The sequence below is a fragment of the Olleya namhaensis genome, from assembly GCF_900114005.1.
Taxonomy (GTDB): domain Bacteria; phylum Bacteroidota; class Bacteroidia; order Flavobacteriales; family Flavobacteriaceae; genus Olleya; species Olleya namhaensis.
In genome coordinates, this window is sequence record NZ_FORM01000004.1 from 1 (window position 1) to 57,671 (window position 57,671).

At 33.0% G+C, this 57,671-nt stretch carries 50 protein-coding genes and 1 tRNA gene (1 of these 51 running past the window's edge); 26 read left to right on the forward strand and 25 right to left on the reverse strand.

All coding sequences use genetic code 11. The features are described 5' to 3' along the window. The 7 genes from BMZ09_RS07205 to BMZ09_RS07235 all read left to right on the forward strand — a co-directional run. A partial coding sequence (locus tag BMZ09_RS07205) for a T9SS type B sorting domain-containing protein (RefSeq protein WP_143067792.1) occupies positions 1–1,821 on the forward strand: 1,821 nt, incomplete at its 5' end. Between the two features lie 72 nt (positions 1,822–1,893). Then, positions 1,894–2,829 carry a PorP/SprF family type IX secretion system membrane protein gene (locus BMZ09_RS07210; RefSeq protein WP_090838972.1) on the forward strand — a complete coding sequence of 312 codons (936 nt, stop codon included), beginning with the start codon at positions 1,894–1,896 and terminating at the stop codon, positions 2,827–2,829. Positions 2,830–2,852: 23 nt separating this feature from the next. Beyond that, positions 2,853–4,766 carry an OmpA family protein gene (locus tag BMZ09_RS07215; RefSeq protein WP_090838974.1) on the forward strand — a complete coding sequence of 638 codons (1,914 nt, stop codon included), beginning with the start codon at positions 2,853–2,855 and terminating at the stop codon, positions 4,764–4,766. A gap of 123 nt (positions 4,767–4,889) precedes the next feature. Continuing rightward, positions 4,890–5,429 (forward strand): isopentenyl-diphosphate Delta-isomerase, encoded by a 540-nt coding sequence (idi, locus tag BMZ09_RS07220; RefSeq protein WP_090838976.1) that lies wholly within the window; start codon positions 4,890–4,892, stop codon positions 5,427–5,429. Then, positions 5,410–5,820, forward strand: a complete 411-nt coding sequence (locus BMZ09_RS07225) for a 6-pyruvoyl trahydropterin synthase family protein (protein WP_090838978.1) — start codon at positions 5,410–5,412, stop codon at positions 5,818–5,820. Before idi ends, BMZ09_RS07225 begins: the two co-directional genes overlap by 20 nt. Before the next feature lie 94 nt (positions 5,821–5,914). Continuing rightward, positions 5,915–6,184 (forward strand): hypothetical protein, encoded by a 270-nt coding sequence (locus BMZ09_RS07230; RefSeq protein WP_090838980.1) that lies wholly within the window; start codon positions 5,915–5,917, stop codon positions 6,182–6,184. Positions 6,185–6,242: 58 nt separating this feature from the next. Next, positions 6,243–6,316 (forward strand) — tRNA-Thr (locus tag BMZ09_RS07235). Between the two features lie 119 nt (positions 6,317–6,435). Here the strand turns inward: BMZ09_RS07235 and BMZ09_RS07240 are convergent. The 5 genes from BMZ09_RS07240 to BMZ09_RS07260 all read right to left on the reverse strand — a co-directional run bounded on the left by BMZ09_RS07240 (position 6,436) and on the right by BMZ09_RS07260 (position 11,384). Next, entirely contained in the window at positions 6,436–7,134 is a 699-nt protein-coding gene (locus tag BMZ09_RS07240) for a DUF4369 domain-containing protein (RefSeq protein WP_090838982.1), read from the reverse strand. 51 nt (positions 7,135–7,185) lie between these two features. Beyond that, positions 7,186–8,493, reverse strand: coding sequence for a DUF819 family protein (locus tag BMZ09_RS07245; protein ID WP_090838984.1), 1,308 nt, complete (start codon positions 8,491–8,493; stop codon positions 7,186–7,188). A gap of 610 nt (positions 8,494–9,103) precedes the next feature. Continuing rightward, positions 9,104–10,027 (reverse strand): alpha/beta hydrolase, encoded by a 924-nt coding sequence (locus tag BMZ09_RS07250; protein ID WP_090838987.1) that lies wholly within the window; start codon positions 10,025–10,027, stop codon positions 9,104–9,106. 400 nt (positions 10,028–10,427) lie between these two features. Beyond that, positions 10,428–11,021, reverse strand: a complete 594-nt coding sequence (locus BMZ09_RS07255; RefSeq protein WP_090838989.1) for an alpha-ketoglutarate-dependent dioxygenase AlkB family protein — start codon at positions 11,019–11,021, stop codon at positions 10,428–10,430. A 3-nt stretch (positions 11,022–11,024) separates the two neighbouring features. After that, positions 11,025–11,384: a DoxX family protein gene (locus tag BMZ09_RS07260; RefSeq protein WP_090838991.1), complete on the reverse strand. Its 360-nt coding sequence runs from the start codon at positions 11,382–11,384 to the stop codon at positions 11,025–11,027. Positions 11,385–11,428: 44 nt separating this feature from the next. Between BMZ09_RS07260 and BMZ09_RS07265 the strand changes: the two genes are divergently transcribed. Then, entirely contained in the window at positions 11,429–12,094 is a 666-nt protein-coding gene (locus tag BMZ09_RS07265; RefSeq protein WP_090838993.1) for a M15 family metallopeptidase, read from the forward strand. Between the two features lie 22 nt (positions 12,095–12,116). On the opposite strand, the gene BMZ09_RS07270 is transcribed toward BMZ09_RS07265, so the two are convergent. Both BMZ09_RS07270 and BMZ09_RS07275 read right to left on the reverse strand, forming a co-directional pair. Continuing rightward, positions 12,117–12,713 (reverse strand): RluA family pseudouridine synthase, encoded by a 597-nt coding sequence (locus BMZ09_RS07270; protein ID WP_317042606.1) that lies wholly within the window; start codon positions 12,711–12,713, stop codon positions 12,117–12,119. 404 nt (positions 12,714–13,117) lie between these two features. After that, positions 13,118–13,765: a YceI family protein gene (locus BMZ09_RS07275; protein ID WP_090838996.1), complete on the reverse strand. Its 648-nt coding sequence runs from the start codon at positions 13,763–13,765 to the stop codon at positions 13,118–13,120. Between the two features lie 166 nt (positions 13,766–13,931). On the opposite strand from BMZ09_RS07275, the gene BMZ09_RS07280 reads away from it, so the two are divergent. From BMZ09_RS07280 to BMZ09_RS07345, 14 genes are all read left to right on the forward strand, one after another. Then, positions 13,932–14,495, forward strand: coding sequence for a nucleotide exchange factor GrpE (locus BMZ09_RS07280; protein ID WP_090838998.1), 564 nt, complete (start codon positions 13,932–13,934; stop codon positions 14,493–14,495). Positions 14,496–14,502: 7 nt separating this feature from the next. After that, the gene (gene dnaJ / locus BMZ09_RS07285) at positions 14,503–15,627 is read left to right on the forward strand and encodes a molecular chaperone DnaJ (RefSeq protein WP_090839000.1); all 1,125 of its coding nucleotides are present in this window, start codon (positions 14,503–14,505) and stop codon (positions 15,625–15,627) included. Between the two features lie 199 nt (positions 15,628–15,826). Then, positions 15,827–16,045, forward strand: coding sequence for a hypothetical protein (locus BMZ09_RS07290; RefSeq protein WP_090839002.1), 219 nt, complete (start codon positions 15,827–15,829; stop codon positions 16,043–16,045). Between the two features lie 197 nt (positions 16,046–16,242). Further along, positions 16,243–17,166, forward strand: a complete 924-nt coding sequence (locus tag BMZ09_RS07295) for an ABC transporter ATP-binding protein (protein ID WP_090839005.1) — start codon at positions 16,243–16,245, stop codon at positions 17,164–17,166. Positions 17,167–17,168: 2 nt separating this feature from the next. Beyond that, positions 17,169–18,482, forward strand: a complete 1,314-nt coding sequence (locus BMZ09_RS07300; protein WP_090839007.1) for an ABC transporter permease — start codon at positions 17,169–17,171, stop codon at positions 18,480–18,482. Positions 18,483–18,493: 11 nt separating this feature from the next. After that, positions 18,494–19,444, forward strand: coding sequence for a mechanosensitive ion channel family protein (locus BMZ09_RS07305; RefSeq protein ID WP_090839009.1), 951 nt, complete (start codon positions 18,494–18,496; stop codon positions 19,442–19,444). 11 nt (positions 19,445–19,455) lie between these two features. Next, positions 19,456–20,340, forward strand: a complete 885-nt coding sequence (locus BMZ09_RS07310; protein ID WP_090839011.1) for a DUF6268 family outer membrane beta-barrel protein — start codon at positions 19,456–19,458, stop codon at positions 20,338–20,340. Then, a complete protein-coding gene (locus tag BMZ09_RS07315; RefSeq protein WP_090839013.1) occupies positions 20,340–21,503 on the forward strand; it encodes a sigma-54-dependent transcriptional regulator in 1,164 nt (387 codons plus the stop codon). Before BMZ09_RS07310 ends, BMZ09_RS07315 begins: the two co-directional genes overlap by 1 nt. Positions 21,504–21,509: 6 nt before the next feature. Further along, the gene (locus BMZ09_RS07320; protein ID WP_090839015.1) at positions 21,510–22,388 is read left to right on the forward strand and encodes a PPK2 family polyphosphate kinase; all 879 of its coding nucleotides are present in this window, start codon (positions 21,510–21,512) and stop codon (positions 22,386–22,388) included. 222 nt (positions 22,389–22,610) lie between these two features. Further along, a complete protein-coding gene (locus tag BMZ09_RS07325) occupies positions 22,611–24,008 on the forward strand; it encodes a M20/M25/M40 family metallo-hydrolase (protein ID WP_090839018.1) in 1,398 nt (465 codons plus the stop codon). Positions 24,009–24,011: 3 nt separating this feature from the next. Further along, on the forward strand, positions 24,012–24,479 hold the full coding sequence (locus tag BMZ09_RS07330) for a hypothetical protein (RefSeq protein ID WP_090839020.1): 468 nt from the start codon (positions 24,012–24,014) through the stop codon (positions 24,477–24,479). A gap of 61 nt (positions 24,480–24,540) precedes the next feature. Then, positions 24,541–25,077, forward strand: coding sequence for a M23 family metallopeptidase (locus BMZ09_RS07335; protein ID WP_245741107.1), 537 nt, complete (start codon positions 24,541–24,543; stop codon positions 25,075–25,077). Between the two features lie 2 nt (positions 25,078–25,079). Next, positions 25,080–25,646 (forward strand): hypothetical protein, encoded by a 567-nt coding sequence (locus BMZ09_RS07340; RefSeq protein WP_090839024.1) that lies wholly within the window; start codon positions 25,080–25,082, stop codon positions 25,644–25,646. A gap of 2 nt (positions 25,647–25,648) precedes the next feature. Further along, on the forward strand, positions 25,649–26,026 hold the full coding sequence (locus BMZ09_RS07345; protein ID WP_090839026.1) for a VOC family protein: 378 nt from the start codon (positions 25,649–25,651) through the stop codon (positions 26,024–26,026). Here BMZ09_RS07345 and BMZ09_RS07350 read toward each other — a convergent pair. The 3 genes from BMZ09_RS07350 to lysA form a co-directional block, all read right to left on the reverse strand. Beyond that, on the reverse strand, positions 26,023–26,421 hold the full coding sequence (locus BMZ09_RS07350; protein WP_090839028.1) for a response regulator: 399 nt from the start codon (positions 26,419–26,421) through the stop codon (positions 26,023–26,025). The genes BMZ09_RS07345 and BMZ09_RS07350 overlap by 4 nt on opposite strands. Beyond that, positions 26,414–27,913 (reverse strand): sensor histidine kinase, encoded by a 1,500-nt coding sequence (locus BMZ09_RS07355; protein ID WP_090839031.1) that lies wholly within the window; start codon positions 27,911–27,913, stop codon positions 26,414–26,416. Before BMZ09_RS07355 ends, BMZ09_RS07350 begins: the two co-directional genes overlap by 8 nt. A 276-nt stretch (positions 27,914–28,189) precedes the next feature. Continuing rightward, on the reverse strand, positions 28,190–29,398 hold the full coding sequence (lysA, locus tag BMZ09_RS07360) for a diaminopimelate decarboxylase (protein ID WP_090839501.1): 1,209 nt from the start codon (positions 29,396–29,398) through the stop codon (positions 28,190–28,192). Positions 29,399–29,597: 199 nt separating this feature from the next. Between lysA and sucC the strand changes: the two genes are divergently transcribed. After that, a complete protein-coding gene (sucC, locus tag BMZ09_RS07365; RefSeq protein ID WP_090839032.1) occupies positions 29,598–30,788 on the forward strand; it encodes an ADP-forming succinate--CoA ligase subunit beta in 1,191 nt (396 codons plus the stop codon). A gap of 36 nt (positions 30,789–30,824) precedes the next feature. On the opposite strand, the gene BMZ09_RS07370 is transcribed toward sucC, so the two are convergent. Next, entirely contained in the window at positions 30,825–31,145 is a 321-nt protein-coding gene (locus BMZ09_RS07370) for a DUF1456 family protein (RefSeq protein ID WP_090839034.1), read from the reverse strand. A 475-nt stretch (positions 31,146–31,620) separates the two neighbouring features. On the opposite strand from BMZ09_RS07370, the gene BMZ09_RS07375 reads away from it, so the two are divergent. Beyond that, entirely contained in the window at positions 31,621–32,022 is a 402-nt protein-coding gene (locus BMZ09_RS07375; protein WP_090839036.1) for a hypothetical protein, read from the forward strand. On the opposite strand, the gene uvrB is transcribed toward BMZ09_RS07375, so the two are convergent. The 8 genes from uvrB to BMZ09_RS07415 form a co-directional block, all read right to left on the reverse strand. After that, positions 32,019–34,022, reverse strand: coding sequence for an excinuclease ABC subunit UvrB (uvrB, locus tag BMZ09_RS07380; RefSeq protein ID WP_090839038.1), 2,004 nt, complete (start codon positions 34,020–34,022; stop codon positions 32,019–32,021). The genes BMZ09_RS07375 and uvrB overlap by 4 nt on opposite strands. Positions 34,023–34,077: 55 nt before the next feature. Continuing rightward, a complete protein-coding gene (locus BMZ09_RS07385; RefSeq protein WP_090839040.1) occupies positions 34,078–36,408 on the reverse strand; it encodes a T9SS type B sorting domain-containing protein in 2,331 nt (776 codons plus the stop codon). A gap of 61 nt (positions 36,409–36,469) precedes the next feature. Further along, a complete protein-coding gene (locus BMZ09_RS07390) occupies positions 36,470–41,287 on the reverse strand; it encodes a T9SS type B sorting domain-containing protein (protein ID WP_090839042.1) in 4,818 nt (1,605 codons plus the stop codon). Positions 41,288–41,410: 123 nt separating this feature from the next. Further along, positions 41,411–43,249 (reverse strand): T9SS type B sorting domain-containing protein, encoded by a 1,839-nt coding sequence (locus BMZ09_RS07395; protein WP_090839044.1) that lies wholly within the window; start codon positions 43,247–43,249, stop codon positions 41,411–41,413. Positions 43,250–43,281: 32 nt separating this feature from the next. Beyond that, the gene (locus tag BMZ09_RS07400) at positions 43,282–45,735 is read right to left on the reverse strand and encodes a T9SS type B sorting domain-containing protein (protein WP_090839046.1); all 2,454 of its coding nucleotides are present in this window, start codon (positions 45,733–45,735) and stop codon (positions 43,282–43,284) included. A gap of 1 nt (position 45,736) precedes the next feature. Further along, positions 45,737–49,078, reverse strand: a complete 3,342-nt coding sequence (locus BMZ09_RS07405; RefSeq protein WP_090839048.1) for a T9SS type B sorting domain-containing protein — start codon at positions 49,076–49,078, stop codon at positions 45,737–45,739. A 76-nt stretch (positions 49,079–49,154) separates the two neighbouring features. Further along, positions 49,155–49,979: an ABC transporter permease gene (locus tag BMZ09_RS07410; RefSeq protein ID WP_090839050.1), complete on the reverse strand. Its 825-nt coding sequence runs from the start codon at positions 49,977–49,979 to the stop codon at positions 49,155–49,157. 24 nt (positions 49,980–50,003) lie between these two features. Further along, a complete protein-coding gene (locus BMZ09_RS07415; protein ID WP_090839052.1) occupies positions 50,004–50,912 on the reverse strand; it encodes an ABC transporter ATP-binding protein in 909 nt (302 codons plus the stop codon). Positions 50,913–51,010: 98 nt separating this feature from the next. Between BMZ09_RS07415 and BMZ09_RS07420 the strand changes: the two genes are divergently transcribed. Then, positions 51,011–52,069 carry a hypothetical protein gene (locus BMZ09_RS07420; RefSeq protein ID WP_090839054.1) on the forward strand — a complete coding sequence of 353 codons (1,059 nt, stop codon included), beginning with the start codon at positions 51,011–51,013 and terminating at the stop codon, positions 52,067–52,069. Here the strand turns inward: BMZ09_RS07420 and BMZ09_RS07425 are convergent. From BMZ09_RS07425 to BMZ09_RS07450, 6 genes are read right to left on the reverse strand one after another with little or no spacing between them, the layout of a single operon-like run. Continuing rightward, the gene (locus BMZ09_RS07425; RefSeq protein ID WP_090839056.1) at positions 52,066–52,584 is read right to left on the reverse strand and encodes an IS1096 element passenger TnpR family protein; all 519 of its coding nucleotides are present in this window, start codon (positions 52,582–52,584) and stop codon (positions 52,066–52,068) included. The genes BMZ09_RS07420 and BMZ09_RS07425 overlap by 4 nt on opposite strands. A 39-nt stretch (positions 52,585–52,623) precedes the next feature. Further along, a complete protein-coding gene (locus BMZ09_RS07430; protein WP_090839058.1) occupies positions 52,624–53,640 on the reverse strand; it encodes a COX15/CtaA family protein in 1,017 nt (338 codons plus the stop codon). A gap of 17 nt (positions 53,641–53,657) precedes the next feature. Continuing rightward, entirely contained in the window at positions 53,658–54,107 is a 450-nt protein-coding gene (locus BMZ09_RS07435; RefSeq protein WP_090839061.1) for a GNAT family N-acetyltransferase, read from the reverse strand. A 5-nt stretch (positions 54,108–54,112) separates the two neighbouring features. Next, positions 54,113–55,528: a CCA tRNA nucleotidyltransferase gene (locus BMZ09_RS07440; protein ID WP_090839064.1), complete on the reverse strand. Its 1,416-nt coding sequence runs from the start codon at positions 55,526–55,528 to the stop codon at positions 54,113–54,115. An 8-nt stretch (positions 55,529–55,536) separates the two neighbouring features. Beyond that, on the reverse strand, positions 55,537–56,097 hold the full coding sequence (locus BMZ09_RS07445) for an L-threonylcarbamoyladenylate synthase (protein WP_090839067.1): 561 nt from the start codon (positions 56,095–56,097) through the stop codon (positions 55,537–55,539). 44 nt (positions 56,098–56,141) lie between these two features. Beyond that, entirely contained in the window at positions 56,142–57,014 is an 873-nt protein-coding gene (locus tag BMZ09_RS07450; protein ID WP_090839069.1) for a hypothetical protein, read from the reverse strand. A 119-nt stretch (positions 57,015–57,133) separates the two neighbouring features. Between BMZ09_RS07450 and BMZ09_RS07455 the strand changes: the two genes are divergently transcribed. Then, positions 57,134–57,671, forward strand: the 5' end (the start) of a protein-coding gene (locus tag BMZ09_RS07455) for a glycosyltransferase family 2 protein (RefSeq protein WP_143067793.1). Its footprint extends 659 nt past the window's final position; the window shows 538 of its 1,197 coding nt (coding positions 1–538); its start codon is at positions 57,134–57,136; the stop codon falls past the right edge of the window.

The following is a 57,671-nucleotide window of genomic DNA, read 5'->3' on the forward strand; positions in this document are numbered from 1 at the left end:
GAAGTAATCACAGCAACAACAGATTGTGATATGGATGGATTAACTGATGCAGAAGAGATCAACGGACCAGATGGAGATCCAACAACAGATGACGGAACAGACCCAACAGATCCTGATACAGATGGAGATGGTGTGTTAGACGGAACAGAAGTTACAAACGGAACAAATCCAAATGATGCTTGTGAGTATAACGTAGCAGATATTACAGAAGTAATCACAGCAGCAATAGATTGTGATATGGATGGTTTATTAGATGTTGAAGAAGTTACAGGAGTAGATGATCCATCTACACCAGCTGATCCAGCAGGAAACACAACTGATCCTTCAGATCCTGATACAGATGGAGATGGAGTAACAGATGGACAAGAAGCTTTAGATGGAACAAATCCTAATGATGCATGTGACTATGTAGTAGCAAGTATTACATTGACTATTGATTCAGGAGCAGATTGTGATATGGACGGATTAACAGATGCGGAAGAGCTTACAGGAGTAGATGATCCATCTACACCGGCTGATCCAGCAGGAAACACAACTGACCCTATAGATCCAGATACAGACGGAGACGGAGTAACAGATGGACAAGAAGCTTTAGATGGAACAGATCCTAATGATGCATGTGACTATTTAGTAGCAAGTGTTACATTGACTATTGATTCTGGAGCAGATTGTGATATGGATGGTTTATTAGATGTTGAAGAAGTTACAGGAGTAGATGATCCATCTACACCAGCTGATCCAGCAGGAAACACGACTGATCCTACAGATCCTGATACAGATGGAGATGGAGTAATTGACGGACAAGAAGCTTTAGACTTAACAGATCCTAATGATCCTTGTAATTATTTATTAGGAAGTATTACTTTAGCTCAAGATTCAGTATTCCTTGATGCGGATTGTGATGGTGATGGAGTAAGTAATGGTCAAGAAGAAATAGACGGAACAGATGCATTAGATCCTTGTGATTACTTAGCAACAAGTCAAGATATTTCAATAGTATCTGCAGCTTGGGAAGCAATTGATTGTGATGGAGATGGTGTAGTTAACGGAACAGAATTAGAAGATAGTACTGATCCTCAAAACCCATGTGACTTTATTACATCAAGTACTACAGTTCCTCAATCTATGGAATGGTTAGCTGGAGATTGTGATATGGATAACGTGTCTAACGGAGAAGAATTTCCTTTAGGAGATACAGACGGAGATGGTATACCTAACTGGATGGATACTGATGATGATAATGATGGTGTAGATACTATTAACGAAGATTATGCTGATACTGATGATTCTGATGGTGATATAGATCCTACGGGAGATGATGATCCAACTAACGATGATACAGACGGAGATGGTATTCCAGATTACTTAGATACGGATGATGATAATGATGGAATTTTAACTCCAGATGAGTATCCAGACCCTAATGAAGATGGTATCGGATTCGGTGATGATGCAGTAGATAGTGATGGTGATGGTTTACCAGATTACTTAGATGTAAACAACGCAGCGCCTTCTGAAGATGATCTTGAAATATTTAATGCGGTTACGCCTAACGGAGATGGTGAAAACGATGTGTTTATTATTAGAAACATTGAGCTTTACCCTGAAAATACTGTTAAGATTTATAACAGATGGGGAGTTATTGTATATGAAACGTCAGGATACGCTCAAAACGGAAACTTCTTTAAAGGAGAGTCTAATGGTAGAGTAAATGTTCAAGTTGATGAGCAATTACCAGTAGGAACTTACTTCTATACTATTGAGTATAATAAGTCAGGTGAAACTAAATCAAGAGCTGGATACTTATATATCCAACGATAATAATTAATAAAAAAAAGAGATAGCCTTTCAAATGGCTATCTCTAATTAAAGAATAATTATACCCTATTTATAATGAAAAATAAAATTTTAATTTTAGTAACTCTTATAAGTGCTTTTAGCTTTATAGATGTTTCTGCCCAGCAAGATGCTCAGTTTACTCAGTATATGTATAACACTATGAGTGTAAACCCGGCTTACGCAGGGTCTAGAGATGGTTTAAGTGCGTTATTGTTATACCGTACGCAATGGGTTGGATTAGACGGAGCGCCAGATACTGGTACTTTCAATATCCATTCACCTATTGGAGGAGAAGATGGTAAAGTAGGTTTAGGTTTATCTGTTGTAAATGACAGAATAGGTCCAACACAGGAAACTTATGTTGATGTTGACTTTTCATATACTATTAATACATCGGATAAAGGAAGATTATCTTTAGGTTTAAAAGCCGGTGGTCACTTGTTAGATGTTAAGTATTCTGAATTAAATCAATATAATGCTGGGGATCCATTATTACAAACGGATATCGAAAATAAATTTTCGCCAAATGTTGGTGCTGGTATATATTACCGTAGTGCAGATAAGTGGTACTTAGGTTTATCTGTTCCTAATTTATTAGAAACAAAGCATTTTGATGAAGCGTCTTTATCTCAAGCGACAGAAAGAATGAATGCTTATTTAATTGGAGGTTATGTATTTGATATTAATACAGATTTAAAATTAAAGCCAGCATTTTTAATGAAAGCTGTTACAGGAGCACCATTACAAGCAGATTTAACTGTAAACGCATTATATAAAGAAAAATTTACTGTTGGTTTAGCATACCGTTGGTCTGCTGCATTAAGTGGACTTTTAGGATACCAAGTTTCGGATAGTTTAATGCTAGGGTTTGGATATGATAGAGAGGTTACAGATTTAGGGCAAACACAATTTAATTCAGGTTCTTTTGAAGTGTTTTTAAGATTTGAACCAAGAGATCTTACTAAGATTTTATCACCAAGATTCTTTTAATATATATATAGACAATATAGATTATGAAAAATAAATATATACTTTCTACTTTAATCATTCTACTAACATTTACCTTTTCATTTGCACAAGATGATGGTATCTCTTCTAGTACAGATAAAAAGTACGATAAGCTTTCTTACATAGAAACAACTAAGGAATTGTTGAAACTAGTAGAGAAAGGAAATAAAACACCAGAAGTTTACAAAAAGTTAGCTAACTCTTATTATTTCAATACTCAGATGGAGGATGCCTCTAAATGGTACGGAGAGTTATTTAAATTAGATGCAGTTGTAGAATATGAGTATTACTACAGATATGCAATGAGTTTAAAAGCAATTGGAGACTACGAGAATGCTAACGTTAACATGAGAAAGTTTGCTACGTATAAGCCAGAAGATTCTAGAGCAATATTATTTTCTAAATCACCTAATTATTTAGAAGCTATTGAAGCGCTTTCAGGAGATTTCGAATTAGAAAATTTAGATATAAACTCTCGTTTTTCTGATTTTGGTACTTCTTTTTATAAAGATGGAATTGTTTTCGCTTCATCAAGAGGAGAAGGTAAATTATACAAATGGAATGAACAACCATTTTTAGATTTGTATTATTCAGTTAACGAAACTGATGATGTAAAGGTTTTTTCTCCTAAGTTAAATACAAAGTTTCATGAGTCTTCTACGTCATTCACTCAAGATGGAAATACAATTTACTTTACAAGAAATAATTACTTTAAGGGTAAAGTTAAAAAGAGTGATGAAAAAGTTAATGGTTTAAAAATATTTAAAGCTGAATTTATTAATGGTGCATGGACTAATTTAGTTAGTATGCCTTTTAATAACAATCAATATAACGTTGCTCACCCAGCACTAAGTTTAGATGAGACTAAATTATATTTTGCTAGTGATATGCCTGGTACTCACGGTAAGTCTGATATCTATTATGTTGATATTTTAGAAGATGGTACTTATGGAGAGCCTGTTAATTTAGGTGGGGATATTAATACAGAGGGTAGAGAAAATTTTCCGTACATAAGTAATAATGGAACACTTTACTTTTCTTCTGATGGACACCAAGGTTTAGGAGGTTTAGATATTTTTATGACTAAGCTTGATGATGTTAATCATGAAGTAGTAAACTTAGGGAAGCCATTAAATAGTTCTAGAGATGATTTTGAGTTTATTATTGACGAGTTTTCTAACACAGGATACTTAACATCTAATAGATATAACGGAAAAGGTGATGATGATATTTACAAGTTTACTAGAACATTCTGTACGCAATTAATATCTGGTACGACAGTAAACAAATTGACTAACGTTATTATACCTTACGCAAGTGTTGTAGTTATAAACGAAAAAGGAGTTGAAGTACAAAACTTAACTTCTGATCAAAATGGAGCATTTAGTTATGAAGGACCGTGTAACAAACAAAAGTATAATATCATAGCATCTAAAGATGGTTATATTCAAGCGGATCAAACATTCTTAGTTAATCCTAAGAAGAAAGAGGATGTGGTTTTAAAACTAAACTTAACACCTGAAACTACAAAACCTGCAGAAGTTGGTATGGACTTAGTAGAAGTGTTAGATTTAAATCCAATATACTTTGATTTTGACAAGTCTAACATTAGACCAGATGCTGAAGTTGAATTATGGAAAGTAATTAATTACATGAGAAAATATCCTTCAGTAAGAATCGATGTTCAGTCTCATACAGATTCAAGAGCAACAGATGATTACAACTGGGCATTATCTAACAGAAGAAACGTTTCAACTAAACAATACATAATCCAGGAAGGTGGTATTGCTGCTGATAGATTAGAAGGTAGAGGTTATGGAGAAACAATGTTAGTAAACAGATGTAGTAACGGTGTAAAATGTACCGAAGACGAACATGATTGGAATAGAAGAAGTAACTTTATTATTATCAACAGATAGTATTTAAGTTTATTTATCATAGTAAAAAAAGCACCTCTTTTAGAGGTGCTTTTTTTATTAAATTCTACTTAAAATAAATTTTTCAATTATCTAAGTATTAACTTTGTGTATTAATTATAATTAATGAAAGAAGAAAACGTAATTTTAGTAAATGAGTTTGATGAGCAAATAGGATTGATGCCTAAAATGGAAGCACATGAAAAAGCGCTGCTTCATAGAGCATTTTCAGTATTTGTATTTAATGATCAAAACGAATTAATGTTACAACAAAGAGCATTAAGTAAATACCACTCTCCAGGATTATGGACTAATACATGTTGCAGTCATCAAAGAGAAGGAGAAAGTAATATACAAGCTGGTACTAGACGCTTAATGGAAGAAATGGGGTTTGCAACCACTCTAGAAGAGAAAACATCTTTTATATACAAAGCACCCTTTGATAACGGTTTAACAGAGCACGAATTAGACCATATCATGGTTGGGTATTATCAAGAAGACCCAAACATTAATAAAGAAGAAGTAGAGGCTTGGAAATGGATGCCATTAGAAGACGTTAAGTCAGATATTATTAATCAACCAGAATTATATACGGCTTGGTTTAAAATAATATTTGATAAGTTTTATGAATTTATAAATATCAATCATGAGAGTAACAGTAAGTAGAAAAGCACATTTTAATTCAGCGCATAGATTGTATCGTAAAGATTGGTCGTTTGAAAAAAATAACGAGATCTTCGGGAAATGTAATAACCCAAACTATCATGGTCATAATTACGAATTGATAGCTAGTGTTACTGGTGCAATAGATCAAGAAACAGGGTTTGTTATAGATGTCAAGATTTTAAAGGATATTATTAAGGCTGAAGTCGAAGATGCTTTTGATCATAAAAATTTAAATCTAGATGTACCGGAGTTTAAAGATTTAAACCCAACAGCAGAAAATATAGCTGTGGTTATCTATAATAAAATAAAGGCAAAACTTAAATCTAACTTAGAGCTAGAGGTTACGTTGTACGAAACACCAAGAAACTTTGTTAGTTATTCTGGCAAATAATCTATCTAATATAAATAAAGGCTTTAAAATGCATATAAATAGTTTTAATTTCGAACTTTATATGTAGCTTTGCAGCTAATTAAATTAAAAAGTTATGGCAAATAAAAGAGACCTAAAAAAAGACATTAATTACGTTTTAGGAGATATTATTGAAGCAGTATACGTTTGGGAATATTCAAACACTGATAAGGACAATTCTAAAAGTGAAGCAATTATAGATGACGCTATTGAGACATTTGACGATCTTATTTCTAAATTAAACACAAAAGTTGAAGAAAATAAGAAGGCTCATTTTAACGCTATTAAGTCTGACCTTGAGGTTAAAGGACGTGCGTTGATTGAAAGAATAAATAAATTAGGATAATTTATTTGAAAAAAAGTTTGCCAATGTAATAGTTAGTATTATATTTGCCAACTCTTTTGCCGATGTAGCTCAGCTGGCTAGAGCAGCTGATTTGTAATCAGCAGGTCGTGGGTTCGAGTCCCTCCATCGGCTCTAAAAAGCTTCTCAATTTGAGAAGCTTTTTTTTTGCCTATAATTGAAGCTTTAAGTCAAGGCATAAAAAAAACCATTTAATTTATTAAATGGTTTTTTTATAAGTGTAAATTGGTAATCTATTGTTCTGATTTTTTAATATCTAGGATGTATTGATTTAATTCTTTACCATACTTTGATGCTTTTACTTTAGGAGACAATACACTATTGATTGTATCTAAGTATTTGACATTAGCATCATATATTTCTGAAAGCGCTAAATAAGGTGCTACTTCACTATCACTATGCGACACAGCAAAATTGGCAGTATATAAATATTTTCTTTTTGTAAAGGTTTTTAAAGCAGTTTCTGTCTTTTTAAGTGTAATAGTGTCATTATCCTTTGCAGCTTCAAACAACGCTTTAGTAAGGTCTAAATTTTTATCGTTAAACTTACTGATCATAGATAAGTATTCCTCTAAAGTTTCGTGTTGCTTTGAGCCTTTGATTTTAGCATCATAAGCAAAGTTGTCTAATGATGTTTGTATTGTAGTCAACCCTTTGTCTCCAAAAAACGAGATACGATCATCTTCTTTTGTGTTTTTATTTAGGTATAAGTAAAACATTTCTGGCTCTGTAATGTCTGAAACTAGCTTAAAGTCTGAGGTACCATTTATTATTATGGAATCCATAGTAACTAAAACGGTATCTTGAACCTTCTTTAAATAGATTGTACCTTTTTTTAATCCTTTGACAGTTCCAGTTACGGTTAATTTGTCAGTGTCATTCCCACAAGAAAATATAGAAACTAATAGTAATAATGCAATAATTTTTTTCATCTAAAATTTGTTTTTAACGTTGGCAAATATCAATTAAAAAATACAATAATACTAACCGCCCGAGGCTAATTGCATTAAAATTGTACAACCAATTGCGGCTAAAGTACCAACAGCGTATCCAAATACAGCTAACAATACGCCAACAGTGGCTAGTGATGGATGGAAGGCGGAAGCAACAATAGGAGCAGAGGCTGCACCACCAACATTAGCTTGACTACCTACTGCTAAAAAGAAATAAGGCGCTTTTATAAGTTTAGCAATACCTATCAATAGTAAGGCATGGATAGTCATCCATACAAACCCAATAGCTATTAAGCCTACATTGTCAAATATAGAGCTGATGTCAATTTTCATTCCAATAGTAGCAACTAGTATGTAAATAAATACGCTTCCAAATTTACTTGCGCCTGCACCTTCGTAATTTTTAGCTTTTGTAAACGATAGTAAAATAGCAACAATTGTTGCTATACTTATCATCCAGAAAAACGTACTATCTAAAAATGTAAATGTGTTTTTTATTGTTGTAGACTCGATCTCGGATATTATTCTTCCAAAAAAAGGAGCTATGTTATCAGCACTAAAATGAGCAAAACTTACTGTTCCAAAAGCAATTGCGGCTAGTAACATAAGGTCGGTAACTGTTGGGTTGCGTTTTACACTTTCCGTAAACTTGGACATTTTTTCTTTTAAAGCTTCAATAGACGATGTGTCAGCTTTTAACCATTTGTTTATTTTAGCGCGTTTTCCTATTCCTATTAATAGTATGGCCATCCAAACATTAGCCACAACTATATCAACAAAAACCATTTTACCATACTCTGCTTGATTATAACCGTAAATTTCTAGCATTGCAGTTTGGTTAGCGCCACCACCAATCCAACTTCCGGCTAAAGTTGATAATCCTCTCCATACAGCATCAGGTCCTACGCCTCCAACAGTCTCTGGCGAAATGGCAGATATTAGCAATATTGCTATTGGACCTCCTATAATAATACCTACAGTTCCTGTAAAAAACATAATCAGGGCTTTCCAACCTAAATTAAATACTGCTTTTAGATCAATACTTAGTGTCATAAGTACTAAAGCAGCAGGTAATAGGTAACGACTGGCAACAAAATATAAGTTTGTTTTATGCGCTACAACAGTACCGGTATTTGTAGTAGTTTCCCATTCTGGAGCTATTAAACCAATGGTAGTTAGTATGGCGGGTAGCATATAGGCCATAAATAGCCCTGGTACAATTTTATAAAATTTTTCCCAGAAGCCTCCTTTTAAAGATTCTGTGTAAAAAATCAAACCTAATGCTAGCATTAACACCCCGAAAACAACGGTGTCGTTTGTAAATAATGGTTCACTCATAGTGTTGGTATATTATTAACGCAAAATAATCAAATAAAATGGTTATTTAAAGCTCATAAAATAAAGTTTGGCACAGCATTTGTATTATAGAAGTTGTAATCAAATATGATGACTTTCTTACACTAGGTGTGGTTACCTAAACAGAAACGAGTAATGATTACATTGGTTGGTTAGTATGAAAAAGCACTCTTTTTAGAGTGCTTTTTCTATTTAATCATTTTAGTAAATCTTTAACAATCCTAAATGTTAGTTAGTTGTTATTGGCACGACTGTTGTATTATTAGAGTTGTAATTATATATGTTGACTTTCATTAGGTGTGGTTACCTAGACAGAAACGAGTAATAATTACATTGGTTGGTTAGTATGAAAAAGCATCCTTTTTAGGATGCTTTTTCTATATAATACATTTAATAAAGCTTTAACAATACGTTGTTTGTTGTAACTAGAAATGGCATGACAATTGCATTACTGTAATAGTAATTATATATGTAGACTTTCACTTAGGTGTGGTTACCTAAACGAAACGAGTTGTAATTATCATATTTTTGGTTGGTTAGTATGAAAAAGCATCCTTTTAAGGATGCTTTTTCTATTAGTACTAATTGTAAATTAATGATTTATAAACGTAGTAATACAGTTTAGTAACTCTGGAGATAGAGCTCTTTGTGACTCGTTGTAAGATTTTGAATTTTCTAGATCACCACCAGATATAGTAACTAAAACGTGATTCATGTTTGGTATAATCTTCAATTCTGATGTAGGTGCAGCATCATGTAATAGTTTAGCTTCGGCTTCACTTACTTGTAAATCTTTTGTGCCATTTGTAATCAAAATAGGAATCTCCAAAGTACTTAAAATCTCTGTTGGATTGTATTGCATCCAATTCATAATAAAACGTTGCGTTTCGATATTAAAAATAGAAGATAGGGCAACAGGATAATCCGTTGTTGTTTTTCCTGCTTTTAAAAGTTTGAAAATTCTTTTGGTATCCGCCGTAAATTGCGGTGCTGTTTTTTCTACTTGTTCTGTAATAAGTTGATCAATACTTAAAGCTGTTCCTGCTATGGATATAAAACCATCGGCAGCATCTTTAGCGGCTAACATCCCAATTAAACTACCTTGGTCATGACCAATAATATAGATATGCTTATAATTATTTTTAGTCTTAAAGTAGGTCATTACGGCTGATGCATCTGCCACAAAGTCATCAAACATAATATTATTAGCTACGGTCTTATTGCGTATTTGTTTAACAATCCTTTTGTCATATCTAAAGGTTGCAATATTTTGGTTTGCTAAATGTGTAGCAAGTTTTTTTATATTATTTGTTTTCTGAAAATTTTGATTACCATCTTTATCCGTTGGTCCTGATCCACCAATAATTATAGCCAGTGTACTAGCTGGTGTATTTGGCTTTAAAAGTGTCCCGTTAATATGCTGGTTTATAGCAATATCTTGACTAATAGGCGTGGCATCTTGTGCGTTAGCAAAAAATGAAGTTATTGCAAGTAGTATTAAGATGTGTAATTTCATATAAAGCGTTTTGATCTACTAAGACAAATAAAATGCCATGCTCAAATTTACATCTAATTATTGGCATAAAAAACCGAATGTTATTATTCTGAAACGTGTTTTTAATCGATTAAAAACACTAGTTAATCGGTAAATGTTAAAATTTAATGCGTTTCATCGATTTATATTGTTTTTAAACGTGAAATACGTGAATAAGTTTTATGTTTGTAGTGTACTAGAAATTACATACTTTTTAGTTCAATGGATTAATTAATTATTATTTGCATTATTAAGTTTATTTTAAACTAATGTAAAATGTCAAATAGCAAAAAGCCAAGGTTGAGGGACCTTGGCTTTTTTGTTTTTAATAGTTATTTAAGCGTATTATAAAATTGAAAATTTAAATCTGTACTAAAGCAATCTATTTTATAACTCTAAAGGTTAAATTGATTCTAGGTTTTATAACTCTTTTTGTTTTGGCAATTTGATGCAGCCAATGGTGTTGTGTTTCACCTTTCATAAGTAATAAGCTACCATGCTCTAGTAATACTTTGTGTTTTAATTTAGGGTTGTCTTTATGTTTTAAATTAAAATAACGTGGTGCTCCTAAAGTTACAGAAGCTATAATCGGGTTAATCCCCAATTCTTTTTCGTTATCGGCATGCCAACCATTACTGTCTTGACCATCTCGATATAAATTTGCTAAACATGTTGTAAAAACGGTTTCAGCTTGTTGCTCTATAAGTTTTTTTATTTCGCTTAAAGCGGAAGTAAAGCCGTACGGTTGCATGGTAATATTTGAGTAACTATAGGGTTTGTTATTGCTAGCAAACAAGGCAGTAAGTCTAGGTTGTGGATGTGTTTTTCCAAAAACAGTAATATCATCTTGTTGCCAAGGAATAGTTTTTAAAAAACGATCAAAATAGTTGTCCGCATCTTGTAAATCTAAAAAACCAGGAAAGTAACTAATGTCAGCATCGGGCAAATTAAGTTTTATTTCTTCAGAAAATAACATAGACTAAAATTTTAAGTATTGAAACGCCCAATACATTAATCCAAATTGTAAAGGAATACGAAGTAATAGCGCCCATTTTGGTATTCCAGCGGAAGCCTTTTTACTAGATAACATATAAAAATGAACCATTAAAAACACTGTAAGCATAGTAATTATACCATAAATAGAAATGGTTTTTAAGCTTGGAATACAAATGGTTATGGCTAGTAACACTTCTACTATTCCACTTAAATAAACTAGTAATTTATGGTTTGGTAAGTAGCTTGGCATAATACGCATATACATTTTGGGTTTAATAAAATGCATAATTCCGGCAAGTAAATACATTACAGACATTATATAAAGATGCCAAGGATAAGTCATAGTTAGTGTTTTATTTTATAAATTTAGCCTATAATTTAGATACCATGAAGTTTACTCTAGCTCTTTTACTAACATTTTTTACAACTATTTGTGTTGCTCAACTCCGCGAAGGTTTTGTATATGCACAAAATCTTATTGATGATCTAGCGGTAGAATTAAGATACTGTAACGATGATAATTTTGTAGGACAACAAATAGATGGCTATAATAAAGAAGTTGTTATTATGACAGATTTGGCAGCTAAAGCACTGCGCAAAATTCAGGATACTCTTAAAACACAAGGATTAGGTATAAAAATTTATGATGCTTATAGACCACAACGTGCGGTAAATCATTTTGTAAGATGGGCTAAACAAATTAACGATACATTACAAAAAGAAGCGTATTACCCAAATGTTAAAAAACGAAATTTATTTAGTCAAGGTTATATTGCCTCTAAATCTAGACATAGTAGCGGGAGTACTTTAGATTTGACTATTATTAATTTAGAAACAGGGGAAGAGCTTGATATGGGTACGCCTTATGATTTTTTTGGCCCAGAATCTTGGGTTGTAAATAATAAGTTAACCAAAAAGCAACAAGATAATAGACAGTTGTTACAACATGTCATGTTGACTAACGGTTTTAGGAATTATCCAAAAGAGTGGTGGCATTTTACCTTAAGAGGAGAACCTTACCGTAACCAGTATTTTGATTTTCCTGTAGAGTAATATCTATACTGGTAATACCGCTTTATGCTGTTACAAATATCTTTTTAAAACCTTTAGGTAATTCATCCTTTATATACAGTGCTTCATTAGTAAAAGGATGTGTAAATTTTAAAGAGTAAGCATGTAAAAACATGCCTTTTCCATTTAAAATTAATGGTGCTGTTCCATAGGTTTTATCTCCCAAAATTGGATTGCCAATACTAGCTAAATGTTTTCTTAGTTGATGTCTACGTCCGGTTTGAGGGTGAAGCTTTACTAAATTTAGTGTCGTAAATCTTTTGGAAGGTACTGTGTTATAAACCTTAAAATCTGAAGCAGCATATTTACCATCTACAGTATCATTAATGTTTCCGCTTTCAGGCATAGCACCGATTGCAATTGCGTAATAGGTTTTTGTAATGGCTCTGTTTTCAAATATTTTATTTAAAGCAGTAATGCTACTACTTGTTTTTCCTATTAATAAGATACCAGTAGTAGCGTAATCTAAGCGATGGACTGGTTGCGGTATTGTGGCATCAGGTTGTGTGCTTTTTTGTAAGTTTTGTGTAAGCGCATTAGCAACAGTTTTAAAAGTGTTTCCGCTTACTAAAATCCCTGCTGGCTTGTGTACAATCGCCAAATAATCGTCTTCAAATAAAACCTTTAATTTAAAGATTAGTTTGGTTTTTGTTCCTTCGTTTTCCGAAGCAAATAATGTAATAGTTTCTCCTCCTTTTATAAAGGTTGCAGAAGTTGCTGTTATTCCATTAACAGTGATTAGCTCCTTTTTTAATGTTTTTTTTAATGCAGACTTAGAGGTAATGGTTTCAAATAGACCAACACCATAGTCTTGCAGTCTTATTGCATTAGATTGTAATGGTGCTATATGTGTTTGTATAGGTTTAATTTTAAAGTCTTTTGATAACTATTAATATGATATTTTTTTTGCAAAGTTATTAGTATTACTTGACAACGTCAAATTGACCGTATATCAAAAAAGCCACAACTTAAGTTGTGGCTTTTAATATAAATAATTAGTAAGTATTATGCTTTTTTAGCCTTAACTACTATTTTGATTTCTACATCATCTTTAATCATTTTGTCTCCCAATGCAGCAGCATCTAAAGATTTACCAGAGTTGTACATGATGTTCCATTCCGTTCTATCAATAGTAAATGTTTCACTTGAAATAGTTACATCGTCACCAGTTACAGTTACTGTTGCAGGAAATGTTACATTCTTTTTAATACCTTTCATAGTAAGGTTACCGCTTACGTTATCACCTTCTACTTTAGTAATTTCAAATGCAGCAGTAGCAAATTTTTCAACGTCAAAAAAGTCAGCACCTTTTAAATGACCAACTAATTTACCGTTAGCTTCATCATCTGCAGGTATATCTGTACATGCAATAGTATTAATGTCAAACATAAAAGTACCACCTACTAATTTGTCTCCTTCAAATTCGGCAACACCATTAGATACGTTTATTGTTCCTTCGTGTCCTCCAACAATTTTGTTTGCTTTCCAAACAATCATAGAAGTAGCAGCGTCAGCTTTAAATTTTGCAGCTTCAGTATTTTGTGCAACAGTTTGTGCTTCTCCTGTTTTTGCTTCCTTAACGTCACTTTTACATGCAACAACAGTTAATCCAACTATGGCAACAGCAAAAAGATTTAATACAATTTTTTTCATGATATAAGTTTTTAGTCTTTAGTGATTTATTATGCAAATATATAAATAATCTTCCATGGAAACTAATTAAATATTTGTTAAAATAAATAATGACATTTTGGCATTATTTATAGTAATGGCAGTACTTTTGCCATCCCAATTACAGTATTTTAAATTAAGTACAACAATGAGCAAGAAAACTAAAAGAGAAGCAGACATAGAAGAAGAAGTGAATACAACTTCTAATCAATCAGATACAACTACAACACCAGAAGAAGCGGAAGTGGTAGAGCAATTATCTGTAGAGGATCAATTAACGGTAGATTTACAACAAGAAAAAGATAAGTTTTTACGTCTTTTTGCAGAGTTTGAAAACTATAAAAAACGTACGTCTAGAGAGCGTGTGGAATTGTTTCAAACAGCAAGTAAAGATGTAATGGTGTCAATGTTGCCAATTTTGGATGATTTTGAACGTGCTTTATTACATATTGATGAAGATAAAGAAGCTGAAGAGTTACGTAAAGGTGTTTTATTAATTTATAACAAATTATTAAACGCATTACAACAAAAAGGTTTGGCTACAATTGAAGTTAGAGCAGGAGATACATTTAATGCAGATCATCATGAAGCTATAACACAGATACCTGCACCTACAGCAGATTTAAAAGGTAAGATTATAGACGTTATTGAAAAAGGATATAAACTAGGCGAGACTGTTATACGTTTTCCTAAAGTAATTATAGGACAATAATATAAGTATGGCTAAAAGAGATTTTTACGAAATATTAGGTATTAACAAATCAGCGACACAAGCTGAGATAAAAAAAGGGTACCGTAAAAAAGCAATCGAATTTCATCCAGATAAAAATCCGGATGATAAAGACGCTGAGTCTAAATTTAAAGAAGCAGCTGAAGCTTATGAAATACTAAGTGACGAGAATAAAAAGGCACGTTACGACCAATATGGACACCAAGCTTTTGAAGGAGGCGGTGGCGGTGGCTACAGCGGTGGTGGTATGAATATGGACGACATCTTTAGTCAGTTTGGAGATATCTTTGGAGGCGGAGGCTTCGGAGGAGGTGGTTTCTCTGGTTTTGGTGGCGGACAACAGCGTCGTGTTAAAGGAAGTAACTTACGTGTACGTTTAAAACTAACACTAGAAGAAATTGCTAATGGTGTTGAGAAAAAAATAAAAGTAAAACGTAAAGTTCAAGCACCAGGAACTACATATAAAACGTGTAGTACTTGTAATGGTTCTGGTCAAGTTACTAGAGTTACAAATACTATTTTAGGACGTATGCAAACGGCATCTCCTTGTACAACTTGTGGAGGAGCAGGTCAAACTATAGATAAAAAACCTAGTGAGGCAGATGCACAAGGTATGATAGCTAAAGAAGAAACTATTCCTGTAAATATTCCTGCAGGTGTAGTAGATGGTATGCAGCTTAAAGTTTCTGGTAAAGGTAACGAAGCACCAGGTAATGGCGTTTCTGGAGATTTATTAGTAGCTATAGAAGAAGAAGCGCATGAGTCTTTACAACGTGAAGGAGATAATTTACATTATGATCTTTATGTAAGCTTACCAGATGCTATTTTAGGTAACTCTAAAGAGATTGATACAGTTACTGGAAAAGTGCGTATTAAGATTGAAGCAGGTATGCAATCAGGAAAAATATTACGCTTACGCGGAAAAGGTATTCCTAGCATAAACGGTTACGGAAAAGGAGATTTATTAGTACATGTTAATGTTTGGACGCCAAAAACGTTAAACAAAAAACAAAAAGATTTCTTTGAAAGTATGCGTGAGGACGAACATTTTTCACCTAAGCCGGAACGCAGTGATAAGTCGTTTTTCGAGAAAGTAAAAGATATGTTTTCTTAATTTAAACAGTATCTTAGTTATATGATTAGTAAGAAAATCCGCTGTAAAAAGCGGATTTTTTTTGCCTTTTGTTTAACTATTTAAATCATTTAACATCTTAGTTTAATAAAAAATATTATATTTGATATATCGCTAGCCTAGCTAGTGATAATTTTTCTTTTTCATAGCAATTTTTTCCCATCCTTTATTTATTTAAAGGGTGGGTTTTGTTTTTAATAAGACTTTTACTTTTGAAGCGCATAGCGCGAACAAAAATAAACTAGTCGAATTAATCCCAACGCAGGTTGGGATCCAAGATGGTAATAGGGGGGCTTTTACTTTTGAAGCGCATAGCGCGAACAAAAGTAAATTAGTCGAATTAAACCCAACGCAGATTGCAATGCAAGATGATAGCAGATTAACCTTTAATTTCTACTAAATACTTTTTCTAATTTTTGGATGCTAGTTATAGCTAAGGTGATACCTCTGGTGTAGTTGTCTTAAAGATTAAAGTGTTTATAATAAAATTGGTTACACCTAGTTAAAAATAAGTAAATCTATTACGTTACTATTTTAACATTTTCTATATTTACAAAGCGCGCTATAAGCAGTCGTACTAATCAATTTTAAAAATCTATGAGCAACCTTTTAGAGGTGCATCAAGTATCTAAGAATTTTGGAAACTTTACTGCACTTAATAATGTGTCTATAACTGTGCCTAAAGGCAGTATTTTTGGTTTACTAGGACCGAATGGAGCAGGAAAAACAACTTTAATTAGAGTTATTAACCAAATAACAATGCCAGATTCTGGACATGTTTTGTTAGATGGAGAAGCCCTTAAAAATCATCATGTTAGAGATATTGGCTATTTACCCGAGGAGCGTGGTTTATATAAGTCTATGAAGGTTGGAGAGCAAGCGTTATACTTGGCACAACTAAAAGGAATGCAAAAGGCAGAGGCTAAAAAACGACTAAAAATGTGGTTTGAGCGTTTGGAGATTGGAGATTGGTGGAATAAAAAAATACAAGAGTTATCCAAAGGTATGGCTCAAAAAATTCAATTTGTTGTTACCGTTTTACACGAGCCTAAATTATTAATCTTTGACGAGCCTTTCTCTGGATTTGATCCAATAAACGCTAATCTAATTAAAGATGAGATTTTAAGACTACGTGATAATGGAGCAACTGTTATTTTTTCTACACACCGTATGGAGTCTGTAGAAGAGTTGTGTGATCATATAGCATTAATACATAAATCTAATAAAGTATTAGACGGTAATTTAATGGATATTAAACGTCAGTTTAAAACTAATACATTTCAAATAGGTATTAATCCTAATAATAGTGGATTAGAACAAGAGTTAGCTAGCAAGTTTAGTGTTACGCCAGCCGAATTTAAAACACTTGGTGACGATTTAAAACTTAATATTAAGTTGTCAGATAATGAATCTGCTAACGACTTATTAAGCTATTTAAATAATCAAGGACAAATTTCTCATTTCGTAGAAGTTATTCCTAGTGCTAACGATATTTTTATTCAAACTGTAAAGAATAACTAATTATGAATCATCTTCCACTTATTATACAACGCGAATACTTAACCAAGGTTAAGAACAAATCATTTTTAATAATGACTGTACTTAGTCCGTTAATTATGATTGCGTTAATTACTGTTGTGATGTATTTATCACAAATGAATAACAATAAGCAACGAACAATTTCTGTTTTAGACGATTCAGGTTTTTTAACTGAAGCGTTTATAGATACAGAAAACACAAAGTATAATGTGTTAACGGGACTTACACTTGACAATGCTAAAAAGCTAGTCGAAGAACAGGGTAATTATGGATTGTTGCACGTTAATAAGATTCAGAATTTTGACAATGTAGGCAGTGCTGTTCAGTTTTATTCTGAAGAGTCTCCATCACTTTCTGTTATTTCTTCTTTAGAAAATAAAATAGAAAAGGAGCTTACTAATCAAAATATGGCTCAAAAAGGAATTGACTTAGCAACCATAAAAGCGTCTAAAATTAGTATTGATATTGCACAAGAAAACTTTACAGGTGTAAAGTCTTCTAAGATAGATAGTGTTGTTAAACTGGCATTTGGTGGTGCAGCAGGTTATCTGTTATTCATGTTTATTATTATTTACGGTAACATGATTATGAGAAGTGTTATTGAAGAAAAAACAAGTCGAATTATAGAGGTTATAATTTCTTCAGTAAAGCCAATACAATTAATGTTAGGTAAAATTATAGGAACGTCTTTAGCCGGAATTACTCAGTTTGTAATTTGGATTATTTTAGGAGGTGTTTTACTAACGGTTGTATCGGCTATTTTCGGGATAGACTTCGCGCAAGCGCAAACACCGCAGCAAGAGTTAATGCTTCAGGCTATGGATAATCCAGGTACGGGAGAAAAAGTACAAAGTTTATTTACAGCTTTTTATAATTTACCGTTAGCCAATTTGGTTATTGCTTTTCTACTGTTTTTTATTAGTGGGTACTTGTTATATGCCTCTTTATATGCAGCAATTGGTGCAGCAGTAGATAACGAAACAGATACACAACAATTTATGTTGCCTATTTTAATGCCATTAATTTTAGCAGTTTATGTAGGTATGTTTACAGTAATTGAGGATCCACATGGTACGGTAAGTACTATATTTTCGTTTATACCGTTTACATCTCCAGTTGTAATGTTAATGAGGATACCGTTTGGAGTGCCAATTTGGCAACAAATAGTGTCGTTGTTATTACTAATAGGGACATTTATGGGAACTGTATGGTTTGCAGCAAAAATTTATAGAGTTGGTATTTTAATGTACGGAAAAAAACCAACGTATAAAGAGTTGTTAAAGTGGATTAGATATTAATAAATAATAGAATGCAAGAGAGTAAAGTCGCAGACAAAATTGAGGAAGGTGTAGAGAAGATGGGGGATGCTATTGTTGATAGTTCTGCTTGGGAAAAGCTTGTCGAATTTTTAAATATTAAGATCTATACATTTACAGATAATCAAGATCAGATCACAGGTATTTTAAAAGTAAAATATTTACTGCTTGTTATTCTTGTGTTATTGCTTACAACCTATGTCTTACGCTGGGTAAGAAAGCTAGTAACTCAAAAATTACCAATAGAAGATAAAGCAAAGTTTGTAACTGTATTTTCGTTTGCGCGTTGGATTATCTACGGTATTGTTTTTTTAGTTGTAATAGACTCTTTAGGAATAGATATAACAGCAGTTTTTGCAGCTTCAGCAGCATTATTAATTGGTGTAGGTTTGGCTTTGCAAACATTATTTCAGGATATTATTTCTGGAGTGTTTATACTTGTTGATCAATCTGTACATGTTGGTGATATTATTGAAATAGATGGTAAGGTAGGACGTGTTGAAGAGATTAAATTGCGTACCACAAGAGCTGTAACTATTGATAATAAAGTATTGGTAATACCTAATCACTTGTACTTAACTAATAGTTTGTATAACTGGACTCAAAACGGGTCGACTACTAGAGAGTCTGTAGATGTTGGTGTCGCTTATGGAAGTGATGTAAACTTGGTTAAAAAGTTGTTATTGGATGCAGCCAAGTCTAGTAAATTAGTTTTCAAGCAACCTGCACCGACAGTCTTATTTACAGATTTTGGAGATAGTGCATTAAATTTTAGAGTCGCTTTTACTATTGAGGATAGTTTTAATTCTAGAATTCCAAAAAGCGAAATCAGATTCGCAATTGACAAACTGTTTAGAGAGCATAATATTACCATACCATTTCCGCAAAGAGATGTCCATATTATTCAAGATAATAATCAAAATAACTCAATATCAATCAAATAATTAGTCTGTTTATGCAAAAGCATTTTAAATTTTTCTTGTTTGTCTTTGTCCTAATAAGTGCTGTTAATACTGCTAATGCTCAGTTAACAGATTTAGCACGTGTAGAGTATTCTTATATTCCAAAAAATAATTCTGAAGACAGTTTTGATAGGTTTAGGTTTCTATTAAATTACCCTATAAAAATGAGCGAAGATGCTTACCTTTTAATTGGTAGTGAGTATAGTAGAATTACATTAAACTTGGAAGATAGTTACCCATTTCCAACTTCTAATTTAAGACGTTTGCATGTTTTAGATTTTAATTTAGGATACACTTTTAAAATGTCTGAAAATTGGAGATTTGGCGCAAAAATAACACCAAGATTAGCTTCTACTTTACGACATAAGATCTCAGGAGACGATATTTTTTTAAACGGAGGGGTTTATGCTATTAACGATAGGACTAAAGATAAAACGGCTAGCAAACCTTATAGATTAGTTTTAGGGCTTACCTATAATACTACAACTGGTATACCATTACCACTACCTTTTGTTAGTTATTTTAGACGTGTTAACGAGAAATGGTCTTATAATTTAGGAGTGCCAAAAACTAATGTAAAATATTATATAAACGAAAATAATATTATCCAAACCTTTGTAGGGATTGATGGTTATTTTGCCAACACACAAGAGCGTTTTTCAATTGATGGTAAGGAAGCGGATAGCGTCTCATTATCATTAGTATTAGCAGGTATTGGATATGAGTATTGTTTTACGGACCATTTAGTATGGTACGCTTATACAGGTTACACATTAAGTATGAGTAATAGGTTGAGAGACGAGAACAGAGAAGATGTATTTAAGCTTGACAACGTCAATACATTTTATTTAAGAACAGGATTTAAATTTAAAATATAATGCCAAAAATTTTAGTAATAGAGGACGAAGCAGCAATTAGGAGAGTATTAGTTAAAATCCTTTCGGAGGAAAACGATACCTATCAAGTAGAAGAAGCTGAGGATGGATTAGTTGGTATCAATAAAATTAAAAAAGAAGATTACGATTTAATTCTGTGTGACATTAAAATGCCAAAAATGGATGGTGTTGAGGTGTTAGAAGCAGCAAAAAAGATTAAACCAGAAATACCAATGGTAATGATCTCTGGTCACGGAGATCTAGATACAGCTGTAAATACAATGCGTTTAGGGGCTTTTGATTATATCTCAAAGCCGCCAGATTTAAACCGTTTATTAAACACCGTACGTAACGCGCTAGACAGAAAAGAATTAGTTATAGAAAACAAAATTCTAAAAAGAAAAGTTAGCAAAAAGTATGAAATGATTGGTAATAGCGACGCTATTTCTCAAATCAAAGATATTATAGATAAAGTGGCTCCAACGGATGCAAGAGTTTTAATAACTGGACCAAACGGAACAGGTAAAGAGCTTGTAGCACACTGGTTACACGAAAAAAGTACACGTGCAAAAGCACCAATGATAGAGGTTAACTGTGCAGCAATACCGTCAGAGTTAATAGAAAGTGAGCTTTTTGGTCACGTAAAAGGGGCGTTTACAAGTGCAGCAAAAGACAGAGCTGGTAAATTTGAAGCGGCTAATGGCGGAACCATTTTTCTTGACGAAATTGGTGATATGAGCCTATCTGCTCAAGCAAAAGTATTACGTGCTTTACAAGAAAGTCGCATCCAACGTGTTGGTAGCGATAAGGATATAAAAGTAAACGTACGTGTCGTTGCAGCAACCAATAAAAATTTAAAAAAGGAAATCGCAGATGGTAATTTCCGTGAGGATTTATACCACAGATTAGCAGTAATACTAGTTAAAGTGCCGGCTTTAAACGAGAGAAGAGAGGATATCCCGTTATTAATTAATCATTTTTCCGCAAAAATTGCAGAAGAGCAAGGTACTGCACATAAATCATTTTCGGCTAAAGCCATAAAATTATTACAAGATTACGACTGGACAGGTAACATTAGAGAGTTGCGTAATGTTGTAGAAAGATTAATAATATTAGGAGCAGCAGAGGTGAGTGAGCAAGACGTAAAATTATTTGCAAGTAAATAAAACAGCATGAAAGACATCCAAATTAAAGATCATAAAATCACTTCAAAAATTAAGCTTAGTGACCTGCCAAGTAAATTGGACTTAGAAGCAGACAAGGACACTACAGAGGACGCTTTGCGCAAAGTAAGACGCCAACTAGGTAAACTGCAAGACACCATGTATGCACACGGTAAATATTCGGTTTTAGTATGCTTACAAGGTATGGACACGTCAGGAAAAGACAGTTTAATACGCGAAGTCTTTAAAGATTTTAATGCCAGAGGTGTTGAGGTAATGAGTTTTAAAGTTCCGACAGAATTAGAGCTTAAACACGACTACCTTTGGAGGCACTATATAAAGCTTCCGGCACGTGGTAAATTTGGCGTTCATAACCGTACACATTATGAAAACGTTTTAGTAACACGCGTCCATCCTGAGTATATTTTAGGAGAAAAATTACCGTTTGTAAAAAGTATTGATGATGTAAACGAGGCCTTTTGGGACAAACGTTTTGAGCAAATCAATAATTTTGAAAAACACTTGACAGACAACGGAACACTGGTTTTTAAATTCTTCATGAATCTGTCAAAAGACGAGCAACGTAACAGATTACTGCGTCGTTTAGACAAGCAAGAAAAAAATTGGAAGTTCTCAGCAGGCGATCTAAAAGAACGTAAACTTTGGGACAAATACATGGATTGTTATCAGGATGCCATTAACAGAACAAGTACAGACTATGCGCCTTGGTATAACATTCCTGCAGATGATAAACCTACAGCACGATTGGCTGTAGCGCAAATTTTATACGATACATTAAAGCAATACACAGATATAAAAGAGCCAGATTTGGACGATAAAACCAAAGCTAATTTACATTTGTACAGAGAGCAATTAAATAACGAATAGTATAATTAGGGCGTTACCACAAGGGTCGCGCTTTCCATTATATCTTTTTTTGCCATTTGTGGCAGCAAAAAAAGGATGCCATTTCAATCGCTAACGCAAACCGCATGATCTTAAAAAACAACTAAAGCGGTTAATCAAAATAAAATAGGAGGCCTGATAGGATTAAATTTCTATCAGGTCTTTTCATATATAAATACTATCTTTAAAGTAAAATTACCAACCATGAAAAAACTAGCAATTCTTTTTGCATTATTACTATCCATTACCGTCTCAGGACAATCGGATCAAGACGCATTAAAAACTATTTACAGCCAATCATTAACTAATGGTAAAGCTTACCAATGGTTAGACCATTTGTCTAATAAAATAGGAGGACGTTTGTCAGGATCTGCAAGTGCAGAAAAGGCAGTACAATACACAAAATCTGAATTGGAGAAATTAGGACTAGACAAAGTATGGTTGCAAGAAGTAATGGTTCCAAAATGGGAGCGTGGCGCAAAAGAAGTCGCGCACTTTACAACCAATAATACAACCTTAGATGTTAATATTTGTGCATTAGGAGGTTCTGTAGCAACGTCTACTTCAGGATTGGAAGCACAAGTAATAGAAGTTAAAAGCTTTGAAGAGCTAGCGGAACTTGGAGAAAAAGTAAAAGGAAAAATAGTGTTTTTTAATGGCGCTATGAATCCTGAATTAATACACACGTTTGAAGCTTACGGAGGGTGTTCTAAACAACGTTATGCAGGTGCTTATGAGGCTGGTAAACTAGGAGCAGTTGGTGTAATTGTCCGTTCGTTAAATTTACGTCAAGACGATTTGCCACATACAGGAAGCATGGGGTACATGGATTTGCCAAATGAGCAACGTGTGCCATCTGCAGCAATAAGTACAAATGATGCTAATAAATTGTCAGAAGCTTTATTAAAAGACAATAATTTAAAATTCTATTTTAAACAAAGTTGTCAAGTATTTGAAGATGTTTTATCATACAATGTTATCGGAGAAATTACGGGAAGCGAATTTCCAGATGAGTTTATGGTTGTTGGAGGACATTTAGACTCGTGGGATTTAGGAGACGGATCTCATGACGATGGTGCAGGAGTAGTACAATCTATGGATGTTATCAGGTTATTAAAAGAAAGCGGTATCAAACCAAAACGTACTATCAGAGTCGTGTTATTCATGAATGAAGAAAACGGATTACGTGGTGGAAAAAAATATGCAGAAGAAGCGAAACGTAAAAATGAAAATCATGTCTTTGCTTTAGAGAGTGATTCTGGAGGGTTTTCTCCTCGTGGGTTTAGTTTTGATTGCAGTGAAGCAGCATTAAATAAAGTGTTAGGTTGGGAGTCTTTATTCAAACCTTATTTAATTCATTATTTTGAAAAAGGGTATAGCGGAGCAGACATTGGTCCATTAAAAAATGAAACAATTGTCATGGCTGGTTTACGTCCAGATTCTCAGCGTTATTTTGATCATCATCACGCAGCAAACGATACATTTGACGCAGTAAATAAACGTGAGTTGGAGCTTGGTGCAGCAACAATGACAAGTTTAGTGTATTTGTTTGATAAATACGGGACAAGTAATATCCCTCAGGTTAAGGAATTTAAAGATTAGGAATTGGATTTTTTAACTTATTTATTAGAGAGTTTTTTAGAGATCTATCTGTTTTTTGCCGATTATAAATTTTGGAAAAAGAAAAAAGCACAACGTAAATACGAAAAGGAACATGGGCTGCCCAAACAGCTTATGATTTATCCGTCAGACAAAATAATGTTAAGAATGTTGTTGTTGCTTGTAGTATTGATTATTCCAGTTTGGTTTCTGTTTTCCATAAATAAAAACCAAAATGCAATGACTAAGCAGATGACGCAGATTCATGAATTGCTAAAGGCCGAAAAAAAACAATTCAATACATACCCAAAACAGTTAAACACAATTATTAGAAACAACCCTCTACATAGAGACTTAACTTTAGATGTATGGGATAATGCGTTTTATTATGTTGTCACAGAAGATGGTTTAACTTATTCCTTAGTTTCAAAAGGACCTGATGGTATTCTAAATACAGAGGACGATGTGGAATAACCATAAATTGCTGTTTTTATTTTGTGTGCTTTTTTTTCAATGTAAAAAAGAAAGAGAAGTTATGGTCGGTATTAAAAAGCAAAATATAACAGTAGATGCGCTAAAACTTAAAACAGTGGAGGTGGACACTTTTAAAGTGACTAATGGTTACGATTTTCCTGTAGGTAAACCAGATGCAAAACAGTATTACAATGCGCAAGGCTTTCAAGAGAATTATCATTTAGGAGATGATTGGAATGGTGTTGGAGGCGGTAATACGGATTTAGGAGATCCGATATATGCTATAGCAAATGGGTATGTGTCTTTTGCAGAAGATATAAAAGGTGGTTGGGGTAATGTGATTAGAATTGTACATTATAATCCTGATCAGTCTAAAATTGAATCGGTATATGCACATTGTCAATCCATATCAGTTGCAAAAGGCCAATACATTACAAAAGGAACTGTTATTGGGACGATTGGGACAGCGGATGGTGCATATTTAGCACATTTGCATTTAGAGGTAAGAGATGCTCTAAACATGCCAATTGGTCCAGGGTATTCTTCTGACACAGAAGGGTATTTAGATCCAACAAATTATATTAATAATAATAGATAAAAATGAAAACAAAATTATTTTTTATAACCTTAATTATAACAACTACAATGCTTTCGCAAACCAAAGAGTTACCCTATTATGAATTACCAGAAGCATCAAAAACGTTTACTGCTGGTACAGTAGCAGCAAGACAAGTAGATGCTTTAGGATTTCGATTTTATCATGCTACTGATGGATTAACGGAATCAGATTTAGTTTACAAGTCATCTGATTCTGTTAGGACAACGGGAGAAACGGTAAAGCATATTTATGAGCTATCAATAATCGTTTTAAATTCGACGTTAAAACAAGAAAACGTTAAGGACACCACTGTGTTGGATTTTGAAGCACAACGTAGCGTAACGTTAAATAATTTAAAACAAGCAGCTGATATATTAAGAGCAAGTGAAGATATTTCAGAATTTGAAATCATATTTGGATCAAGTAAAATTCCGTTTTGGAATAATATTAATGGTCCAATAGCAGATTCTATATGGCATTGTGGCCAAATAGCATCATTTAGACGGATCACAGGAAACCCAATCAGTCCAAAAGTGAATCATTTTTCGGGTAAAGTAAAACAAGATTAAGCATGAATAGACCAATATTACATCAAATTCATCCCGTTTTACCGGTACAGAATGTGTTAGCTGCCTTATTTTTTTATACTCAAAAACTTGGGTTTGAAATCGCTTTTGCGGACGATCCAAAAGATCCAAAATACGCAGGTATTAAACGTGACCATATAGAGATTCATTTACAATGGCGAGACGATAAGGATTGGGATTTTAATGTAGACAGACCAATGCTTCGTATTGTAACGCAATATGTAGATAGTTTATTTGAAGAGCTAAAGGATAAAGAGGTGTTTCATCCAGAAACAGCTGTAGTGAATACAGATTGGCAAACTAGAGAGTTTGCGTTTTACGATTTATATAAAAATGGATTAACCTTTTATCAAAATATTTAGAGACATTTACGTTTTATTTCTTGTAAACTTTGATTATTAAGCGGTTTGCTAATATAACCGTTAACTAAAGTATTAGTTGTTGCTTTTCTAATATCTAGATTGTCCACAGAAGAGCTTGTTATAAAAATGGGAATGTCTTTATTAAAATTACTAATTTTAAATGCTTCTAAAAATTCCCAACCATCCATGATAGGCATATTTATGTCTAATAGGATTACATCAGGCAAATTGTCTTTTTTATTTTGCATAGTAATTAGCCCATCTAATGCTTCTTTTCCGTTTTTAAATACAAGTTGATTATCCGAAAAATTATTTATTTTCAATAGTTTTCGGACAGCAAAAGTGTAAATAGGATCATCGTCGATGATACAAATTAAGTCTAACGAATTATTCATAATTAAAATAGATTATAAATTTAGTACCTTCTCCTACAGTACTTTCCACTTCCACTGTTCCGCCCAGTGCTTCAATCTGATTTTTTACAATAAATAGCCCAAGTCCTCTTGCTTCTTTATGTTTATGAAACACGTTATACATTCCAAATAGTTTGGTGCTATGCTTTTCTAAATCAATACCTAAACCGTTATCAGTGATAGAATACATAACATGAGATTCTGTTTGTAAGGCTTCAATTTCTATTTTAGGGTTTACACCAGGTCTTTTATATTTAATAGCATTGGTTAATAGATTTATAATAATGCTATCTAAATAAGCAGGTATGGCTTTAATTGTAATGTTTTTATCTACAGTAATGTCTAAGTCAACTTGGTTTGCGATTATAACACCATTAATAGTGCTTAGTGCATTATTGGTATACTGCAGTATATTTAGGGGCTCTAGTTTGTTGTTGTCTAATGAGTTATATATAGCAACATCATTCAAGTTTTGAATGGTTTCGTTTAGGTTTTCAACAGCTTGCTCGATTAATGGAAAATATTCGTTAGTAATAACTTCAGGATATTCTTCTTTCTTTAATTTTAAAAGCATGTCTAAATTACCACCATGTGATCTTAAATTATGAGATACAATATGGGCAAAATTTAATAACCTTTCGTTTTGCTTAGAGCTAACCGTTAATAGGTCCGTTATTTTATTTTTTCCTTTTTTAATTTCTGAGATATCATTAATATTCGCAATAAAATGTTTTGGTTTTCTATCGCTATCCCTTACTATTGTCAGTGACAAAATACAATGTACGCTAGAGCCATTTTTATGTAAATAACGTTTTTCAATTTGATAATTATCTAATTGGTCAGAAAGCATTAGTTTTAATTCTTTTTGTCCTTTTTTTTGATCGTCTAAATGGGTATGTTCTTTAAAATGTGTGTTTAAAAACTCCTGTTCTGAATAGCCTAACAGTTTGCATATACCATGATTTACTTTTAACCAATGACCTTCTAGACTTAGTAATGCCATCCCAGTTAGAGAATAGTCAAAAAGCGATCTAAACTGTTTCTCTTTAATAACGGTTTTTTTTGTTTCTAAAGTTTTTTCTGTAATGTCTTGAAATATCCCTCTAATTCCGGTGCAAATATTATTTTCCCATTTAGGATGTCCTATTGCTCTGACCCATTTTTCGTTTCCTTTAGCTGTAACAATTATAAACTCGTCATCAAATTGTTGTCCAATTTCTAATGCAGCTTGAAATAGAAGCGTTATTTTTTCGCGATGTGAGCCTTCCTTATAAAAAAAGATAGCTTGACTAACTTCTGGAGTATAATCTGCTGCTACTTCGTGAATTTTTTTTGTGAAAGAGCTCCATTTTAAAGTATTAGAAGTTACATCAAGGTCCCAAGAGCCAATAGCTAATGAGTCTTCAATTGTAGATAAAAAATCTTTATCATGGATTTCGTCTGATAATATAGTAGGGGACGTATCAGTAGACATGTTTAAGGGATTAGGGATAATATTTTAAAAATTTAACAGTAATTGGCGGGGAAACACCATTAACTGCGAAACTAACACTTTTTTTAGATTAAAAGCATTTTTATCGGTTAAAAAACACTGTATTAGGCTTTTAAAAGCCTTTTTTTAACACTTCACCGATTATTGTTAAAAATAATTATTATTAAATTTAGTTATAGTGCTCTGTAAATTAGTCTTTTATGTTAAAAAGCCATTTCTGTTTAGAAATGGCTTTTTTTTAACTTAATAGATCAAGTATTACTTTAAATCAATCTCTATTTGATTATGTAATATGTCTTCAAAAGTTTCTCTTTTTCTTATTAAATGGGCTTCGCCATTATAAACTAATACTTCAGCAGGCCTGCAACGCGAATTGTAATTACTAGCCATAGAGTAGCAGTAGGCTCCAGCGTTACTAAAAGCTAAAATATCACCTTCATTTATTTCTGAAATACGTTTATTATTAGCAAACGTATCTGTTTCGCAGATGTAACCTACAACACTGTAAAAGCGTTCGCGTCCTTCTGGATTTGAAATATTTCTAATACCGTGTTGTGACCCATAAAGCATTGGTCTGATTAGGTGATTAAAACCACTATCTACTTGAGCAAAAACAGTTGATGTCGTTTGTTTTACAACATTAACGTTAACTAAAAATTGACCAGCCTCACTGACTAAAAATTTACCTGGTTCAAAAGCCAAGGTTAAAGGTTTACCATATTCTTCGCAAAAATCATTAAACCTTTTGCTTAGCTTTTCGCCAAACTCCTCAATATTTGTTTCAATATCTCCAGCGCTGTAGGGTACTTTAAATCCAGATCCAAAATCTATAAATTCTAGACTTTTAAAGTTTTTAGCAGTTTCAAATAGTATTTCACTTGCGTATAAAAACACATCAATATCTAAAATATCACTTCCAGTATGCATATGTATACCGTTAATATTCATTTTTGTGTTTTCTACAATTCGTAATATATGTGGTATTTGATGTATGGATATTCCAAACTTACTATCTATATGTCCCACAGATATATTAGTGTTTCCACCTGCCATCACATGCGGATTTATTCTAATACATACAGGTGTTTTAGGATGCTTAGTTCCAAATTGTTCTAAAATGGATAGATTATCAATATTAATTTGGCAACCTAATTCTGCAACCGTTTCTATTTCCTGTAAAGAGACACCATTAGGGGTAAATATGATGTTTTCTGCATCAAAACCAGCAGCAAGTCCTAATTGTACTTCCTGTAAAGACACAGTGTCCAAACCAGAACCTAGCTGTTTCATTAACTTTAAAACCGAAATATTTGATAATGCTTTAACAGCATAATTAATTTTTACTTGGTCTACGGATTTAAAAGCAGACGTCAAACGTTGGTATTGTGACGTGATAATGTCTGCGTCGTAAATGTATACAGGACTCCCAAAGTCCGCTGCTATATCTAGTAATTGGCTGTTTTGCATCATGTAATTTTTAGTCAAAGATATTTTTTTAAAGACATTAAAAAATTAAATTATAATAATATTACACATTTAAAACAAATTGTTAATTATTTAACAATTTATAAATTCTTCATTTTGTTAACTTTTTTCATAATTAAATATTAGGGTAAGTAAATGTGATTATTTACTTTTGTTATTCTAAAATTTTACTCTAAACAAGATGAATTTACACGAATATCAAGGAAAAGAATTATTAAGCAGCTTTGGCGTACGTATCCAACGTGGTATTGTAGCACAAAATGCTGAGGAAGCGGTTGCTGCAGCTAAAAAATTAACTGAAGATACTGGAACAGGATGGCACGTTGTTAAAGCGCAAGTTCATGCTGGTGGACGTGGTAAAGGTGGTGGAGTTAAGTTGGCTAAAAACTTAGACGCAGTTAAAACTATCGCTGGAGAAATTATAGGAATGGATTTGGTAACACCTCAAACTTCAGCAGAAGGTAAGCGTGTGCACCAAGTATTAATATGTGAAGACGTATACTATCCTGGAGATTCTGAGCCAGAAGAATATTATATGTCTGTATTATTAAATAGAGGTAATGGACGTAACATGATTATGTATTCTACAGAAGGTGGAATGGATATTGAAACTGTTGCTGAAGAAACACCACATTTAATTTTTACTGAAGAAATTGACCCTGCAACAGGAATCTTACCTTTTCAAGCACGTAAAATTGCTTTTAACTTAGGTTTATCAGGAGCAGCTTTTAAAGACATGACTAAATTTGTAACAGCATTATATACTGCTTACGATAAGTCAGACTCTTCATTATTTGAAATCAACCCAGTTTTAAAAACTAGTGATGATAAAATAATGGCAGTTGATGCTAAAGTAACAATTGACGATAACGCTTTATTTAGACATAAAGATTTAGCAGCAATGCGCGATTTACGTGAAGAAAATGCTATTGAAGTAGAAGCAGGAGAACAAGGACTTAATTATGTAGACCTTGACGGAAACGTGGGTTGTATGGTAAATGGTGCTGGTTTAGCTATGGCAACTATGGATTTAATTAAGCAAGCAGGTGGAGAGCCAGCTAACTTTTTAGATGTTGGTGGTACTGCAGATGCAGCAAGAGTAGAAATTGCTTTCGAACTTATTTTAAGAGATCCAGCTGTTAAAGCAATTTTAATTAACATTTTTGGTGGTATCGTTCGTTGTGATCGTGTTGCTCAAGGTGTAATTGATGCTTACAAAAACATGGGTAACATTAGTGTACCAATTATTGTACGTTTACAGGGTACTAATGCAGATATCGCTAAAAAATTAATTGACGATTCTGGATTAGATGTAATGAGTGCTACAGAATTCCAAGAAGCAGCAGATAAAGTACAAGCAGTATTAGCTTAATACTTTAATGTATATAATAAAAAAAAGAGCAACTATTTAGTTGCTCTTTTTTTGTGACTTATTGTACGTTTTATTTAAGTCTATTTTTTTAGGTTTCGCTTTCGCGGAATCATCGCCAGATGGTTTCTCTCCTTTTTTAGGCATTGGTCCTCTTAAGTGAATCACTAAGCCATTTAAAAAGTTACGTAAAATCTGATCTCCACATTCTACATAGTTAGGATGATCTTCTCTTCTAAAAAGCGCATTTAACTCTGATTTGGTAATCCTGAAATCTACTAAAGCTAAGATATCTACAATATCAGTATCTCTAAACTTATGAGCTACTCTTAGTTTTTTTAAAATATCGTTGTTTGTCATTATTTAAATTTAAAGTGTAAAAGTACAAACTTGTAAAGTTATAAGACCTAATTTACGTTTAATTTTGCTTTTACAAAATAATTAGACTTCTAAATATATACTTTGTATGTTTTAGACTTTACCGTTTTTAATAGTAATAGAATATCACTTTTATAATCAAATAGTCCGTTTCTAGCGTTTTGTGATTTAGTGGTCAATAGCGCTATGTTTTATTATTCGATTTTAAAGTAGAAAATATGTAGTGTAAAAGCTAACTTATTTTTTAGCAGCAGATTGCGCCTTTTTAGTGAGGCTATAAAGCGTAGAAAAATAAGATTAAAATCTCACTAGTTTCTTTTTTAATAAATCTATTTAGGATAGAGGTAGCTAAAGTAACGTTGTATAACGCTCATTTTTTCGATAAGCGACTAATTTTCAACGATTATAAATTAGGTTTTATTCCTAACTTTATACAGTATTATTTATCCCCAGAGTTATGCCTAACAGAGTTGAAAAATTAAGCCTATTATCAGAGATGATCGCTTTTGCAAAAAGTGATGACAGATTAAAAATGGTAGAGTATACCTTTTTATTGTCAGTAGCGCAGCAATTAGATGTTTCAAGAGAAGATTTTGACTATTTAATTAACCATCCCGTAAATCGTAGACCACTTAAATCTCATAGCGAGCGTATAGTACAATTCCATAGAATGGTATTGCTGATGCATGTGGATCAAGAACGTACCAAATCAGAATTAGCTAAGTTGTACAATTATGGACTTAGAATGGGATTAAGTCACGACTCCATAACTAGAGTGTTGTATTTAATGGAAGGTTTTCCTGATATGATGGTCCCTGCTGAGGTTTTGATAGATATATTTAAGGTACAGTATAATTAGACTTTCAAGTCTTCTAATTTACCCTGATACATTTTTATTTCGTCACGCAATTTAGCCGCAATAATAAAGTCTAATGCTTTAGCAGCAGCCTCCATTGTTTTACGTTTTTCTCTAATTTTCTTTTCTAATTCACCTTTAGACAGATACTCGCTTTCAGGTTCTGCAGCTCTTGCAGCCTCTAATTCATAACTATAAGTACTTACAGAGTTTTTTCCTAATGCACTGTCTAAACTTTTATTTAAAGCTTTTGGAGCTTGGTTATTAGCGGTGTTGTAAGCTATTTGTTTTTCACGTCTATACTCAGTTTCATCAATAGTTTTTTGCATACTTTTAGTAATCTTATCAGCATACATAATTGCTTTTCCGTTTAGGTTACGTGCAGCACGACCTACTGTTTGAGTTAATGATCTTGCCGAACGTAGAAAACCTTCTTTATCCGCATCCAAAATAGCTACCAAAGAGACTTCAGGTAAATCTAAACCTTCACGAAGTAAGTTTACACCAACCAATACATCATAAATACCTTTACGTAAATCTTGCATGATTTGAACACGCTCTAAAGTATCTACATCACTGTGTATATAATTTACACGGATATTGATTCGGCTTAAATATTTAGTCAGCTCTTCTGCCATACGCTTGGTTAAGGTTGTTACCAAAGTACGTTCATCTTTTTCTATGCGTTGTTGGATTTCTTCAATTAAATCATCAATTTGATTTAGACTAGGTCTTACTTCAATAATAGGATCTAATAAACCTGTAGGGCGTATTACTTGTTCTACATAAATACCATCTGTTTTTTGTAATTCGTAGTCAGCAGGTGTTGCACTAACATAAACTACTTGGTTTTGTAAGGCTTCAAACTCTTCAAATTTTAACGGTCTGTTGTCCATGGCAGCAGGTAATCTAAAACCATAATCTACTAAGTTTTCTTTTCTGCTTCGGTCACCACCATACATGGCATGTACTTGGGATATGGTCACGTGACTCTCATCCACAACCATTAAATAGTCATCTGGAAAATAGTCTAACAAACAGAATGGTCTAGTTCCGGGATCACGACCATCAAGGTAACGCGAGTAATTTTCGATTCCAGAACAATAGCCTAATTCGCGTATCATTTCTAAATCAAATTCCGTACGTTCCTTTAGACGTTTTGCTTCTAAATGTTTACCAATTTCTTTAAAATAATCATATTGTTTTACTAAATCGTCTTGGATAGATTTTATAGCATTTTGCAGAATGTCTGGAGAGGTTACAAACATATTTGCAGGATAGATTGTTAGTCTATCATACTTTTCTACAATTTCGTTGGTTTGAATATTAAAAGATTCGATTTCTTCAATTTCATCTCCAAAAAAGTGTACTCTAAACGCATCATCCGCATAACTAGGAAAAATATCTACTGTATCTCCTTTTATTCTGAAATTACCATGTTTAAAATCGGCTTCCGTACGGGAGTACAAACTTTGTACTAATTGATGTAGTAATTTAGTACGGGAAATTTGTTGATCAACCTCAATAGAAATTACATTTTTCTGAAACTCGACAGGATTTCCAATACCATACAAACAAGACACGGACGCGATAACAATAACATCACGACGACCTGACAATAGGGAAGAGGTTGTGCTTAAACGCATTTTCTCGATCTCTTCGTTTATAGATAAATCTTTTTCTATATAAACTCCTGAGGTTGGTATGTAAGCTTCCGGTTGGTAGTAGTCATAGTAAGATACAAAATATTCAACCGCATTCTCTGGAAAAAACTGTTTAAATTCAGAATACAATTGCGCAGCCAATGTTTTGTTGTGAGCCAATACCAGGGTTGGTCTTTGGGTCTCCTCAATAACATTAGCGACTGTAAATGTTTTACCAGAACCAGTAACACCTAATAAGGTTTGGTACTTGTCTTTATTGTCCAAACCAGCCACTAATTGCTTAATAGCTGAAGGCTGATCTCCGGTAGGTTTAAATTCTGAATGTATTTTGAATTTCATATGACAAAATTACAGAATAATACGCAGTTATTTCTTTAAAGGAAGGTTAAAGGTTTTAGCGCTTTAAAGTAAAATGTCCTTTTACAACAACACCATCTTTAAGTTGTAATTGGTACCAATAATCACTTGTAGGCAAGGGTTGGCCATTTAGAGTACCATCCCAACCTTGAGCTTCCGGAGTTATTACATAAAGCAGCTTGCCATAACGGTCAAATATTTTAATGTCTAAATTGGCGTTAAAATCTGGAGTTATACCTACAGGTTTCCAATATTGGTTATAAATGTCTCCATTTGGTGTGAAATATTTTGGAAACCCTAAAATAGCAATAGTTTGCTGTATCAATCCGCATCCATTTGATTCTCGAACATAAACAGTATGTATTCCGGCAGGGATATTTAAAAATTGATTAGAATTTTGAAAACTAATAGTGTCTAAACTAAATTCAAAACTGCCCGTATTACTTAAGTTTACAGTAATGGTATTGTTAGTTGTTTGTTCTGAAACGTCAATGTTTTCTATAATTGGTACTTGAGCGGTAGTTACAGTAATATCTCTTGTGTTTGAGCAACCATTTGGATTTGAAATTACAACAGTATACGTCCCCGTTTGGTTGACGTTAATTGAAGCTGTATTAAGATTAATGTCTACTCCGTTTAGTAACCATTGATAGTTGTAATTGTTAGGCGCGTCATTTAAAATACCCCCTTCTAAAGTGATGTTTTCAGGGTAATTATCCGGACAATAGCTTATGTTTTCATTAGCTAATATCATAGGTGTATTTAAAACATCTAATTGGACTTCGGTTAGCGCATAGCAATCGTTAGTGTCTGTTTTTACACGTACAATAATGGTTTGCATGTCTTGTTGTGTGTTTTCAAAATTAATTGGCAACGGATTGCTTTCCGCGAAAGCGTTATCTAGAGTACTATAAAAAGTTATTGTCGCATTAGTTGGTACTTCTGTTTGTATTTGTGTAACAATAGTGTTTAAATTGAATGTAGAGTAACCATCAATAACAGTATCATCACAAGTTTCAACCGTATATGTTGGTAGTGTGTTGTTAGCAGTGCTTAATGTTATTTCTGATAATGTTGTACAGCTAGACTGATTACTTGTGATAACTGCAAAAATGATTTGATTTGTAGTCGTATTTTGATAGTTGTCAGGATTAGTAATGGTATTAATTTGCTGTTCTGCATCTGTTTGAGACGTGTAATAACCATCTATAGACAAGCTGTTATCCCCATTTGTTATTGCAATATTGGCTTCTAGTAAATTAAAATAGGTAATGCCATCAGGATCTAAATCACATTGTAAAAGCGTGGTGTTAGATACGTTTAAGGGGGCTTGCTGCTCTATAATAAGCTGACCGTAACTTATGCATCCGTTTTCTAAAGTAACTTCGACATTATACACGCCAGACTCTTGAGCGATTAGTGTTGCATTATTTTCTGAGGTTAATAGTACGTTGTCTTTAAACCAAGCGTAAGTATTATTTCCTGATTGAAACGCATCTAGTGTTACAGAACTGTTAGGGCATAATGCGTTATTAGTATCACTTAATAAGTTAGGGCCCAAATCTGTGGTTAGCTCAAAGCTACCGGCTTCTAAAAAAACAGCAGAATCATATCTGTAATTCTGTTCATCAGCGATCACTAATTTTACCTGATAGGTCGTGTTAGGCGTTGTGATAGCATTTGCGGATAGTACTTTTGTTTGACCATTAAAATTAATTGGAGAGGTGGTGTTATTCCAACTTCCAAAGTAAAATTGATTTTCGGCAGGACAACCACCAGGTATTGCAGGATGGACAGTGGTTACTTTTACAGGTGTTTGTGTTTCTGGTACTAACGCGATATTTTGATAGTCTAATTGTCCGCTTTCGCGAATTAAAAAACCAAATAAATCCGAATATTGACACGTGTTAGAATTACCTTCTTGATACTCTTCTGAAGCAAAAATATAGTTGAAGCTAATTTGCGTGGTCGTTGCAGTAAACTGAAACTCTATAACGGTAGCATTAGTAGTATTATTCTCGTTTAAAGCGGTTTCTAAATCAGAATCACCTAACCAATTTGTGGCATTATCATCACTTAAAGTTGTGTTAGGACCGTTTACATTATTAAGACGTCCTGTACTTAATACAATCCCACTTTGAAAAGGAAACGTTGTACCCGAAGCATCAAAATATCCATAGCTTTTATCTGTACTTCCAAAATTACCACCGATAACATTAGTGACTTGTACATTGGTAATACAATTACTATCTATTAAAATATCCTCTATTAATTGCTGTGCAGAATACGTTTGAGAATCTGTGACAACATTTTGTGCAGACACAAAAGCTGTAGACAACATTAGAATAAAAATAATTACTTTTTGCATACCTGTTTTTAGTGGTTAGCAAAGGTAATGAGAATGTCTTTTCTAATAAAGAGAATAACTGTTAAAGCCTTAATGAAAAATGACCTTTGACCTGAAACTCAATAGCTCCCTTTTTTACGTCTGCCACAAACCAATAGTCATTTGCAGGCATTAAATTACCGTTATATCTTCCATTCCAACCTTGAGAGTTGTGGGTTAGTGTTTTTAGTAATTTACCATAACGGTCGTAAATGTTTACTATCGTACCAGAAAGTTGATTAACTCCAGTTATATGCCAAGTATCAAAATATCCATCGCCATTTGGTGTTACAAATTTAGGAGCGTCAATAATTACAATCTCTTTTGTGGTGGAGTTACATCCGTTTAAGTCTATAACTGTAATATTATGCGGACCTAGTGGTACGTTGTTAAAAAAGTTAGATTCTTGTGGTTCTTCATTATCAAATTGATACAAGTAATTACCAATTCCTGAAATTTCTACGGTCACATTGTTAGGGTCAGAAAAGTCTACGGTTTCTGTAAAATCAATAGTCGCAGCTTCCGACTCTGATACTGTAAATGTCGTTGAGGTTGTACAACCTGATGCTGTTGTTACTGTTACGGAATAGGTTCCTGTTGTTGTTACTTCAATATAGCTATTAGTATTGTTAGTTGACCAAGAATAGGTATCTGTTGGCACATTAGTTTCTGCAGATACTAATAAAGGTAAATTGTCCAAACAAAGTACTTGGTTTGGAATGTCTAGTTCTGGTTTTCTGTTAACTATTGTAGAGAAACTTGCAGTATTATAGCAACCAACAGCGTTATTTTGTATTCTTACAAAATATGATGTATTATTCTCAGAGTCTACATTAAGATCACTAATCGCATTAGTATTATTGTCAGCATCATTTTGAGAGGTAAAATAAGATACTGTAAAATTAGTTGCGCTTTGACTACCTAAAACAGTACTAGTTTGCTGGCTTAAATCAAACATGGCAAACGTATCATAATCATCGTCACAAGTTTCTAAGTCTTGTAAATTTCCAATAGTAGGTGTTGGGGTTGCAGTTAAAATAAATGAACCAATATTGTAACACGGGCTACTAGTGTAATTTGCTCTGATAAATAAGGTTTGACTACCAATAGTATAATTGTAATTAGTATCTAATTGATTTTGTTCCGTTTCTGCATCGATTTGCGAGGTGTAATATCTAGCATCAATTGGTTGTGCTGTGTCAACTAATTCTGGTGTGATGTCATTTAAGTTACAAATTAATGTTGCGTTTTCACAGATGTCTACTGTCACATTTGGTGTAATAATTGGAGGTATGTCTACAATTAATTCTAAAGGAATTTCAGCATAACAATTAGAAATGGTATTTAATACTCTAATAAATACGATTTGTGGATTTACAGTATTAGCAAAATTTGTTGGGTTACTTATTGGATTAATGCCTTGTTCTAAATCTTCCGAGGACATAAAGTAAGCCACCTCAGTATTATCTTGTCTTATGGAAAGGACTTCAATTTCTGAAAGTGTTAAGTCAAAGACAGAAAGTCCATCTGTATTATCATCACAAACATGCAACGCACTAGCGCTATTAGTTAAAGGGACTGCAATAACATCAAATTCAAAGCTGACAATACCTTTACAAAAAGTTCCGTTATCTACCGTTACAAAAACCTCTTGTGGGTTTACCGTTGTTGTAAAACTATCAGGTAGTGGATTGATTTGTGCTTCTGCATCTTCTAAAGATAAGTGATAAGTAACATTTAAAGATTCTGGAGACCCTTGTGTTATTTGGGTTGTTATTTCTGTTAAATCGAAAGTACTAAAGCCATCATTACTAACATCGTCACAAACATATACATCGGTTGGTGCATTATAGATTGGATTTGATCCCACTTCTATTTGAAACGAAGCGGTGCCATAACAATCAATATCTGTTACATTTTGAACACGAACATATATAGTTTGAGGATTACTTGTGTTTTCATAAATAGCATCTTTATCTATTGGATTATCTCCTGAGTCAGCATCAGCTTGAGAAGTAAAATAAAGTACGTCTTTACCTAATTGACCATTTAATATTTCTGAATCTTTATCAGAAAAAAGGAATTCGCCAATTTGATTACCATCCGTTTCACAACTAATTAAAGTGCTAATATTAGTAAATACGGGTAATGTGTTGACGTAAATTATAAAGTTTTCTACAGAAAAACAGCCTGTAGTTGTGTTTTCTATTCTGCAAAATACTATTTGTGTATTAGCATCGTAGTTAGTAGGATTAGTTATTGGGTTAGTATTATTATTTGCATCTGATTGAGAACTGTGAAACGTAAACGTTCTGTTAGTTGTATCAGTAACCATTAATGGGATTCTTGAAGTTAAATCAATAATTGTAAATCCATCTTGATCCGTATCGCAAATAGTAATGTTTTCAGGGTTAGCGCTTTCTGGTGCAGGTAATACTTGAATTGTCAAAGCTGAGGTTGCAGCACAACCATTTTGATTTTGTACACGTGCATAAACCGTTACAGGATTAGTTGTATTGCTATAAAATGGTGGTAATGGGTTATTATTTGCATCGGCATCTGCTTGTGTTTCAAAATATGAAGTAGCACCATCTGTTATTCCTGTAGTGACATAATCATTAAAAGAATATAAATCTATACTTGTAAATCCATCGCTATTATTGTCACAGTAGTTTTGTGTGGTTAATGCCTGAATTTCGATACCATCATTTATAATTAATTGAATTGAAGAATTGTGTGAACACGAATCGCTATTTAATGCAATAAATAAGGTGTGAGGGGCATCATTTACAACATACTCTACATTCTGATTTATAGCATTGATGTTAGCAATTAAGTCTTCTTCAGTTTCATAAAAATCTAGTGTTACATTTTCTAAACCGTTAATTATGGCAATTGCCACTTGACGTAAATTAAAGTCTACAATACCGTCGTTTGGTACGACATCACACTCATAATAATCTGTAATTTGTGTCGCAGATTCTAATAAAAAGGTGTGTAATTCTAATGGAACTACAGAGGCACATCCTGTTGTGTCATCTTCTACACGTATGTAAACCGTTTGAATAAACTCTTGAGAGTTTGGAAAGTTAGTAGGATTAGTAATTGCATTTGTTCCGCTAAAAGCATCCTCTGGAGTTTCGTGATAAGTTACAGTAACGCCTGTAAGACCTTGTAAAACATCGTCAATATTAGTGGTTAAATCAAACGTGTCGTAACCCGTTCCTGCTTGCTCACAAGCATCTAATAATTGACGGTCTGGATTTATTGCGGGATTAAAATTTATCTGAACATCCAAAGTTGTTGTTGTGCTGCAACCTGTTGTCATGTCCAAAACACTAACAAATAGTGTTTCTGCATTACTAGCAGGGACATAAGGCGAGTCAATAGTGTTCTGTATATTTTGAGCATCCGTAAGATTGTAGTGGTAATTTACAGTGTAATTAGAATTAGCATTTGTTATTTCTTCATCTTTTACGGTTAAATTTACTCCAGAACTTCCGTTAGAACACACTTGTAAAAGTGTTGGGTCCGTTATGGTCAAAAAGGGATGTAATATTAAATCAAAAGCATCGATATAAACACAACCGCTAGCTGTGTTTTCTGCTCTGTAATATATGATTTGCTCAGGGTTAGAACTTACAAAAGTTGAAATTGCATTAGTGTTATCTTCAGCTTGTAATTGTGTAGTATGAAATGTTGTAGTGTACGTTGCATTTGGTAATGCTGATTCTATTTCTGAAACTTTCGGTGTTAAATCAAAAGTTGCTTGACCATCATTTGAAGCGTCATCACAAATTTCAATATCTGTTATTGTTGGTCCATCTTGGATAGTGTTAAGTGCTATGGTAACTGCATCTTCAAAAGTACAGGTGTCCATGTTTAAAGGTACTGTAATTTCTACTTTATAATTCCCGTCTGTAGTTACTAATAGTGTGCTATTAGTTTGCCCAGTGATTATTGTATCGTTTAAAGACCAAACATAAGTAGCATCAGGATTATTTGTATTAGCATTTAAGGTTACAGAAGCATCACATGTATTTATATCTTCTCCAAGATTAACACTATCCGTAAAGCTATTACCTTCAATAAATACAGCAGAATCAAAATTACGGTCGGTTTGATCCGCAATAACTAATTTAATATGGTATTGTATATTAGGTGTAATACTTGCCGAAGCACTTAATACTGCGGTACGACCATTAAAATTAGTGTCTCCTACATTATAACCTTCAAAATATTGACTGTTTTCTTCTGGGCAAAAACCAACTATTTCATCATGTATTGTATTTGTGTTTACAGGTGTATTTGTTCCTGGAACAATTGCTATGTTTTGATATGGATTACCACTGCCAGCTTCGCGAATAAGAAATGCAAATCCGTCAGAGTACAAGCAAGGGTATTCAGCAAAATACTCTTCAGATGCTAGTATGTAATTAAATTGTACGGTACTAGAACTTGATATAAAATCAAAATCAATAGAAGTTGCATTTAATGTATTTGTTATGCCTAAAGCTGCTTCTAAATCTGGATCTGTGGACCAATTTGTTGAGCCTTCATTTAAAGGATTTGTATTTAAAGTATTACCTCCAGAATTTGCTTGTCCGGTAGATAACACGATTCCATTTTCAAAAGGGAAGTCAGAACTAGCGCTTTCAAAATAACCAAAGCTAGAAAAACCATCTACGGTTCCGTTTATGGTAGAAGTAATATTTGTAACTTCTACGCAGCCTTGTACTAAATTGTTTTCCACCAATTGTTGGGCAGAAAAAGAGTCGTTAATAGATACTTGCTGAGCATAACCAACCGTGGTTAGTAAGCCGATAATAGCAATAATCGGGTGTTTTAGGTTAAGTTTCATCTGTTTTTCGGTTTTGGGAACCACGATAAACGTCGTATTTCATCGTTTAAAGTACAAAACTAGACTATTTATCGATTAAATACAAATTATATCGATTAAAAGTTTTAACTAAATTATTGTCTTTTAATAGTTTACGTAAACCCAGCCTGTTTTTGTAGGATAATTCGGGTCTTTGAGGTGAAGAACATAAAAATAAGTACCGACAGGAACGGTTTTTCCATGGTTAGTTAACCCTTGATTTATTTGACCATACCATTTGGTATTATCATTTCCTTTAAAAACTAAAGTACCATAACGATTGTAGATTAAAAGGTCGTGATTTTCAAATATGGAATACAAACCTTGAATATTAAAATAATCGTTTATTGAATCTTGATTAGGAGAAAATCCTTGAGGTATGTAAGGTGGACAGTTTTGGGTTACTAACTGAAACGTGTATATGTCAAAGCATTGGTCTGTTTCTGCTTTTATAAAAATGTTTTGCGGTGTAGTATTAGCTATGTAGTTATTTGGATTGGTAATAGCGGTGTTACTTGTTATATCATCAAGCGTTTCGTAAAACAGAAAATTAGAATATTGACTTTGATTGATTTGTGATAACGCTTGCGTTAAATCAAAAATGGCACTATTATAACCTTGATTACATTCTAAAAGAGAATCTATAATAATAGTTTCTGGAAATGCTATTAATGTTATGGCTTGATTAGTTGTATTATTTTCCTCGTTAGTTTCAGTTATTATCCCTTCGTTGTTTCCGTTGTTATCTATTGCAAGTTGGATATTAAAATTATCCGGAACGTTATCCGGAATTTGGATTGTAATTTGACTGGTTTCATTACCATCAATTGGTATGTCATTAGTAGTTTGACTTTGTGCGACTAATAGGGTGTCAATAAAAAAAGCAATTGGAGTGTTAGCCGATAATATATCTGTACTATTAGTGTTAAAAACAGTGTAGTCTATAGTGACTAATCTACTTGCACAACTAACATTATAGGTATTGACCATTATGGTAGCATCGGGTAATTGACTATTTAGTACTGTAATTATATTATTTATAATTATTAAATCAGCTCTAAAGATTCCGTTAGTGTCCGTTGCTCCAGTTGTTAGGTTAATTGTTACTTCGGTATCGCCAATTTGAATATTGTTTTCAATGTTATAAACGTCTAAATCGACGTTATAAAAATCAGTAGCATTAGTAAAACTATTGGTGCCATTAAAGGCATTATCTGCTAAATTTAGTGGAGGATTAGATAAGGTGTTTCCGTTAATAGATAGGGATTCTCCATAATTTAAAGCATTATCGCCTTCCCAAGCTAAAAAACCTATTTTAGCATTATTATTGTCCAAAACGTTTATGTTTTCTAGCACTATTGTTTTGTCTTGTACGTCTCCATTTATAATTTCTAAACCTAAAAAAAGATTGATTTGATTTAAAGGCAGCGTATCGTCTTGGTATATCACGTATAAACTCCAACCAGCATAATTTGTTCTGTTTTCACAATATCCAGGTGTGTTGGCTAATACATCAGCAATGTCTAAGTCGGAAAATACGTAAGTTCCATCACCTTCAGTAATAATTTGACCGGTAACATCGGCGTAACTAGCAAAATAAGTTAGTTGATTGGTTGTTCCTTCATTATAGTTTACAGTGTACGTGTCCTCTGCGACTATGGCAGTTGTGTTTAATGTAACCGTGGTATCTCCCGGTCCAGAACCAGACCAAAATAAATAGGCAGCAGTAATGCTAGTATTTGTGGGTAGGTTTAAGGTTGCTTGAGAGGAGGGAAGGATCTCGCAAAAACTTTGTGATAAGTTGTTTTCAGCTTGATTTAAAGTGTTCCCAATGGCGGTATAATCGTATCTACCATTAAATTGTTGAAACAGTGTAATATCTTGTGCATGTGCTTGTTTAAAGCAAAGTAGTAAACATAAAAAAGCAAAATACAATTGTTTCATTGGTCCTTGGGGTTCCTTAAAAATACAACATATTATCGTTTTAAAGTAAAGTGGTTTTTATAAACTCGACCATCTTCTAGCTTAACAATAAACCAATAATCATTTGTCGGCATTGGCAAGCCATTAAAAGTACCGTCCCAACCTGTGTTTAATGCAGTAAATTCTTTTAATAGTTTTCCATATCTATCAAAAATTTGAATGGTTGAATTTGGTTGAAACTGATTGGAGGCACCATAAATTTGCCAAAAATCATTTTCGCCATCATTATTAGGTGTAAAAAATAAAGGAAAGCCAATTACGGATAGTTGTTGGTTAACAGTCCCACAATCGTTTTTTACATCTTTAACATTAACGGTATAAAATCCTGGAGAGATATTATTAAATACATTACTGTCTTGGAAACCTGTGCTTTCTCCTAAAAAATCTATAAGTTCAAATTCATAGTCACCTTCTCCGGAGGTTAGCACCGTGACTTGGTTTTCATCTATAGTGCTATCAACAACCAAAATATCATTAATAGTAGCAATATTAGAAGGGGTTACGGTTATAGTTTTGACCTTGGAGCACCCTAAGCTATTAGTGACTGTAACAGTATAACTATCAATAGTATTTACATCTATACTAGTTGTTGTTTCGCTTGTATTCCAACTATAGGTATAATTATTTAAAATATCATCAGTATTTCCTGCAGTTAAGTTTATAGTTTCAGGATAGTTATTTAAACAATAAAACAATGTTTGATCGTCTTCAATTTGAGGTAATGGTATGATGGTTAAAGTAACTTGGTTTATCCCGTAACAAGCATTGTTGTCTTCAACTCTAACGTAAATAGTTTGATTATACGGCACTGTATTAGTGTAGTTATTGGGTAGTTGGTTTTGTTCTAAAAGCGCATCGTTATAATTTTCGTAATAGTTAATGGTTAAATCTGCAGGGAGACCAATTAATATATCTGCGGAAAAATCGCTTAAATTAAAGGTGTTTAAACCATCTTCAGAATCTGCGTCGTCACAAACAGGAGCTGCATCATAATTACTAATTGATGTTGTGCTGACTTCTAAAGTTAAGGTCGCAGTTGCAAAACAGTTGGTGTTTGGGTTAGTTACAACAGCGGTAATAGTTTGCGGATTGCTAATGTTGCTATACCCTAAGCTATTTATGGCATTTGTTTGGCTTAAAGCCGAAATTGCATCTGGGTAAAAAACAATGTTTCTATCAGTAAATCCTGCTGTTAGGTCATCAAATGCTTCGTCTAAATTAAAAATTGTAAACCCATCAATTGAACCATCTTCATCACATTGAAACAGAGAACTGTCATTGGTAATTATAGCTTCATTCACTATTAAATTTAATGCTATTGTAGATACACAACCTGGATTTGATACGTTTTCTACTCTAACAAAAACGGTCTGTAAATCGGGAGTCGTATTATAATAGTTATCCGCTAAAACATTTGTGTTATTGGATGCATCTATAGTTGTTGGATGGTATGAAAAAGTAAAATCAGAAGTATTTGCACCACCAATTTCGGTATTTTTATTAGGTAAATAAAAAAAAGATTGACCATTGGTATTGCTACCGTCCGAAGCGTCATCGCAAACTTGATAATCTGAAGGTGCATTTATTGCGGGACCAGTGCCTATGATTAATTCAAACGGAACAATAGTATAGCAATTAGTTATTGTATTGGTTAATCTGCTATAGATGGTTTGAGGATTAGTCAAGTTGGTATATGGACTTAGTAATGCGTTTGTATTTATATTGGCATCACTTTCTGTTTCGTGATAAGTAATCGTTACATTATTTTGACCACCTATAATTGTAGGTGTGTTTTCTTCTAAATTAAATGATGTAATACCGTCATCAAACGGACTTGTTAGGTCACAGTTTTCAATTGCAATTTGATTAGCGTTAAAAGCAGCGCTAGTTGGAGGTTCTGAAAATTGTGCAGTTCCAGTCCAATCAATACTAAATGGGCTGTTACCAACAGGTCTATCTATGACAATATAATAAGAGTCTCCTGCGCTAACATTAATGGCGCTTACAAAACTATTACCATCTACTCCAGGACCTTCCGCTGTATCTGAAGCGGTAGCGCTTAATCCTGTTAAGTTATTGCCTTGATTGGCTGCTTGTGGGTTGGTGGTGGAGCATCTTATTGCTTGACCTATATTACCACAGGACACGTTTGGTCCAAAAATAAAAAAATCATAATCTTCTGTTATAGCATTACTGTCTGGTGTAAGTGTAAATGCTAAAGTTCCACTATTTACTGTGGTTACTTTTAGCCATATACTATTGTTTTCTTGACTAGAGCAGGTGTTGCTTCCTGATAATTCTTGTGTACCAATACCGTTAACATCTAAGCTAACGTTAGAGTTTCCGCATACCGTGATGGCATCGATACAATCTGTTGGTTGTTGCGAGTATCCAAAAGAGTAGATAAATAAACAAACAAGAAATAGGGTTTTATTAAGTGATTTCAAATTATCTTTTTAAAGTAAAGTGGTTTTTGTAAAGCCTTCCGTCTTGAAGTTTTACAGTAAACCAATAGTCATTTGTTGGTAAAGGTAGACCATTAAAAGTACCATCCCAACCTTTGCTACTAGGTGTAAACTGTTTTAGTAATTTACCATATCTATCAAAAATTTGAATGACAGAATTAGGCTGAAATTGACTTGAAACGCCATAGACTTGCCAATAATCGTTTTGACCATCGTTGTTTGGCGTAAAGAAAAGCGGAAAGCCTACTACAGAAAATAGTTGGTCAATTGTTCCGCAGTTATTTTTTATATCTTTTACGTTTACTGAATAAATTCCAGGTTTAACATTACTGAATATATTACTAGATTGAAAGCCTGACGATAGGTTTTCGGCATCTATTAATTCAAAAGTATAATCACCTTCTCCTGATGCAATAATAGTAACAACGTTATTGGTTATGTTACCATCAATGACCTCAATGTTTTCAATGGTTGCTATGTTTGAAGCTTCTACTATAATCGTTTTTGTTTTTTCGCAGCCTTCTGCGGTACTTGCTGTTACGGTGTATGTTCCTGCAGCATTTATTTCAATTGTTGCTGTAGTTTCATTTGTAGACCAATTATAACTATAGCTATTGTTGGTTGGGTTTGAAGCTGTTAATTCTATAGTCTCAGGAAATTCATTTAAACAATAAAAAACAGTTTCGTCTTCAGACAATTCAGGTAACGGGTTAATGGTTAATAGGACTTCATTAATACCGTAACAAGCATTATTGTTTTCTGCTCTGGCGTAAATAACTTGACTGTATGGTGTTGTATTGGTATATGTAATTGGTAGTGAATTAATTTCAATTAAAGCATCGTTATATGTTTCGTAGTAATTAATTGTAAGATCATTAGGAAGCCCGTTTAATATTTCGGTTGAAAAGACGTCTAAATTAAACGTGTTAATACCATCTTCTGATTCTAGCTCATCACATACAGGTGGCGCTATAAAGTTATTAGTTTGTGTGACGCTAACATCTAAAGTTAATGTGGCAATAGACTTGCAATTAGTAGTGTTGTCTGTCACTACGGTATAAAGTGTTTGAGGACTTGAGTTGTTATTGTAAGCGCTTCCGTCTATGGCATTAGTTTCTGCTACAGCATCGGACATATTATTATAAAAAGCTGTTGAGGTATTTGAAGTGTTGTTGGTAATTTCAGGTATGCTTTCGTTAAGATTAAAGGTGGTTAATCCATCTGCAATACCATCTTGATCACATTGAAAAAGTATTACATCCAATGCAATAGGGACAGGATTGATTGTAATTTCAAAACTTCCTGTATTAAAACAGGTTGGATTGTCAATATTTTCTAGTCTAACAAAAAGCGTTTGATTTACTGGCGTTGTATTATAATAATTGTTTGGCAGAGGGTTATTATTTATATCGGCATCTGCCTGAGAAATATGATACGAAATAGCATATGTTAATACGCTTTGATCATTATAGACCTGATCATTAAAATCTGCTAAATTTAGTGTGGTTTGACCGTTGCTGTCATCTCCATCAGTCATATCGTCACAAATAATAAATGGTGCTAAGCTATCGATTTCAGGTTTATCCGATACTTTAATTATAAAACTTGTTGTGTCATAGCAATTAGGATTTCCGTTATTAAAGACTCTAGCAAAAATGGTTTCTTCAGGAGCAGTGTTAGTGTAAATACTACTTAGAGGGTTTTGATTTAAGTCAGCATCTATTTGAGATGAAAAATAATTTACGGTATAAGTGTCTGAGGGTTGATCACCTAATATAGTTGCATCTTGGTCAAAAAGACTAAATGGAAATACTAATGCATTAGTATCATCACAAATAATCATGTCATCAGGTTGCGTTGCTATCGGAATTTCAAAATAAGTAACAACTGCTTGACCTTCTTTTTTGTCGCAATCAATATTATTTATTTCTATTAAAACCTCATAATTACCATTTTCTGAAATTAACAGTTCATTTACAATCGTGGGGGTTGGTATTTCTATTCCGTCTACGGTCCATGTGTAAACTGCTCCTGGGATATCTTCTGCAATTAAGGTGTAGTAATCACCTATGCATAGTGGTAAATCAATACTATTTGAAGCATCTGTTGGTATTATATCTATTTTTTCAGAGAAAAAAGAGGCTATAAAAGGCGGTAAACCTTGTCTAGAGCTTCGTCCATTTAAATCTATGGCTTGATGTTGGTAGTTTGGTGCGATGACACTATTAGGGTTATTTATAACACTTAAATAAGGTGTTCCTTGGTCATAAGTAGCACTCAAAGATCTGTATATTTTAAGATCGGGACCTAACTGTAATGCACTTCTGTACATAACTCTTTGGTCTAAAACTTGCTCTGTAAGACTTATGTTAGGTGCTGTTAAATTATACTGAAGTAATGCACCATATTGTGCGCTTGGGTTGGTGAAATCTTCTGACAGTGTTTCAAAATAAGTCGAAACATATAATATTTGATTATTAGGAGAAAACTCTATTCCGTATGGGGATTGAGGTTTATTGGTCGGTGAGAATTGGGTGTTAATTTGTTGTGGATTGCTAACTATTCCCGTTGCCTTATCAAAATCAAAAAGGTAAAGCCCATCCGCGACATTAGCACAAGCTAATTTAGTACCGTCAGGGGAAAACTTAAGGTAACCTCTTCTTTCTGAAATAGTAAATGGTAAAGTAGAAACTACAGGAGTTAAATTTACGCCCGATGCAGCACTGACTTCAAAAGCATAAAATGTATTGTTATTATTGTCAACAGCATTTGCGTTTGTACGTGCATCATCATCAGCATAGGTAACAACCCATATGTTTTGAGATTGACAATCTTTTACTATGGCGCTTAATTTTTCTGAAGCTTTATTAAGTAAAAATTGATTTTTTAAGGTTACTGCGCCTAAACCGCCATTTAAGGACATATCTACAACAGAGTAGTTGAAACCATTGTCAGGATTAGATTGGAAATTTGTATCCTGAGTAAAAATGTAAAAAATAGTCGTTGATTCCGGTTTTGGTACTATTATAGCAGATTGTGTGCTTGATTGATTACCAAATAAACCTGTTCCATTTGGCATAATTGTATGCTGACTGGTATATACATTTTCACCGTTAGTATAAAACAACAAATTGCCATCACTATCTGATATACTAGTACAGCCTTCCTCTGTAACTAATAACCCATCAGTTAATGCTGACACAGCATTGGTATTTGTATTAAAATTTATTCCTGCATTATTTCCAAAATACCAGTTTGAAGCCTCATTTTGGGCTACAATGGTGTAACAAAAAAACAGGGAAAGGATTAATAATAGTTGCTTCATATTTTATGACTCTTGAAAGTAAAGATATTATAAAATATGTACTAATATAAAAGTTAGATGTTAAAAGGTATTCTGACTATAGATCTCGTTTTTGTAATAGTTTGTATGACCCGTATATAAATAGAGCAGTCCAAACCACAACAATCCCTATTTCATTCCAATGCACAGCATAGTCATAAAGGAGTTCTGTTTTTTCTGGCGACTTCATTAATACAATACGTCTAAAGGGCTCGTCTATTAATTTCCACATGGATTTTAATGGGAAATAATTTTGGATGTTAGTTGCTATGTCATCATCATAGTTTTTTGCTAGTATCGCATATACAATCCATTCTAAAATAAAAAGGATAAACATAAAACCAAGCGCAAATGCTGATCGTTTGACTAATACGGCTAGAAAAAGACATAAACTAAAGAAGCCAACAAGCTTAACAAAATAAGCTAATAAAAATATAATTTCGCTATGCATGTAATAGGCTTCCGTATCTCCGGAGTAATACAATCCAATACATAAAGTAATTAGTCCAATTAATAACGTGGATACCAAAGCAAAAAAGACAATAGCAATAAATTTGGAGAGTATAAATTCTTTCTTGCTTAAACCATCAATTAGGTTTTGCTTAATAGTTTTATTGCTATATTCATTACCAATCATACTTACTACAACAATAGCAAAAAACAGTTTGAATTGGGCTGTAAAAAAAGTTGTTATGTGCCAAATGTATGGAAAGTCAAAAATACCAACGCTTCCTAAATCTATCGTGAATAAGCCAAAAAAATTGATTTTAAATGACGATAATAATATTATAAAAAAGGGCAGTATAAAAGAAAAAAAGATAAGTATTTTACTACTTCTGTTTTCTAGTAATTTTTGTAATTCTATGGATAATAGTCGAAACATGATTGCGGTTTGTTAAGGTAGTGGTTAGTTAGCGTCGTTTAGATCGTCTGTAAGTTGAAGGAATTGTTCTTCTAAACTTTCTTTTCTCAATACTAAGTGAGATAATAAAATGCCTTTTTCTAATAGCTCTTTGTTAAAAGCAGCAGCAGACATTGGTTGATCAATAAAAGCAGTTACTAAACCTTCCAGAATTTTGGTGCTTTTAACATTTGGATGCGCTTCTAGATAGTTAATTAAGTCATCAGTATTTTCGCTTTTTAATTCAAAAAAACCGTTGCTTGATATCATTTGATCTACAGGACCTTCATATAATTTTTCACCTTTTCTAAGTACGACAACATGAGAGCAAACTTTTTCTACTTCGTCCAATAAATGAGACGCTAATAAAATGGTAGTACCTTGACTGGCTATGTCTTGTATTATTGCTCTAATTTGATGTATACCTTGGGGGTCTAAACCGTTTGTGGGCTCGTCTAAAATTAAAATTTCAGGATCGTTAAGTAAAGCGGATGCAATTGCTAGGCGCTGTTTCATCCCTAAAGAAAACGTTTTAAACTTACTGTCTTTTCGGTCTAAAAGACCTACTAATTCTAGTTTTTCGTTAATTTTATCTTCACTGATTTCTTTAATTTTACATACTAATTTTAAGTTTTTGTATGCAGACATATAAGGGTAAAAGTTTGGACGCTCAATAATAGCTCCAACTCTTTTTAATGCTTGATGTGTAGTGGTGTCTCCTCCAAACCAACTAAAGTTTCCGCTAGTAGCGTTGACAACATTTAAGGTAACACCCAAAGTGGTTGATTTTCCACTTCCGTTTGGTCCTAAAATACCATAAACGTTACCTTTTTGAATTGTAAAGGATAAATTATTGACAGCCGTTAAATTGCCATACTTTTTAGTAAGATTACTAATGCTAAGAATAGTTTCCAAGATGTGTGGTTTTTTGATTGGTTTAATAGTAAGACGATAGATTGTTAAAAATGTTACAAATTAAAATATAGTTTATAAATTTGAGAACAGATAAATTTATGAAAGATTTAAAAATTTCGAAGAAAAAACCGTCTTACCCAATTAGCGATAGATTGAATAAGTATTTAACAGAGTACAATAGAAACTCTAAAATAACTATTCTATATGACGATTTATTGCGTTTTCAGGGTGCCATAACGGTTTATGATAAAGATGATATTGATACGCTTTGGGTACGTGTGTATTTTAGCGAATTTGATAGAGAAGAAATTGATCTTAGTTTAAAAAAGGTTTACAGTAGACTCCATTCTGATGGAAATGTTACTGCTAATGCTTATCTAAATATTGATGCCATAGACTATTGTACTTTTGGAAATTCTAAACCTTTTAGAGTAAAAATCAGGAATATTATAAATGACAATTACACCTATTTTTATGTCAAAAAAGCCGATGCTTCCCGTATTTACGGCTTAGAGTTAGAACAGATGTTGTCTCCATATCAGTTAAACTTTATGGTGCACGGTAACACTTTAATAGAGGAGCATATTGCGGGAATACCTGGTGACGAGTTTATAAAAAATAATTTACCAGATTGTTCAGAACGTGAAAAATCTCAGATTGCAAAAGAGTTTGTTAAGTTTAACGAGCGTTGCATGATTAGATTACTAGGGGATATGCGTGCTTATAATTACGTAATTGTACCAACGCATGATTTTGATCACGTTGTGTTTAAAATTAGAGCTATTGATTTTGACCAACAATGCTACGAAGGGAAGTTTAAGGTCTACCGACCTCAGTTTTTTAAGGAAAATTTAAAATTAGTACAACTAGTCGCTAAAAAGTTTACTCAAGAATCTATAGATCAATATAAAATTGAAGAGCGTTCTATAGTTGCAAAACGTATGATAAGTTATAACGACCGTATTGCCCAATTACTTGATTGCATGGTTAATGACGAAATATCAAATACAGGCAATATAGAACTTCTAAAGTCTAAAATATACGATCACACGTTAGATTTAGAATTTAAGAAAAGTAAAAATATGGGCGAAATTTTGAAAAACGCACTAAACTTTGTTAAACGTAATTATGAAGATATGAATACTCAGGATTTTTAATTCCAGTTTTCTTCAAAGTCTAAATTATCGTAATCGTCAATATTAAAATCATCGTCCTCTAATTCGTCTTCAAATTCATCTTTCTCTGCTTCAAACACTTTTTCAGGTGCTTCAGTAGGTACTTGACCTTGAACGTACATTAGGTTAGGATAGTCTACACCTTCGGCAACTTCAACAATTTCAGCTAATTCAACAAAAAAGGTCCACATACTCATAAAGTCGTAAACGTAAATTAATTTTGTTTGTGCTTCGTGCACAGTATCAGATAAAGAGGTTTCATTCATTAATCTAACCTCGTTTAATCCATCACTCATGTCAAAAAGGCTAATTTCTTCACCTTGATTCCACTCGTCATCACTTAAATAAAAAGAAGCCATTTCATTACCTTCAAAGCCAAAACATTGTGTGATAACATTATGTAGGTCTTCCATAGTATCGCTTTCGCGAATTTCAAAATCTCTGAAGATATCTTCTTTGGTATCGTTGTCTAATATAACTCTGAATCTGTAAATCATAATAAAAAAATAAGTGTGTAAAGATAGTGCTTTTAGCTGTTATTTACTAAAACGGTGTAACGTAAATGTCATTGCGGATAGCAATAAAAACGCACCTACTTGATGGGCAACACCTAACCAAACAGGAACTTGTAATAATAATGTAAAAACCCCTAATGTAAATTGAAAAAACACGAGATACATTAATAAATTAAGCGCTTTACGTTGGTAGTTGGTTTCGATATATTTTTTTCCTTTAAAAAATATTAAAAGAATAAATAGTACTACAACATATGCTAAGCTTCTGTGTACAAATTGCACACCGCTTTTACCTTCTGTTAAATTAGCAAATAGAGTTTCTCTTTCTAAATATACACTTTCGTGAATTAATTTTCCTTCGCTCATCATTGGCCAATGGTTGTGTATCCATCCAGCATCTAATCCTGCTACAAAAGCACCATAGATTATCTGAATAATTAACACTAACATACCTGCTTGCACTAATCTTTTAAACCTTGTATTTACAATTTTGTCAAACGGGAATATCAAATCTAGTGCGACCCAAAAGGTGACAGCAAAGGTTATAAATGCAGTTGTTAAGTGCATGGCTAACCTATAATGGCTAACGTCTGGTCTGTCAACCAACCCGCTTTTAACCATGTACCAACCTAAAAAACCTTGCAAAGCACCTAGGCACATTAATCCTATCGATTTTTTTATGGTAGGTCCTGTTAGTTGCTTGGTAATTAAAAAATATAAAAACGGAAAGAAAAATACTAATCCAATAAAACGTCCAATAACACGATGGATCCATTCCCAGAAGTAAATGTCCTTAAATTCTTCAATATTAAAATGATTGTTTAGTTTTTGGTATTCAGGAAACTGCTTGTATAAGTCAAAAGCCTCTTGCCATTCCACATCATTCATAGGAGGGATAGTCCCAGAGATAAGTTTGTAATTAGAAATGGCTAATCCTGAATGTGTTAATCGGGTGATACCACCAACAATGACCATTATAAAAATTAATAAACAACCCGTTAATAGCCAATAGATAACTTTGTTATTGTCCTTTTTCATATTGCTTTTTCTTTAACTTACAATGCTTTTTTAAAGCATATACTTTCTTTTATACCTTTATATTGACCGTAATTATCGATGATTTGATAATTGCATTTTTTATAAAAATTAACCGCTTCTATTTGTCGTATGCCTGTTTCTAGGATACTATGCGTGTAGTTTAATTGTTTAGCCCAAACTTCTAGTTGTTTTAAAATAGCGGATGCAACACCTTTGCCTCTTGCAGCTTCCGTGGTAAACATGCGTTTAATTTCGACAGTATTGTTGTCAAAAGGTTTAAACGCTGCGCAACCAACAGGCGTTTTGTCATGGTAGGCAACTAATACGTGTTTTATGTTATCTAGACCGTTGTATTGATTGTAAAAATCGTGATCATCGCCATCTGTGATTTTAAGAAAGCGGTCTAGTTTTATAACTAGATTTTTAAAGTCGATGTTTTCAGAATTTGTTTTAATTAATTCTAACATGATTTTTAACTTTTAATTAATCCTAGAGCTTCCCCTTTTTTAATCATTAAATTGAAAGCAGCATCGTGCTCGTTTGGTATTTCTCCTTCAAGAATGGCTTCTTTTATTGCTTCTTTAATGATACCAATTTCTTTTGAAGGCTTTAAATTAAACGTTTTCATAATTTCTTCTCCAGATACTGGAGGTTGAAAATTACGAACATGATCTTTCTCTTCTACTTCTATAATTTTATCTCTAACAATTTTAAAATTGTTGTGATACTTTTCAAATCGTTTTGGGTTTTTGGTAGTAATATCAGCTTCGCAAAGCGTCATTAAATCTTCAACGTAATCTCCTGCATCAAAAACTAAGCGTCTAACAGCAGAGTCTGTTACTAAATCTTGCGCTAAAACAATAGGTCTAGAGCTCATAAATACCATTTTTTGGACAAATTTCATTTTGTCATTTAATGGCATTTTTAAACGTTTAAATAAGTGATACACCATTTTTGAACCTTCAAACTCATGGCCATGAAAAGTCCATCCCACTTTTTTACTAAAACGTTTTGTTGGTGCTTTCCCAATATCATGTAACAAAGCAGCCCAACGCAACCACACATTGTCTGTGTTTTTAGAAATATTGTCTACTACTTCTAGCGTGTGATAAAAGTTGTCTTTATGAGTTTGACCTTCAACTTCATCAATACCCTTAAGATTAGTTATCTCTGGTAAAAAATGTTTTAAAAGCTTAGTTTTTTCTAGAAGTAAAAAGCCTTTAGAAGGTATTTTACTTTCTATAATTTTATTTAGTTCAACAATAATACGCTCTTTAGTAATGATATTTATGCGTTCGTTGTTTCTGGTAATTGCTTTTAACGATTCCTCTTCAATAATAAAATCTAATTGTGTAGCAAATCTAACAGCACGCATCATACGTAAAGGATCATCACTATACGTTATATCAGGGTTTAAAGGTGTTTTTATTATTTTTCGTTCTAAGTCGGCTACACCATTAAATGGGTCTAAAAGATCTCCAAAATTAGATTCGGATAAGCTTAAAGCAAGTGCGTTTATTGTAAAGTCACGACGATTTTGGTCGTCTTGTAACGTACCATTCTCTACAATTGGGTTTCTGCTATCTTCGTTGTAAGATTCTTTTCTAGCCCCAACAAATTCTATTTCTACGTCATTATAACGTAGCATGGCTGTACCGTAAGTTTTAAAAACTTGTACTTTAGGTTTGTTTGGTAGTAGTTTAGCAACTTCTCTAGCTAATTCTATTCCGCTTCCTACAGCAACAACATCAATATCTTTAGCGTCACCTCGTTTTAATATAAAATCACGTACAAATCCACCAATAACATAACTGTCTAAATTTAAGTTGTTAGAGGCTTCAGATATAAATTTAAATATTGGGTTTTGTAGGGCTTCTTTGTAATTCATAAAACTATTTACTCGCGGATAACTTTGACCTCTCCTCTATTACTTAGTTTTATAATAGTAGAAGGATTTCCTCCGTTTTTTTGTTGGTGCAAATTTACGACATAATCCACACCTTTTAAAACAGCTTCGCTAATTTCTTTAAAGGATTTTGGTGTTGGTTGACCACTTATATTTGCAGAGGTGGATACAATTGGTTTTCCAAAATATTTTATCAATTTTTCGCAAAAATCATGATTCACTATTCTAATTGCTAATGTATTGTCTTTTGCTACCAAATTTTCAGCAATACCAGCTGGGGCATCGTAGATTACAGTGGTTGGTTTGTCCGCAATATCTAAAATGGTGTATGCTATTTTTGGCACATTGTCTACATGTCTTTCTAGCATACTATAATTATTAACTAAGCAGATTAAAGATTTATCATCCTGGCGTTGTTTTAGTTTGTATATTTTTTGGACAGCGTTAGCGTTAGTTGCATCACAACCAATTCCCCAAACGGTATCTGTTGGATAGAGTATAAGTCCGCCTTGTTTTAAGATTTCTATAGTTTCTTGTATTATCTCCTTCATTAGTCTTAGTTTTAATTCTGTGTTTTATAAATATTATTAGAGGCTTACCTAATATTGAGTAAGTTCTTTAATAAACGATTTCTATGCTTTTTTGGAAGCTTTGTTTTTTTGTTTATTTTTTTTTGGTTTAATTGCCCATATTTTTCTGTAAAATCTGCAACAGAGTCACAAGCAATAAAACTCAATTTTTTCCACTCTTGCGGGTATATGGGGTGGAAATTGGTGTGCTTATGGAAATTAGTCTCATTTACTTTTCTCCAAAAATCAAAAAATATTTTTTGGTCAAAGTCATCTTTATGACTCCAATTGTTTACTTTTTGGTAGATTTCTTCCTCTTCTCTCGCCCAAGATTGGTGCACACAGTAAAAATTTGATTTTAATACAGTACAATCTATATCTCTAGCAAAATTATAACTTTCAACTTGATTAGTACCAAAACTAAAGGATTCGTCATTTTCAATGTAAAGAAATCCATTGTCCGTTTTTTTAAATAAAGTAATCCATTTACCTCTTATTGTTAAAGGATACTTATCAGGTTGTTTTAAGTAAAATGAGTGTTGCTTTAAGAATCCAACTACTTTATCAAAGTTTAAAAAATATTCGTCAGCATCAATCTGTAATTGCCAACAATCGGGCCCCATAAATTTAGAAAGCATATTTCTTTCTCTAGTGTCATTCTCCATGGCACTTAGGGATTTGTCATAAAAATTGTCGCTGTAAAATTTTATTTTTTTTAAGGGGTCAATTTCTTTAATCTCAGTAAAAAAAGTAGGGTCTATTTCAAACGTATTACCAGACCAGGTTTGCGAATTTTTGTCGTAAGCAAGTATTATTTCATCAGCATAATCATAAATATGTTTTATACATTCAAAAACAAATTTATAATCATATGAGATTAGTATTCCTATCTTAATCATTCTAATTTAAATTAAAAGTAAATATAATATATTTTAAGGTTGAGTGACTTCTTTTTAAAATTTTAATAACTTTTATTAGTTATAATTTTAACTGTTATATTTACGAAAAAAAAGAACCTTTGAAGTACAAAAAGACTTTAGAATACGATTTTCATGAAATGGCGTTTTTTACTAAAAACAAAATCCATTTTACTGAGTGTTTACAGCCTAAATTGAGCATAATTATACCTGTTTATAATGAGTTGAAATACACGCTAAATTGTTTGCACTCTTTAATGAAAGAATGTAATGCTTTTGAAGTAGAAATTATTGTGATTAATGATAAAAGTACGGATGATACTAAGTCGTATTTAGAACAAGTTACCGGTGTTAGACTTGTTACTAATGAAACTAATCTTGGGTTTCTTAAAAATATAAATAAGGGTTTAAAATTAGCTAAAGGTGAATTTGTTTTATTACTAAATAATGATGTGGTTGTTTTTGATACTCTATTAAAGGAATTGTTTTGTGTTTTTGAAAACAATAAAAATGTAGGTGCAGTAGGTGCAATGGCTATTCACCCTAGTGGTATGGTTTTAGAAGCTGGTTGTACTATATTTAGTAATGGAGAAGCGCATAATAATGGGCGATTTTCAACGCCTGAAAATCCACATTATA

Bases quoted from the DNA above. Each gene is read 5' to 3' on its own strand.
- BMZ09_RS07355 (WP_090839031.1), bottom strand. From the start codon at position 27,913: ATGTCTACTGATACGTCCCCTACTATATTATCAGACGAAATCCATGAT.
- BMZ09_RS07215 (WP_090838974.1), top strand. From the start codon at position 2,853: ATGAAAAATAAATATATACTTTCTACTTTAATCATTCTACTAACATTT.
- dnaJ (WP_090839000.1), top strand. From the start codon at position 14,503: ATGGCTAAAAGAGATTTTTACGAAATATTAGGTATTAACAAATCAGCG.
- BMZ09_RS07440 (WP_090839064.1), bottom strand. From the start codon at position 55,528: ATGAATTACAAAGAAGCCCTACAAAACCCAATATTTAAATTTATATCT.
- BMZ09_RS07280 (WP_090838998.1), top strand. From the start codon at position 13,932: ATGAGCAAGAAAACTAAAAGAGAAGCAGACATAGAAGAAGAAGTGAAT.
- BMZ09_RS07325 (WP_090839018.1), top strand. From the start codon at position 22,611: ATGAAAAAACTAGCAATTCTTTTTGCATTATTACTATCCATTACCGTC.
- BMZ09_RS07225 (WP_090838978.1), top strand. From the start codon at position 5,410: ATGAGAGTAACAGTAAGTAGAAAAGCACATTTTAATTCAGCGCATAGA.
- BMZ09_RS07375 (WP_090839036.1), top strand. From the start codon at position 31,621: ATGCCTAACAGAGTTGAAAAATTAAGCCTATTATCAGAGATGATCGCT.
- idi (WP_090838976.1), top strand. From the start codon at position 4,890: ATGAAAGAAGAAAACGTAATTTTAGTAAATGAGTTTGATGAGCAAATA.
- BMZ09_RS07390 (WP_090839042.1), bottom strand. From the start codon at position 41,287: ATGAAACTTAACCTAAAACACCCGATTATTGCTATTATCGGCTTACTA.
- BMZ09_RS07350 (WP_090839028.1), bottom strand. From the start codon at position 26,421: ATGAATAATTCGTTAGACTTAATTTGTATCATCGACGATGATCCTATT.
- BMZ09_RS07230 (WP_090838980.1), top strand. From the start codon at position 5,915: ATGGCAAATAAAAGAGACCTAAAAAAAGACATTAATTACGTTTTAGGA.
- BMZ09_RS07335 (WP_245741107.1), top strand. From the start codon at position 24,541: ATGGTCGGTATTAAAAAGCAAAATATAACAGTAGATGCGCTAAAACTT.
- BMZ09_RS07320 (WP_090839015.1), top strand. From the start codon at position 21,510: ATGAAAGACATCCAAATTAAAGATCATAAAATCACTTCAAAAATTAAG.
- BMZ09_RS07450 (WP_090839069.1), bottom strand. From the start codon at position 57,014: ATGATTAAGATAGGAATACTAATCTCATATGATTATAAATTTGTTTTT.
- BMZ09_RS07340 (WP_090839024.1), top strand. From the start codon at position 25,080: ATGAAAACAAAATTATTTTTTATAACCTTAATTATAACAACTACAATG.
- BMZ09_RS07310 (WP_090839011.1), top strand. From the start codon at position 19,456: ATGCAAAAGCATTTTAAATTTTTCTTGTTTGTCTTTGTCCTAATAAGT.
- BMZ09_RS07210 (WP_090838972.1), top strand. From the start codon at position 1,894: ATGAAAAATAAAATTTTAATTTTAGTAACTCTTATAAGTGCTTTTAGC.
- BMZ09_RS07345 (WP_090839026.1), top strand. From the start codon at position 25,649: ATGAATAGACCAATATTACATCAAATTCATCCCGTTTTACCGGTACAG.
- BMZ09_RS07425 (WP_090839056.1), bottom strand. From the start codon at position 52,584: ATGATTTACAGATTCAGAGTTATATTAGACAACGATACCAAAGAAGAT.
- BMZ09_RS07435 (WP_090839061.1), bottom strand. From the start codon at position 54,107: ATGTTAGAATTAATTAAAACAAATTCTGAAAACATCGACTTTAAAAAT.
- BMZ09_RS07275 (WP_090838996.1), bottom strand. From the start codon at position 13,765: ATGAAAAAAATTGTATTAAATCTTTTTGCTGTTGCCATAGTTGGATTA.
- lysA (WP_090839501.1), bottom strand. From the start codon at position 29,398: ATGCAAAACAGCCAATTACTAGATATAGCAGCGGACTTTGGGAGTCCT.
- BMZ09_RS07385 (WP_090839040.1), bottom strand. From the start codon at position 36,408: ATGCAAAAAGTAATTATTTTTATTCTAATGTTGTCTACAGCTTTTGTG.
- BMZ09_RS07250 (WP_090838987.1), bottom strand. From the start codon at position 10,027: ATGAAATTACACATCTTAATACTACTTGCAATAACTTCATTTTTTGCT.
- BMZ09_RS07305 (WP_090839009.1), top strand. From the start codon at position 18,494: ATGCAAGAGAGTAAAGTCGCAGACAAAATTGAGGAAGGTGTAGAGAAG.
- BMZ09_RS07245 (WP_090838984.1), bottom strand. From the start codon at position 8,493: ATGAGTGAACCATTATTTACAAACGACACCGTTGTTTTCGGGGTGTTA.
- BMZ09_RS07370 (WP_090839034.1), bottom strand. From the start codon at position 31,145: ATGACAAACAACGATATTTTAAAAAAACTAAGAGTAGCTCATAAGTTT.
- BMZ09_RS07420 (WP_090839054.1), top strand. From the start codon at position 51,011: ATGAAAGATTTAAAAATTTCGAAGAAAAAACCGTCTTACCCAATTAGC.
- BMZ09_RS07260 (WP_090838991.1), bottom strand. From the start codon at position 11,384: ATGACTTATCCTTGGCATCTTTATATAATGTCTGTAATGTATTTACTT.
- sucC (WP_090839032.1), top strand. From the start codon at position 29,598: ATGAATTTACACGAATATCAAGGAAAAGAATTATTAAGCAGCTTTGGC.
- BMZ09_RS07405 (WP_090839048.1), bottom strand. From the start codon at position 49,078: ATGAAGCAACTATTATTAATCCTTTCCCTGTTTTTTTGTTACACCATT.
- BMZ09_RS07265 (WP_090838993.1), top strand. From the start codon at position 11,429: ATGAAGTTTACTCTAGCTCTTTTACTAACATTTTTTACAACTATTTGT.
- BMZ09_RS07430 (WP_090839058.1), bottom strand. From the start codon at position 53,640: ATGAAAAAGGACAATAACAAAGTTATCTATTGGCTATTAACGGGTTGT.
- BMZ09_RS07445 (WP_090839067.1), bottom strand. From the start codon at position 56,097: ATGAAGGAGATAATACAAGAAACTATAGAAATCTTAAAACAAGGCGGA.
- BMZ09_RS07295 (WP_090839005.1), top strand. From the start codon at position 16,243: ATGAGCAACCTTTTAGAGGTGCATCAAGTATCTAAGAATTTTGGAAAC.
- BMZ09_RS07255 (WP_090838989.1), bottom strand. From the start codon at position 11,021: ATGTTATTTTCTGAAGAAATAAAACTTAATTTGCCCGATGCTGACATT.
- uvrB (WP_090839038.1), bottom strand. From the start codon at position 34,022: ATGAAATTCAAAATACATTCAGAATTTAAACCTACCGGAGATCAGCCT.
- BMZ09_RS07315 (WP_090839013.1), top strand. From the start codon at position 20,340: ATGCCAAAAATTTTAGTAATAGAGGACGAAGCAGCAATTAGGAGAGTA.
- BMZ09_RS07395 (WP_090839044.1), bottom strand. From the start codon at position 43,249: ATGAAACAATTGTATTTTGCTTTTTTATGTTTACTACTTTGCTTTAAA.
- BMZ09_RS07300 (WP_090839007.1), top strand. From the start codon at position 17,169: ATGAATCATCTTCCACTTATTATACAACGCGAATACTTAACCAAGGTT.
- BMZ09_RS07410 (WP_090839050.1), bottom strand. From the start codon at position 49,979: ATGTTTCGACTATTATCCATAGAATTACAAAAATTACTAGAAAACAGA.
- BMZ09_RS07240 (WP_090838982.1), bottom strand. From the start codon at position 7,134: ATGAAAAAAATTATTGCATTATTACTATTAGTTTCTATATTTTCTTGT.